Consider the following 57,132-nt stretch of genomic DNA (forward strand, 5'->3'; position numbering starts at 1 on the left):
AGGAAGCCGCGGTTCGGCTCGTGCTCCCAGGGGACCGGGCCGTGGCCCTTCCAGCCGCTGCGGCGCAGGGCGTCGAGGCCGCGGTGGTAGCCCGTACGGGCGTAGGCGTACGACTCCACGACCGCGCCGCGCTCGAACGCCTCGTCGGCCAGCTGGGCCCAGGCGAGGGAGGAGGTGGGGTACTTGGCGGCGACGTCCGCGGGGGCGGTGCCGGCCGCGAGCTGTTCACGGGGCTCGGGGTCGTCGGGGAGGTGGGTGGGGGGTGGACCGCCGAGGAGGTTTTCGTGGATTGTCATGGGGTCCAGTCTGCCTGCCCCGTTCACTGGTTTCCTGCCTGGTGCCCTGCCCCCGCTCACCCGCCCCGAACCCGGACGCCGACTACCCCCTTCGCTCCCCCTCCAGCGGCGGAGCCGTCACGCAGCCGTGCACGTGGCACTCCGGGTGGCGGCAGCCGGGGGCCGGGCGGCGGACCAGGGCGAAGGCCAGCAGCGAACCGGCCACCAGCACCCCCGAGCAGATCGGCATCGCCCGCCGGAACGCCGCGTCGAAGGCCGACGGGACCCGGTACGCCTCCGGCCCCATCCCCGCGAGCAGGGGCAGCGCCGCGACCGCGACCAGGCCCGCCGCCCGCGCCGCCGCGTTGTTGATGCCGCTGGCCAGGCCGGCCCGTGCGGTGTCGACCGAGGCGAGCACCGTCGCCGTCAGAGGGGCTACGAGCGTCACCATGCCCGCGCCCATGACCAGCAGGGCCGGAAGCACGTCGGTGAGATAGTCGGCGTCCTTGCCCACCCGCAGCATGAGCAGCATCGCCGCCGCGCAGAGCAGTGGGCCGACCGTCAGGGGCAGGCGCGGGCCCGTGCGGTCGGCCAGGGCGCCCGAGCGGGCGGAGAAGAGCAGCATCAGGGCCGTCGTCGGGAGCAGGGCCGTACCGGCCGCAAGCGGCGAGTAGCCCGCGACCACCTGCAGTTGCAGCGCGGTGAGGAAGAAGAAGCCGCTGAACGCCGCGTACACGCACAGGGTGACCAGGTTGACCGCCGTGAACTGGCGCGAGGCGAAGATGTCCGGCGGGAGCATCGGGTGCGGGCGGTGCCGCTCCACGTACACGAAGGCCACCGCCGCCACCACACCGGCCACCCCGGTCAGCGTCACCGCCAGGGAACCCGCCCTCGCCTCGATCAGCGCGTACGTCAGCAGGGCCAGGGCCAGGGCGCCGAGGGCGGCACCCAGCACGTCGAAGCGACCCCGGCTGCCGCGGTCGGCGGATTCCGGCACGTGCCGCAGCGCCACCGGCACGCACAGCAGGGCCAGCGGGACGTTCAGCAGGAACACCCAGCGCCAGCCGGGGCCGGCTACCAGCCAGCCGCCCAGGAACGGGCCGACCGCCGCGCCGATCCCGCCGAAGCCGGACCAGAGGCCGACGGCTTTGCTGCGGTCGTCGGGGTGGAAGGACGACTGGATGATCGCCAGTGAGCCGGGGGTCAGCAGCGCGCCGCCGATGCCTTGCAGGGCCCGCGCGGCGATCAGTACCGGTGGGTTCGGCGCCAGGCCGCACAGCAACGACGCCACCGCGAACCACACCACGCCCAGCACGAAGATCTTCCGGCGGCCGTAGTGGTCCCCCAGCGAGCCGCCCAGCAGGATCAGACCGGCCAGCGTGACCATGTACGCGTTGACCGTCCACTGCAGCGCCGCGAGGCTCGCCCCCAGGTCGCGGCCGATGCGCGGGAGCGCCACGTTGACGACGGTCGAGTCCAGCAGCGCCATGCTGGAGCCGAGGACCGTCGTGAGCAGCATCCACTTGCCCTGGGGCGAGGCCAGCCGGACATCGGGCACGTCCCCAGGTATACAGCGGCCCGGCGACCGAGAACAGCCGCCGGGCCCGCCGCGAAACGGACGTACCGCTTACTTGATCTTGTTGCCCGCCGAGCGCAGGTTCTGCGTGGCCTCGACGACGCGCGCGGCCATGCTCGCCTCGGCCAGCTTGCCCCAGGTGCGCGGGTCGTAGGCCTTCTTGTTGCCGACCTCGCCGTCGACCTTCAGGACGCCGTCGTAGTTCTGGAACATGTGGGCGGCGACCGGACGGGTGAACGCGTACTGGGTGTCCGTGTCGAGGTTCATCTTCACGACGCCGTTCTCCAGCGCGGTCAGGATCTCCTGCTCGGTGGAGCCGGAGCCGCCGTGGAACACGAAGTCGAAGGGGGACTGCTTGCCGAACTTGGCGGCCACGCCGTCGTTCAGCTCCTTCAGCAGGTCGGGACGGAGCACGACGTTGCCCGGCTTGTACACGCCGTGGACGTTGCCGAAGGAGGCGGCCAGCAGGTAGCGGCCCTTCTCACCCAGGCCCAGGGCCTCCGCCGTACGGATCGCGTCCTCGACCGTCGTGTAGAGGGAGTCGTTGATCTCGTGGGAGACGCCGTCCTCCTCGCCGCCGGTCGGGGTGATCTCGACCTCAAGGATGATCTTGGCGGCGCGGGTGCGCTCCAGCAGCTCCTGGGCGATGGCGAGGTTGTCGGCGAGGGTCTCGGCGGAGCCGTCCCACATGTGGGACTGGAACAGCGGGTTCCGGCCGGCCTTCACGCGCTCCTCGGAGACCGCGATCAGCGGACGTACGTACCCGTCGAGCTTGTCCTTCGGGCAGTGGTCGGTGTGCAGCGCGATGTTGACCGGGTACTTCTCGGCGAGGATGTGGGCGTACTCGGCGAGGGCGACCGCGCCGGTGACCATGTCCTTGCTGTACTGGCCGCCGAGGAACTCGGCACCGCCGGTCGAGATCTGGACGATGCCGTCGCTCTCCGCCTCCGCGAAGCCGCGCAGCGCCGCGTTCAGGGTCTGGCTCGAGGTGACGTTGATGGCCGGGTAGGCGAACTTGCCTGCCTTCGCCCGGTCGAGCATCTCGTTGTAGACCTCGGGGGTTGCGATGGGCATCTGTCCGCTCCTTGTGTTGCGGGTTGAGGTTCTGCGTTACGGCCCTGACCTAGACCTGAGGGGGGTGACGTCGTCGTCGGCCCCATCTTTCCAGACATGGACCGATGGTCCATGCGCCGGTCAAGTCCAGGTCAATCCCGCGCGTCAGTCCAGACCCAGTTCATCCTTCGAGAAGGCGAAGACGTACGGCACCCCGGCCTGCTCGGCGATCGCCTCGGCCGCGCCCGTGGCCCGGTCCACGATCGTGGCGACGGCGACGACCTCCGCGCCGGCCTCGCGCAGCGCCTCCACGGCCGTCAGCACGGAGCCGCCGGTGGTGGAGGTGTCCTCGACGGCCAGCACCCGGCGGCCCTTGACCTCGGCGCCCTCGATACGGCGCTGCAGGCCGTGCGCCTTGCCCTGCTTGCGGACGACGAACGCGTCGAGGACCTTCCCGCGCGCGGCCGAGGCGTGCAGCATCGCCGTGGCCACCGGGTCGGCGCCCAGGGTGAGGCCGCCGACGGCCTCGTAGTCCAGCTCGGCGGTCAGGTCGAGCATGACCTGACCGACCAGCGGCGCGGCCTCGCCGTCCAGCGTGATCCGGCGAAGGTCGATGTAGTAGTCGGCTTCCTTGCCCGAGGACAGGGTCACCTTGCCGTGCACCACGGCCTTGTCCTTGATCTGCTGCAGCAGCGCGCCGCGTACGTCCGTCATGCCGACCAGCTTAAGGGCGCCGCCAGCTCCAGGTCGTCGTCGCCTCCAGCGGTTCCAGCGGAGTGACCAGGCGCGGGAGGGTGTTCAGGCCGTTGGGCGGGCCGGTCTGCGGCTCCACGCACACGGCCTCGGCCTGCTCGTCGTAGACGACCACCCACTCCTCCCGGCTGGTCACCTTCAGCTCCAGCTGTCCGGGCCAGGTGAGGGTGACGTCGACGCCGCCGGGCATGCCGAAGCAGTCGTCCCAGGGGCCGGGCTCGGGGGCGATCCGGTTGCCGGTGGGCAGGTGGTCGTCCCCGCGCTCCTCCTGCCAGGCGGGCTTGAAGTCGAGCGTGACGCCCTCGCCGACCGCACCGTCCTCGCCCGCGAGGGTCCGGTTGAACCACGGGTGCCAGCCGATCTGCGCCGGGAAGGAGTCGTCCCGCGCCTCCACCGACATCGTCAGGGTCAGGCTGTCCTCGGTGAGCGTGACGACCTGGGTGACGCGGCCGGGGTGCGGCCAGGGGTCGACCAGGTCGTACGTGATCACCGCCTCGTTCTCCGCGACGCGCGCGGTGCGCCAGGCGCCGTCGCGGACGGTGCCGTGGATGGCGTGGGGCGGGGAGTTGAGCGGCAGCTGGCGGACGGTGCCGCCGTCCAGGAAGCGGCCGTCCCTGGTGCGGCCGCACCAGGGCACCATCGGGAAGCAGCCGTAGCGGTGCCCTTGCCTCAGCAGTTCCAGGGGGCCGACCTTGAGGCCGCTGATACGGCCGCCGCCCGCGGGGCTGACCCGTGCTTCCGCTTCGCCTGCGGTCAGCGTGATGTCTTCGTTACTCACGGGATGACACTACTGGGGGGACGGGCCGGGACTCCGGCTGCCTCAGCGGCGTTTGCGCAGTGCCCTGCTGACGACGATCGCCGACGCCACGACCAGTGCCGCCGCCGGTGCCGCCCAGCGCAGCGCCGATGTCGCCGTGACCGTCTGGGGTGCCGGGACGGGCGCGTAGCGCCCCCGTGGCGGCGCGTGGTCGACCTCCTCCGCGCTGCGGCCGATCATCGTGCGGCGCGCGTGCGCGGCCTCGGCGGGGGGCTCGCCGGTGTCGGCGAAGTTCCCGGAGAGGCGGTCGGCCGCGGGGTCCAGGGACGGCGGCGGGACCTCCGTGTCGAAGACGGACGTGTGCCCGGCCTCGGCCTCAGGCTGCTGCTCCTGCTCCGGCTGCTTCCCCTCCGGGGTTGCCGCGGGCTCCTCCACTGCCGCCAGGTTCTCCACGAAGCGGTTCAGCAGGCGCGTCGCCGCCGCGCTCACCGCGTCCGCCGGCAGTTCCGCGATGCGGCCGTCCGCGTCCGCCGTGCCCTCGACCGTGACCGTCGTACCGCCCTCGGTGGCCGCGAGGCGCAGGGTGAGGGCGAGCTTCACGGCGCCGGTGCCGCGGGCTTCCGTGGCGTCGGCCTCGATGGTGTACGTGCCGTCCTCGAGGGCGGCCACTCGTGCCGTGCCCCGGTAGGTGACGGAGTGTCCGCCCACGCGCAGCTTCAGGCGTCCGGCGACGGGTTCGGCACCGGCGTCCTGTTGCAGACCGGGGACCGCACGGGCGACGCGCGCGGGGTCGGCGAGGGCGGCCCTGAGCGGGGAGGGCAGGACCGGGACGAAGACCTGGTGCTCCATGTCCGGTGAGCCTACCCAGGTGTGACCGGAAAGTACCCTCGCCCGACCGGCACGTCAGCACCGTCGTCGGTACCGCCGTCGGCACCATCATCGGCACCGCTTCAGTACCGCGGGTCCACCAGCGTCGACGCCGGCAGCCCCTCGATCCGGGTCCGCTGCGCCGCCCGTGCGTCCGCCGTCAGGTCCGCCTGTGTCAGCGTGCGCAGCCGGCCGGCGCCCAGCCGCAGGGGTGGCGGAGTGCGGCTCGGGGACGCCAGCAGGAATCCCCAGTCGTGCGGGGCACCGGACGCGCCTGCCGAGCGGTCGGGGCCGGCCGGGAAGCCGGAGTCGTGGCCGAGGACCCGGTAGGGGGAGGCGGCGAAGCCGGCGGCGCGGAGGGTCGCGGCGACCGTCCAGAAGACGCGGGGGCGGGCGGTGACGGACCCGGCGTGGACGATCAGCCGGCCGCCGGGGGCGAGCACCCGGCGGGCCAGGCCGTAGAACTCCTGGGAGTACAGCTTGGTGCTGGCGGTGATACAGGGATCGGGGAGGTCCGCGATCACCACGTCGTACGACGAGGCGGGTGCCCCGCGCAGCCAGCCGAGCGCGTCGGCCGTGGTGCTGTGGACGCGGGGGTCGTCGTAGGCGTGGCCGTTGACGGCGGCGAGGCCGGGGTCGTGGCGGGCCAGACGGACCAGGCCGGGGTCGAGTTCGACGATGTCGAGGCGGCGCACCCCGGGCCGGCGCAGCACCTCGCGGGCGGCCAGGCCGTCGCCGCCGCCGAGGATCAGCACGCGCGCGTGCGGTGCACCGGACAGCGCGGGGTGGACGAGGGCCTCGTGATAGCGGCGTTCGTCGCGGCCGCCGACGCGGAGCCGGCCGTCCAGGAAGAGGTCGAGGGGTTTGCCGTGGGTGCCGCCGGTGAGGACGACCTCCTGGACGCCGGTCTGTTCGGCGACCCGGACGTCCTTGCCGTAGACGGCGTGCCGGGCGGCGCGTTCGAACTCGTCGGCGAGGGCCGCGGCGGAGGCGAGGACGCCGAGGACGGTGAGGCCGACGAGGAGCAGCGTCCAGCGGGCCCGGCGGGACAGGTCGCGGCGGAAGAGGCCCAGCACCAGGGCGCCGCCGGCGACGACGTTGACCGTGCCGGTGAGCAGGGCGCCCGTCAACTGGCCGAGGAACGGGAGGAGGAGGAAGGGGAAGGCGAGGCCGCCGACCAGTGCGCCGACGTAGTCCGCCGCGAACAGGTCGGCCACCGCGCCGCCCGCGTCCTGGTGGCGGATGCGCTGGATCAGCTCCATCAGCAGGGGGACTTCGGCGCCGATGAGCAGGCCGATGGCGAGGGAGAAGGCGACGAGGAGGCAGCGCGGGCCCTCGGCCCAGATCCCGCCCCAGCCGCCGGTCCAGGCGAACACGGCGTACAGCGCCATGGCGCTGCACCCGCCGATCAGCGCGAGGGCGGTCTCGATCGCGCCGAAGCCGGCGGCCGCGTGCCAGCGCAGCCGCTTGGCGCCGAGGGAGCCGATACCCATCGCGAACACCATCACGGACAGCACGACGGAGGCCTGGGTGACCGAGTCGCCCATCAAGTACGAGGCGAACGCGACGAGTTCGAGTTCGTAGACGAGTCCGCAGGCCGCGCAGACGAAGACACACACGAGGACCAGGAACCGCCCGGTGCCGGGCCGGACGGGCAGCCGGGCGGGGCCTGTCCAGGAGGGCGGGGCGCCCGCGGAGGCGGGGGCGTGCGGTTCGATCACTCTGCGACGTTACGTCACACGCTCGGTACGCTTCGTCACCCACACGTGTGGATCTGGAGGCAGTTGACGACCCGTGCGTTTATGCCGCATCACAGCTTCCGACCGTGGGGGCCGGCATCCGCACCCCGACCCTCGTCCGGGTGGCCACCAACTGCCCGTCCTGCGGGTAGGCGTGCCAGGTGCGCCAGTGCACCTGGCCCTCGTGGCGCTGGGCCAGCATCGCGGTGAAGGCGTGCGGACTGCCCGGGAAGACACCGGCGAGGCCGTGCGGGTGGTCGGAGACGAGAGCCAGCAACTCCTGGGCGCGGCCCGCGAACGAGCCGGGTGTGAGCACCTCGACGCGCGCGGCGAACTCGTACTCCCAGTCGCCGACCCGCTTGGCCACGCCGAGCGGCAGCGGGGTGCTGGAGCCGGGGATGCAGGCGACCGTCTCCGAACACCTGCCGCGCTCCTCGTCCAGCAGCACCTGGTGGGACGCGCCGAGCAGTCTCAACTGGAGCTTCGCCCCGGTGAGTTCCAGATCGAGGGTGGCCAGGGCCGGCAGCGGCTCGCGCCCCAGGGCCCAGGCTAGGTCGGCAGCGCGTGTATCGGTGTAGGAGGTGTTCAGGGTCGTGAGCATGGATCGGCTCCGCATAGCACGCGATGAGGGGGAGATCGGCCATGTCAGCCCAGCCGGCTCGGCCGGGTGGGGAGTCTCAGGGACATCCGAGGGGCTGCGTTGGCGGTTTAGAGGGAATCATGAACAGAGGCGCCCCCACAGCGTTTTTACCCAACTTCGTGGGGTTTCCATCCCTCAGAGGGCTTCACTGCTCAATTGTTCAACCATGGCGTACGCGGGGCGCGGGATACAAACGGCGAGCGCCCGCCGGCCGTCTCGGCCCGGCGGGCGCCCGTGTGCGGCCCGGATGCGGTTCCCCCGAAAGCTCAGCTGCCCCGTGTCAGCTGCCTCCCCCGCATCCGCCCCCGCCGCCGCACGACGAACCTCCTCCGCAGGACGAACCGCCGCAGGAGGAGTGGCCCCCGCAGGAGTGACCACCGTGGTGGCCGCCGTGGTGGCCGCCCGACGAACCGGAATCGGCCGTGCCGGCCCACCAGCTGCCGCCGCCGTCGTACGACGAAGAGGACGAAGACGACGAAGAAGACGACGCGCGGTACGAACGGGACCGGCCGCCCTTGGCGAGCGACACCCTCGCCCGGCGCCGGTTCCACGCGGGGATCCTCACCCCGATCACGAACAGCACCACGATCAAAGCCAGGATGATGCCGGTAACCATGGCGTCACCCTCCTTCCGTTCCCCCGAAAGCGGCCCCCGTGGACCGCGGTGACCGGCAGATGCCCGGCCGTCTCAGGGCTCAAAGCAGAGTTGAGGAACTCCAGAGCTTGGGAGCAGGATGACCGGCATGACCTCCAGCGCACGCCCTCACCTCAACCGCCGGCTCGCCGCGTTCGGAACGACGATCTTCGCCGAGATGTCCGCGCTCGCCGTGGCGACCGGGTCGATCAACCTCGGCCAGGGCTTCCCCGACACCGACGGGCCCGAGGAGGTCCGGGAGGCGGCGGTGCGGGCGCTGCGCGAGGGCCGCGGCAACCAGTACCCGCCGGGGCCGGGCATCCCGGAACTGCGCACCGCGATCGCCGCGCACCAGCTGCGCCGCTACGGGCTGTCGTACGACCCCGACACCGAGGTGCTGGTCACGGCGGGCGCGACGGAGGCGATCGCGGCCGCGCTGCTGGCGCTGGTGGAGCCCGGTGACGAGGTCGTGGCCCTGGAGCCGTACTACGACTCCTACGCGGCGAGCATCGCGCTGGCGGGCGGCACGCGCGTACCGGTGACCCTGCGGCCACACGCCGACGAGGGGGCGGGTTTCCGCCTCGACCTGGACGAGCTGCGCGCCGCCGTCACCGACCGCACCCGGCTGCTGCTGATCAACACCCCGCACAATCCGACCGGCACGGTCCTCACGCGCGCGGAACTGGCCGCGATCGCCGAGCTGGCGGTCGAGCGGGACCTGCTGGTGATCACGGACGAGGTCTACGAGCACCTGGTCTTCGACGAGGCCGAGCACCTCCCGCTCGCCTCCTTCCCCGGGATGCGCGAGCGCACGGTGACGATCGGCTCGGCCGGCAAGACGTTCTCCTTCACCGGCTGGAAGGTCGGCTGGGTCACGGCCGCGCCCGAGCTGGTCACCGCGGTCCGCTCGGTGAAGCAGTTCCTGACGTACGTCTCCTCGGGCCCCTTCCAGTACGCGGTCGCGGAGGCGCTCGCCCTGCCCGACTCCTACTTCGAGGAGTTCCGCCGGTCGATGCTGGCCCGCCGGGACATCCTCGCGAAGGGACTGACGGAAGCGGGCTTCCAGGTCTTCGTCCCGGCCGGCACCTACTTCATCACCACCGACATCCGCCCCCTCGGCGAGAAGGACGGCTTCGCCTTCTGCCGCGCCCTGCCGGAGCGGGCGGGCGTGGTGGCCATCCCCAACGCCGTCTTCTACGACGACCGGGAGGCGGGGGCGCCGTTCGTGCGGTTCGCCTTCTGCAAGCGGGAGGAAGTGCTGAGGGAGGCCGCTGAACGGCTCCGGGCGCTGTAGGCGCCCCGAACGGGCGCGGGGCCGCGTCTGACATGCGGCTCCGCCGCGCGGGCGCGACCAGCCACAACGCACCCGCAGACGGGTGACGGCAGACACCACAACGGCGCTTCACCGTGCGGCCGAACCACACCGTCACGCATGGTGCTCAGATGTGACCCACGTCAGCACCGTCCTAGCCCAGCCCCTGGCCACGCCGAAGCCGGCGCAGCAGCGAGCGAGTGGGGTCGCCGTAGGCCTGTTCCTCGGCGTCCGGCTCAGCGGGGTGGCCGTGCTCGCGCTTGCCGCGCATGTCGCCGGGAAACACCCGCTGACGTTGCTCGGCCGGTCCTGGGACTCGGTCTGGTACCTGGGCATCGCCGCGCACGGCTACGGCCACGACCTGCCCTCGAACGACCCCGGCCCGCACAGCGACCTCGCGTTCTTCCCGCTGTACCCGGCGCTGGTGCGGGCGGTGACCGCGCTGACCCCGCTCGGCGGGGGCGCGGCCGGGCTGCTGATCTCGTGGGCCGCGGCCGCCGCGGCCGCCGCCGGGATCCACGCGGTCGGCTCCTGGCTGCACGGGCGGGCCACCGGTATCGCGCTGGTGCTGCTGTGGGGGCTGCTGCCGCACTCGGTGGTGCTGTCGATGGCGTACACCGAGCCAGTGCTGGCCGCGTTCGCGGCCTGGTCGCTGTATGCGGTGCTGGCCGGGAACTGGCTGTGGGCGGGCTCCCTCGCGGCGCTGGCGGGGCTGGCCCGGCCGAACGGGTTCGCGGTCGCCGCGGCGGTGCTGGCCGCGGGCGGGGCCGAGGTGTGGCGGCGGCGCGGAAGGGTTTCCCACAGGCTGTGGACGGGCGTGACGCTCGCCCCGCTGGGCTGGACGGCGTATGTGCTGTGGGTGGGCCGGCGCAAGGGGGACCTGCTGGGCGGCTACTTCGAGGTGCAGCGGCTGTGGGGGTCGACGTTCGACTTCGGGCGGGGCTCGGCGCAGTTCCTGCGCGCGATGCTGCTGCACGGCAGCCGGTTCGTCTTCCCGATGGCGCTGGCGCTGGTCGCGGCGGGCACGGTGCTGTACGCGCTGCTGTTGCTGGACCGCGCTCCGCTGCCGCTGCTCGTGCACAGCGGGGCGCTGCTGCTGATCGCGCTCGGCGGGTCGGGTTTCTTCGAGTCCAAGCCGCGGTTCCTGCTGCCTGCGTTCCCGCTGCTGCTGCCGCTCGCCCGGGGGCTGGTCCGGACGGCGAAAACCCGGCCCTGGCACGCGACCGTACTGGTCACGACCCTGGCCGGGCTCAGCTATCTCTACGGCGCGTACCTGGTGGTGTACGCGCAGGCACCGCTGTAGGCCGCTCTGGGCCTATTCGGCGTCGCCCTCGGAGTCCTCGGGGTTCTCGGGCTTGTCCGCCTCGTTGACCTCCTCCTCCAGGCCGAGCTGCTCGACGAGCCACCGGTCGAACTCGATCGCCGCCCGTACCCAGCTGACGGTCGAGGAGACGAAGTGGTTGATGTCGACGCCCGTGCCGATCAGCATCTGGGCCTCGCCGATCAGCCGGACGGTGCCGTCGTCGTGGGTGTGGGTGTACACCTTGGGCCACAGGGTGCGGCGGTTCCAGTCGTCGACGGACTCCAGCAGCTGCGGCTTCTCGTCGATCTTGTGGGGGCGGTCGTAGAAGGTCCGCACCGAGAAGACGGCCTGCTCGTCCTCCCCGCGGAACATGAAGTAGGTGCGGAACTGCTCCCACGGCGCCGCGAGGTCGCCTTCCTCGTCGACGACGTACTTGAGCTCCATCTGGTCGAGGAGCTGCTTCACGAGGTCCTGATCCGGGAGGACGGGGCCGGCCGGTCCCTGGGGCTGCGGATCGGGCTGGCCCCCGAAGTTCGGAATCGAGGACGGGTCGATGCTCACCGTGATTTTCCCTTCATGCGGATTCCGCCATCCTCCCTCATGCGGGGAGGGGGGGTGCAAGCCCCGAGGGCCGGTCAGCCCTTCGGCCTGACTCCATCCGGTCACACGGGGGTGACGGTGTCATGACCAACCGGCGCCATGATCCCTTCATGCGCATGAGAAGGGAACTGCGATGGCTGCTGTGGGGACTGTGGGGGGCCTGTCTGGTGTTCTCCGTGTGGTTCGTCGTGGAGGTGGCCCTGTTTCTCTCCCGGGACATGCCCTTCGACTGCTGGATGGAGAGCTGCGGTCCGCCCGACCGGTGAGTGCGCCCGGCCGGGCGGACCGCACGTCCGCCTACAGCGTCTTGCCCGTCGCCGGCCCCACCAGCAGGCCCTCGCCGAAGCGGTCCACGCGGACCGTGTCGCCGTCCTTGATCTCGCCGGAGAGGATCTCCTTGGCGAGGCGGTCGCCGATGGCGGTCTGCACGAGGCGGCGCAGCGGGCGGGCGCCGTAGGCCGGGTCCAGGCCCTCCTCCGCGAGCCAGGCCAGCGCGTCGGGCGTGACGTCCAGGGTGAGCCGGCGTTCGGCCAGGCGCCTGCCCAGGCGGTCGATCTGGAGCTGTGCGATCCGTTCCAGCTCGGACTTGGTCAGTGCCGAGAAGACCACCAGGTCGTCGAGGCGGTTGAGGAACTCCGGCTTGAAGGAGACGCGGACCGCCTCCAGGACCTGTTCCTTCTTCTCGGCCTCGGAGGTCAGGGGGTCGATCAGGAACTGGCTGCCCAGGTTGGAGGTGAGGACGAGGATCGCGTTGCGGAAGTCGACCGTGCGGCCCTGACCGTCCGTCAGACGGCCGTCGTCCAGCACCTGGAGCAGGATGTCGAAGACCTCGGGGTGGGCCTTCTCCACCTCGTCCAGGAGGACGACGGAGTACGGGCGGCGGCGGACCGCCTCCGTCAGCTGGCCGCCCTCCTCGTAGCCGACGTACCCGGGAGGCGCGCCGACCAGCCGGGCCACGCTGTGCTTCTCGCCGTACTCCGACATGTCGATGCGGACCATGGCCCGCTCGTCGTCGAAGAGGAAGTCGGCGAGCGCCTTGGCGAGTTCGGTCTTGCCGACGCCCGTCGGGCCGAGGAAGAGGAAGGAACCGGTGGGCCGGTCGGGGTCGGCGATGCCCGCGCGGGAGCGCCGCACGGCGTCGCTGACCGCCCGTACGGCCTCGGTCTGGCCGATGAGCCGCTTGCCCAGCTCCTCCTCCATGCGCAGCAGTTTCTGCGTCTCGCCCTCCAGCAGGCGGCCGGCCGGGATGCCGGTCCAGGCGGCGACGACGTCGGCGATGTCGTCGGAGCCGACCTCGTCCTTGACCATCGTGTCCCTGGCGACCTCCTCCTCGGCCTCGGAGGCGGCCTCCAGCTCCTTCTCCAGCTGCGGGATCTCGCCGTACAGCAGCTTGGCCGCGGTGTCGAAGTCGCCGTCGCGTTGGGCGCGTTCGGCCTGGCCGCGCAGGTCGTCCAGGCGCTCCTTCAGCTCACCGACCCGGTTGAGGGACTGCTTCTCCTTCTCCCAGCGGGCGGTGAGGCCGCGCAACTCCTCCTCCTTGTCGGCGAGGTCGCGGCGCAGCTTGTCCAGGCGGGCGACGGAGGCCGGGTCGGTCTCCTTGCCGATCGCCAGCTCCTCCATCTTCAACCGGTCGACGGCGCGCTGGAGTTCGTCGATCTCGACGGGCGACGAGTCGATCTCCATACGGAGCCGGGAGGCGGCCTCGTCGACGAGGTCGATGGCCTTGTCGGGGAGGAAGCGTGAGGTGATGTAGCGGTCGGAGAGGGTGGCCGCCGCCACCAGCGCGCTGTCCGCGATCTGCACCTTGTGGTGGGCCTCGTACCGGCCCTTGAGACCGCGCAGGATCGCGATGGTGTCCTCGACGCTCGGCTCGGCGACCAGCACCTGCTGGAAGCGCCGCTCCAGCGCCGGGTCCTTCTCGATCCGCTCCCGGTACTCGTCCAGGGTGGTGGCGCCGACCATGCGCAGCTCACCGCGGGCGAGCATGGGCTTGAGCATGTTGCCCGCGTCCATGGCGGAGTCGCCGCCGGCCCCGGCGCCGACGACGGTGTGCAGCTCGTCGATGAAGGTGATGATCTGCCCGTCGGAGTCCTTGATCTCGGCGAGGACGGCCTTCAGCCGCTCCTCGAACTCACCGCGGTACTTGGCACCGGCGACCATGGCACCGAGGTCGAGCGCGACCAGCCGCTTGTCCTTCAGCGACTCGGGCACGTCCCCCTTGACGATCCGCTGTGCGAGCCCTTCCACCACGGCGGTCTTGCCGACGCCGGGCTCGCCGATGAGCACGGGGTTGTTCTTCGTACGACGGCTCAGCACCTGCACGACCCGGCGGATCTCCTGGTCCCGCCCGATGACCGGATCCAGCCGGCCCTCGCGGGCGGCGGCGGTGAAGTCGGTGCCGAACTTCTCCAGGGCCTTGTACTGGCCCTCGGGATCGGCGGTGGTCACGCGGCGTCCTCCCCTGGCCTTCTCGAAGGCCTTCTGCAACTTCCTGGCGTCCGCGCCCTGCCGGGCGAGCAGCTCGCCGGCGGCCCCGCCCTTGGCGGCGATGCCGATGAGCAGGTGCTCGGTCGACAGGTACTCGTCACCGAGGTCCTTCGCACGCTCGCCGGCGTCGGCGATCACGGCCAGCACTTCCCGGTTGGGCTGCGGCGGCGCGACGGTGGATCCGGTCACGCTGGGCAGCCCGGCCAGCAGCTTCTCCGCACCGGCGCGTACGGCGGCCTGGTCCGCCTCGACGGCGGCGAGCAGGTCGGTGACATTCTCGTTGTCCTGGCCCTCAAGCAGCGCCAGCAGCAGGTGAACAGGCGTGAGATCCGGGTGCCCCTCGGTCACGGCCCGGTTACTGGCCGCGTTGATCGCAGCCCGGCTCCTGTTGGTCAGCTCCGCGTCCACGTGTCCGCTCTCCTCCACGACGATCTCTTCGGCGATCTCTCCACTGCTGACTTAACCAGCGTACACAAAGTTGAGTCTATTCCGCTCAAGGTAGGCCGGAAGCCTTGCGCGGGCTAGGTTGCGGGGCATGGCGAACCACTCTGAGCAGTACCTGGAGTTCTGGCGAGAACGGCACCTGTGCACCCTGACGACGCTCCGGCCCGACGGCAGCCCGCACGTGGTGCCCGTAGGGGTGACGTACGACGCGGAGGCCGGGCTGGCCAGGGTGATCACCAACGGGACCAGCGCGAAGGTGCGGCATGTGCGCGCGGCCGGAGCCGAGGGCGCCCGGGTGGCGGTGTGCCAGGTGGACGGCCGGCGCTGGGCCACACTGGAAGGGCGCGCCAGGGTACGGACGGAACCTGAACGGGTCGCGGAGGCGGTACGGCGCTATGCCGAGCGCTACGAGCGGACACCCGGGCCGAATCCGGCGCGCGTGGTGATCGAGATAGCGGTGGAACGGGCACTGGGGAACGGCTGAGCAGGCCGAAAACTTTCGGCCACGGTGGAAGCACACCCATACCCCGAAATGTCCCCACAAACTGCAGCGGCGTCACCGTGTTCAGGTCACGGTGACGCCGCTGCGGGGGGAAGCACCTGAGCGATCTTTTACGACGGGGGAATCGCGTCAGGCACTGCGGGGGGTGGCCGAGATGGTCCTCACGTCCTGGCCCGCCGGCTCGGCAAGCCGGTGGTCCCGCTGGTCGAGGTTCACAAAGATCATTCCGTATCGGATGGCACACCGCACCGGCTGGGGCGCGCCACGCGGCTTACGCAGGCACCGGTACGCCCGCACATCCTCTTCGTCGTCCCGCGTCACGACGACCGGCTCCCCGAACACGGTCACCATCAGCGAGTCACCGCTGTGGGGGATGGCGGTGACCAGGTCGATGAAGTGCCAGCCGGAGCGGTAGGCGGTGGCCATTTCGCGGCGGAAGGAGCGATCGTCGGGTGGAGTAGTCACGTCAGCTCCACACACTGTCGTCCGCGCTGACGGGAGTCCCCGTACCGCCGGTCGCACCGGCGGCCGTCAACGACCAGACACTGTCCGCCCGGACGTCGCCTTTCGTACCGGATAGGCCACTCAGAGTTCCGAAGGCCACCACGGCGGAGAAGGCGGCGACAAGCACCGAGCGAAGCATTCTCTTACGCATAGTCGGCTTCGTCCTCACTTGAAGGTCCCCTCTTCCCCCGTCGAATAAGACGATGGCTCATTCGGGCACGTCATGGCCACACAATCAGTGCATCATGTTCCTGCATGTTCAGGACCCTGGGGGGTGGAGATTTGACAGCGAATCGGACCAAACCGACACATCCCCACGCGGTGACCGAGCTGTGCGAGGAAGGAGGGCGACTGTACGCAAACGCGCTGCGCACAGGACGTATCGCCCGCGCGGACGTGGAACCCGCGCCCTGCCTCATGGAGTTCGCCCTACTCCATCCCGATCCCGACGACGCGAACTGGCTGCGCCCGGTTCCTCCGTCGGTCGCCCTGGCCCAGCGGCTCAACCCTATTGAACGCGAAATCACCGAGCGCAGGCGACTGTCGATCGAACTGGCCGACGCGTTCGAGCCGTTCATGGCCCTCAGCACCCAGGGAACGGCCTCCACGCACTCGATCGCCGTGCTGGAAGGGCTCGACCGCATCAACACGGCGCTCGACCTGGCGATCTCACAGTGCCGCAACGAGATGCTCACGGTCCAGCCGAGCGCCCGCCACCCGGAGCGCCGGCTCATCGAGGGGCTGGAACGCGACAAACCGCTGATCGAGCGGGGGGTACGGATCCGGACCCTCTATCAGCACACCGCCAGGTACAGCCCCGAGAGGCTCGCCTATGTGAACCAGTTCGCCGACGGGAAGGCGGAGTACCGCACCATCGACGAGCTGGTGGAGCGCCTCATCATCTGCGACGAGACCGTGGCCTTCATCCCCATACGCGACGACCGGCAGGTGGCCCTGGAACTGCGCCACCCCGGACTCGTCCGGTACCTGGTCAAGATCTTCGAGTTCATGTGGGACCGCGCGGTACCGCTCAGCGCCGGCGCCCCCTACGAAACCGCCCCGGACGGCATCACCGACATCCAGCACTCCATCGCCAAGCTCCTCGTGGAGGGCCACGTCGACGAGGCGATCGCCCGCCGCCTGGGTATGAACGTCCGCACGTGCCGCGCCCACATCGCCAAGCTCGCCACGGCCCTGGGCAGCGGCAGCCGGGCCCAGCTCGGCTACCTCATCGCCCAGTCGGGAATCCTGGACAAGGACGCACCGCGGCCGGACCCCGGCGGCCGCGAGTGAGCCGCGCACGGGGAAGGGCGTCCCGGTGACCGCGCCGCTGCCGGCCTTAGGACCGCGCATCGGGCAGTCCGGCATGCTGGGGCGCCAGGGGGAGGTGAGCCCGTGACGCATCGGGACCACGGGGTCGAGGAGTTGTGTGCCGTCGGCCAGGAGGTGTACGAGCGGGCACTGAGGGAGGGGCGGATACCCGCCGCCGACGCCGTCGACGTGCCCTGTCTGACCGACTTCGGGCTGCTCCACCCCGCCGTGGACGACCTCGGCCGGCTCGAACCGGTGCCGCCCGCCGCGGCCCTGCACCGGCTGCTGCGCGCCTCCGCGGCGCGCGTCGCGGAGGAACGGCGGCGCGAGGACCGGCTGGTGGAGCGGTTCGGGCCGCTGCTGCGGATGGAGAGCCCGCGTGACGACGGTGCCGCAACCCCCACCCTGTGCGTCCTCAGCGGCACGGAACGGATCAACGGGGCCATCAGCGAGGCCATGTCCGAGGCCTCCCGCGAGGTGCTCTGCATCCAGCCCAACGACCACCACCACACCGAGCGCGGGATGGCCGCCCAGGCGGTCGCCTTGGACCGCGACCAGGCCCTGCTCGATCGCGGCGGCCGTATCCGCACCCTCTACCAGCACACCCAGCGCCATGTGCCGCTCGTCATGGCCCGCTATGAGCACCTGCGCGGCGACGCGGAGGCACGCACGCTCGACGAACTGCCGGACCGGTGCATCGTCGTCGACGGTTCTGTGGCCTTCGTCCCGGCCGGCGACGACGGACGGCTCGCCCTGGAGGTGCGCCAGCCGGCCCTGCTGCGGTTCATCGTCACCACCTTCGACCGGCTCTGGCGCCTGGCCACCCCGATGTATCCGCAGGCGGTCCGGCGGCCGTCGCTGGGCGGTGTCACCCCGCGCCAGCGCGACATCGCCGCCCTCCTCGTGGAGGGCCACACCGATGCCGTCATCGCCGACCGCCTCGGCATGAACATCCGCACCGCCCGCCTGCACATCGCCAAGCTCGCCGCCACCCTCGGCAGCGACAGCCGCGCCCAGCTGGGCTATCTCATCGCACGCGCGGGGATTCTTGATCAGGAACCGTGAGCGCGCCAGCCGGCAGCGCGGCGCCGCGGTGGCCGTCCAAGCCGACCTGGGCGATCCGGACGCCCAGCTGGGTACGGCTGGCCGCGCCGAGGGTCTCCGACAGCCGGGCGATGTGGGCGCGGCAGGTGCGCACGCTGATGCCGAGCCGCTCGGCGATCACCGCGTCCTGGTGCCCCTCGGCGAGCAGCGCGGCGATGGACTGCTCGCGGTGCGAGATGCCCTCGATGCCGGTGTCGGGCAGGGGGGCCGTCAGCGGGATGGCGAGGCGCCAGAGCCGCTCGAAGACCGTCACCAGGTATTCGACCAGGGCCGGGTGGCGCAGTTCCAGGGCCATCGTGCGGTCGGCGTTGGCGGGGATGAAGGCCACCGTGCGGTCGAAGAGGATCAGGCGGTCGATCACCTCGTCCAAGGTGCGGGCCTCGACCGTGTCGCCCATCAGTTCCAGGTAGTTGAGCAGCCCCTGCCCGTGCCGGGCCACATGCGTGTACAGGTCGCGCATGCGCACGCCCCGGCCGCGCAGGGCCAGCGCCCGGTGCAGCCCCTCGGTCAGCTCGGCCTCCCGCCGGATGCCGCCGGGCTGCACGGTGAGCACCTCGGTGGTGCACGCCTCGGTCGCCTCGTCCATCGCGGCCTGGATCCGGGAGAGCCCGTCCAGCACCCGGATCGCGCTGCCCTCGGCCGGTGCGGCCAGAGCGCCCAGCTGACGGCCGAGCCCGGCGTACCACTCGAAGGCGGCCACCGCCGAGCCCACCCGCCGCTGGCTCTCGCTGACCTCGTCGTAGACCCCGCGCAGCAGCCGGCTCATGACCTCCTGCGGGGAGGTCGGCACCAGCCAGTCCATGTCGTCCGGGTCCGGGTGCAGCAGGGCCAGTTCCAGCAGACAGGGCACCGGCTCGGCATCAGTGCGCGGCACCCGACCCCGGCGTACCGCCCGGGAATACACGCGATCCCCGGCCGCGCACAGACGGTCGGCGCCATGTGGATGATCCTCCGCCCCGCGCCCGGCCATTGCCCATTTCACCCCCGGTGTGCTGCCACTTCCGCAGCGCAACTATGCGCGGCGCCGACCGGGTCCGCAACACGGCTCCCCCCGACGGGGCCGCCGTAAAACGCGATTATGTCCGGGTATCAGCCACGCTCCGCCCCTCGCATTGCAACAAGCTGATGGTGGTGGGGCGGACGGCGTCACGGCATCGTTGATCCCGCTTCCCCCGGGTGTCCCGGGACACTCGGAGCGGCCCCGGCTCGGCTCCCCCCGCTCGGCCGGGGTCGCGCTTCGCGTCCACGGGGGTGACGCGAAACGTTAGCGCTCCGCTGGGGTGGGGTCGCGATGGGTGGTCGTTCGGGTGCGGCGCCGTTGTGGTTGTTCGCGCAGTTCCTCGCGCCCCTGAGGGTGCTGCTCTTAGGGGCGCGGAGGAACTTTCCCTACTTCAGGCCGAGCGCCGCGCAGGACGCCTTGTACTTGGTCGTGCAGATGTCGGCCACCGTGTAGATGCCGTCCGCGACGACCGTGGACCTGATGTTGCCCTTGGTCAGGGCGACCGGCTGGATCAGCTTGGCCGGGATGCTCTTCTCGGTCGGGCTGTCGACCTTGTCCTGGGTGAGCGCGTCGAACTGGATGTCCTTGCCCTGGACCTTGGCGACGGCCATCTGCGCGGCGGCCTCGGCCTCGTCCGGGTAGGCCTTGTAGACGCTCATGTACTGCTCACCGGCGATGATCCGCTGGACCGCGTCGAGCTCCGCGTCCTGGCCGGTGACCGGGGGCAGGCTCGTGACGCCGGCGGCCTTCAGGGCCTTGATGACGCCGCCGGCCATGCCGTCGTTGGCGGCGTAGACGCCGGCGATGTTGTTCTTGCCGATCGCGCTGATGGCCCTGGCCATCTCCGTCTCGGCGAGCTCCGGCTTCCAGTCCGTGGTGTCGTACGTCGCCGCGATCGTCACCTTGCCGTTCAGCTCGGAGAGCGCGCCCTCCTTGAACTGCTTGGCGTTCGGGTCGGTGGGCGAGCCGTTGACCATGACGACCTTGCTGGAGGTGTCGGCGCTCGACCCGAGGGCCTCCAGCAGGGTGCGGCCCTGCACCTCGCCGACGAGCTCGTTGTCGAAGGAGACGTAGGCGTCGATCGGGCCCTCGGCGAGACGGTCGTAGGCGATGACCGGAATGCCCGCGTCCTTGGCCTTCTTCACCTCGGAGGCGATGGCGTGCGAGTCGACCGCGTCAACCATGATGATGTCGATCTTCTCGTCGATCATCTTCTGCATCTGCGAGGCCTGCCGGCCGGCGTCCGCGTCGGCGTTGGAGTATTCGACCTTGCCGTGCTTGCCGGTGAGTTGGGAGACCTTGTCCCGGATGATGGGGTAGTCGAACTTGTCGTAACGGGTGTTCGCCTTCTCCGGCAGCAGCAGGCCCACCGTGATGTCGTTGCCCTTGCTCGGGCTCGCGCTCGCACTGTCCCCCGTCGCGTCCAGCACGCCACAACCGGCGAGCGAGAGGGTCATCGTGGACGCGGCCACGGATATGGCGATACGACGCATTCGAGGGCTCACTTCAGGTGCGTTCCGGACGTAGGGCTGCTATACGACCCAGGTGTCTGAAAAGACAACGCGGATGCCGTACCCGGCGTCAAGGCGAACTACTTAACGAGATGGCAACATCACCCTCCGCGTAGTCGGTGAAGGCCCGGGAAAATCACGTGAATCCACAGCCAAACGCCCTTTACGGACCCTTCACCGACGTGCGCTTATCGCACACTCGACCGAACAATCCCGGTCACGCGGAGCCGGTCACTCCACCCGAGCGGGCACGACCGGTGTCACCGCGCCCCCGGGTCGTACTTCCGCAGCGACGCCTGGACCTCGGACGCGTAGGGCCCCTCCCACCACGGGATCGTCTCGACCAGGACCGGCTTGGTGCCGGAGGCGAGGACCAGGGCGCGGCCGGGGGGCATGGCGCCGAGGTCGGAGACCTGCAGGACGCGTTCGCGGCGGACGGACTCGCTGACCGTACGGTTGCCGGACCAGCCGTAGGACTCCGACTCACGGCTGGTCTGGTACTCGCGCAGCTCGAACTCGCCCGCCAGCTCGCTGAGGTCCCCCAGGAACCGGGTGTCGGAGACGCCGCCGCCGTAGACGCGGACGTTCGCCGCGGACCACAGCTTCTCCATGCCGCGCTCGCCCCACACCTCGATGCCCTGCGCCCAGGACTGCAGGATCGTCATCAGGATGATGCCGCGCGAGCCGTAGTGCGAGTACAGATCGGGCAGGGCACGCCAGCGGCAGACGTTGGCGGCCTCGTCCAGGACGCCGATCAGGGGCAGCGGGAGACGGCCGCCGCGCTGGGTGGTGGCGTACTCCTCGGCGGCCTCGACCACCGCCACGGTGAGCGCGGTCACCAGCGGGCCCGCGCTGTCGCGCCCCTCGCGGGACAGCGAGTACAGCGTGCCGCCGGTGCGGACGAAGGCGTGTGGGTCGAACTCGGGCGCGCGCGGGTCGTCGGGCGGGGTCACCCAGCGGTTGACCTCGGGGTTGATCAGGCAGGACGCCATCTGCTGGGCCACGCCGTAGATGCCGCTGCGCTGCTTGTCGGGCGCGGTGATGACACCGCTGAGCCCGTCGGCGGCCATGGTGTGCCCGGCGCCGCGCAGAATCCGCTCCGGGGTGTCGTCCTTGGGGTTGGACAGCCAGGTGTAGATCTGGGTGACGGGCGCCTTGGCGCAGGCGGCGGCGAGCAGCAGGTTGGCCAGCAGGTCCTGGCCGGCCGGGTCGAAGAAGGCGTCGGTGGAGGCGTTCGCGTCCCGTGAACCGGACGCGAAGTGGTCGGCCATCTTGCGGGCCTTGGCGACGTCGGTGACGTACGACAGCGGGTTCCACCACCAGCTCGGCGCCTCCGCAGCGACCTGCTGCGGGTCGAAGACCCACACCGGGCCGCGGGCGGCGCGCGGGCCGCGCGTGGCGTCCACGATGTCCCGTTTGTTGGAGGTGACGAGGACGGCACCCGGTCCGTCCAGGATCGCCGGGATCGCCCGCCGGGTGGTCTTGCCGGTGCGCGGCCCCCAGATGTCGACGTGCATGTCCTCGTACGAACCGAACAGCGGCTGGCGGCCCTTGACGGAACGCCCGATGAACACGCCCGGGATCTTCCCCTGCACACCGAGCCGCTCGGCGGTGGCCGCCGCGCCCTTCAGCGTCAGCTTGCCCAGTTCCTCGCCCTTGGCGAGATGCTGGGCGGCGCCGTCGACGTCGGGCTTGTTCCGCATCCGCTGCCGTACGCGGTACACGGCCAGGCCCGCGATCCCGAGGAGCAGGGCCTCACCGGCGGCTACCGCGCTGGCGGCCGAACCCGGCCAGCTGTAGTCGCCCTTGACCATGGCCACGAGGAAGGACAGCGGGTTGGACGGCGGCTCGGGGGCGTGAGTGAACCCGGCCCCCACCTTCGCGGCCAGCCAGGCGCCGCCGACGCCCAGCAGCACGAGCGCGATCAGGACGACGATCTCCGTCGTCCAGTCGTCCTGGGCGCGCGGCTTCTTCTGCTGTTCTGCGGTCACCCGCGGGATCCTTTCTGCGGGGCGAGGTGCGGGGCGAGGACGAAGAGGTCCGGCCGGCCGGACGCCTACGCTCCCTTTTCGTTTCCGTTGCCGTTGCTCTCCACCGGGTCGGTGCCCTTCGGGATCGGCACCCGGTACACGCCGGTGATCTTGTCCTGGACGTCCCAGGTGCTGAACTCGACCGACTTGCCCGGCCGCGGAGCGTGGATGATCTTGTGGCCCTTGGGGTCCCAGACCAGACCGACGTGCCCCGAACGGCCGTTGCCCTCGGGCCGGAAGAAGATCACGTCACCGGGCTGGGCCTGCGAGAGCGGCACCTCGTACTTGCTGAGGTACGGCTGCTGGTCGTAGGTGGTCGAACCGATGTCGATCTTCCCGGCGCTGGCCATGTAGTACGCCCACTCGGTGAAGCTGGAGCAGTCGAAGCTGGTCGGGTTCTGGCCCTGCAGACGCGGGGCGCCGTACACGTACGGCACGCCGATGCCGCGCTGGGCCCAGCCGAGGACGGCCCGCACGACCGGGTCGTCGGAGTCGGGGATGACACCGGAGGCACCGGCGCCGTCCGGGGGGACGTTCGCGCCCTTGCCGCCCGAGGCGCAGTCGGCATACCGGCCGTCGCGGCTCTTGCCGCCGGGGCCGGAGCCGGAGCCGGGGACGGTGCCGTAGTCCGGGTTGGCGGTGACCCGGCCCTTCATCCACTCCACCGGGTCGACCATGCCCGGCCCCTGGTCCTGGCCGGCGACGAACGGGTTGTCGACGCCGGGGACAAGGACCTCCCAGTGCAGGTGCGGGCCGGTGACATTGCCGGTGGCGCCGACCGTGCCGATCAGGTCACCGCGCTTGACGGCCTGGCCCATGGACACCTTGATCGTGGTCTGGTGGGCGTAGAGCGTGATGACGCCGTCGGCGTGCTCGAGCTCGGTCATGTTGCCGTAGGAGCCGCCGGGGCCCGCGTGCACCACCTTGCCGTCGGCCGGGGCGTAGATCGGGGTGCCGGCGGCGGCCACCAGGTCCTGGCCGGTGTGGTAGCCGAGACTCCACATGTTGCCGTTCTGGTGGTACGGGGTGCCGAGCGTGTACGTGCCCTGCTTCATCGGCCACTGCCAGTCCTTGCCGCCGGTGACGGGCTTGGCGAGGGGCATGGCGTACGCGGCCGGGGCCAGGGCGGACTGAATCTTGTCGGTCTTGTCGGTCTTGTCGCCGCCGTCGGGCAGGGCCGGGGTCGACCAGGAACGCGGGGAGGAGGCCTTGATGTTCAGCGCCGTGCCCGGCTGGGCGTCGTTGTCGACCGGCTCGGGGATGTCGGAGTGCTGTCCGAGGGTGGGGAAGGACGGGTTCTTGTCGATCGTGTCCTTCAGGTGCGCGTACCAGCGCTGGATGAGGTCCTTGTCGCCGGTGAGCACCCCGCGGTAGCGGGCGGCCTGGGTCAGGACGACCCGCGGGTAGATGGTGTTGGAGGCGGTCGAGCCCGAGTAGCCGAGGAGCGCCTTCCACGGCTGGGTCTCGGCGTGCAGGGCGTGCAGGTAGTTCGCGGCGGCCCAGGCGGCGTCGTCGATGTTGTACAGGTCCTTCTTGCCGTCGCCGTTGCCGTCGGCGCCGTACTCGCTCCAGGCGGGGTGGCCGAACTGCAGGATGCCCATGTAACCGAGCGAGTTGGCGCCGCCCGGTGCGGCCGAGGGGTCCTGGCCGTACTTGGTCTCCTGGTACATCTGACCGGCGATGAGCGTCCAGTCGAGGCCGTCGTAGCGGGCGGCGGCACGCATGGACGCCAGGATCATCTTCGGCGGGACCTCGTTACGGGCCGTCTCGCTCGGCATGTACATCTTGCCGGCCGGCATGATCGGGTTGGTGGCGGCAGCGTCGCCGGTGTTGCCGGCGTTGGCGTTGTCGCCGTAGTCACCGCAGGCTGCGGCGGCGGCGCCGTTGCCGGTGCCGCCGATCAGGCCCATGAGGATGATGGTCACCAGGGCGATGGCACCGAACGTCAGCAGTCCGCCGCTGCCGCCGAGGATCAGCCACAGCTTGAGACTGCTGTTCCCCTTGCCGTCGCCCTGTCCCCGGCCACCGCCCGAGGACGTGGCCTGCCGGGCTCGCTGGGCGTTCTTGGCCACCTTGGCGGCCTTTCGCGCGGCCGCGAGTACGGCGGGTGCCACCATGGCGGGCTCACTCCCCCGACTCGGCGGAGGCGCCCACGTCACCCAGGCCGAAGACGTTGAACCCGGAGACGAGCCACTGGCCGCCGTCTTCCTTGACGGTCACCAGCCACCGGTTGGACTCCGTGGTGGTGCTGCCGCCCGCGGTACGGGTGGCCGTCACCTTCACCAGGCTGGAGATCGACCGGCCGCTGCCGCGCACCAGGTCGTCGGAGATCACCGCGTCCCGCACGACCTCGGCCGAACCCTTCGACGAGCACCGCCCGGCCTGGCAGGTCGCCCACGCCTTGCCACTGGGCAGGACGGTCGCCTGCTTCATCTGCGGTTCGTCAGTGGTCAGTCGAAGCAGCGGCGCACTCCAGGATCCCGCGCTGCTGCTGTGGTCGTAGGTGTTCAGGCCGGCCATGTACCGCGTCATGAGCGCATGTGCCTTGACCAGTTCGGGCTGCGAGACGATCGGGGTGGCCGCGGCGGCACCCGACTGGCCGCTGTCCGCGCCGGCGGTGCCGCCCTGCCCCTGGTTCGCGGAAGCGGAAGCGGGGGCCGAAGCCGCCGTCCCGCCGCCGCTCGGCTCGTCGTCCCCGTCGAAGACGGTGAACACCGTGAGCACGGCGGCCAGCAGGACGCCGAGCACCGTCAGAGCGAGCAGCGCCGTGCGCCTGTTCTCCGCAGGCAACTCCACCTGTCCGCGCCTCCCTTGTCCTGATTCCGACCGGCGTTACGGCGGATGACCGGGACACGGTAGGGGGGAGGCGGTACGGCAGAGGCTCCCTCTTTCCCGGCGGGAATGGGCCGGGAAAGGGGCGGGAAAGGGTCAGGAAAGGGGGAGGCGCTGCCCGTGGCTCACTCGACGTAGTCGGTGAGGACGCAGCCGTCGACCAGGGCGGGCTGGCTACGGAAGCCGGCCGGCGGGACGAAATTCGGCGAGCAGTTGATACCCAGCGTTCCGGCCCGTACGAGAGCTTCGCGGGCACCGCTGCGCGCATTGAGTTCGACGGCGAAGTTCTGGCCGATGTAGTAGCGGGTGTGGGTGTCGCCATCCGATCGCTGGTGCTTCTTGTAGGCGGCCTGGAAGGCGGCCATGTCGTCGACGAGTATCAGCTTGTGCTCCTCCTCGTTCGAGAGATCGCCAGAGCAGGACGCGCGCTCCTTGATGGAGAAGGCCTTGTCGGTGGCTGCGATCTTGGCCTCCTCGCCACTGCCGTCGCTTTCGCCGTCGATGTCGGCGAAGATGTCGTCCTTGTCGCGGCTGAGGCCGTCGCACTGGGTGGCGGACTTGACGAGCTTCACCACCCCGTCCATGTCGGCGACCTTGACCAGCCCGGTCACCGCGGTCTTGCCGTTCCCGTCCGCCCCGGGGTCCGCCGAGCCGCCGAACGGCGCGCCGCTCGCCGCCGCGTTGCCACCACCACCCTGCCCCGTGCCGCCGTCACCTCCGCAGGCGACGGCCGTGGAGGCGAGGCCGAGGACGAGTGCGGCCGTGGCGAGTGGTCGGACGTTGCGCATGAGGGTGTTCTGCTTTCGTTGGTTCCGGTCATGGGTTGTACCGACGGCGGCTCGGTGCGGGGGGGCGAAGACCGTCACTCCGGCCGGGCAGCGACCGGCAGCGGGTCGAACGGGTAGGCCGTGTGACCGTCCTTCGGCGAACACGCCGCGAACGGGCCGTTGTCGGGGTCCATCAGGACCCGCAGATGCGGGTCCGCGTGGTGCAGCCACCACGTGGACATGCCGAGCGCCGGGTCCTGGCGCAGATGCTCCCAGGCGAGCCAGAGCGCGGACAGCCGGGCACCGGCCTCGGGGTGCTCCCACCAGGTGGGGCACCAGGTGGCCGAGGAGCCGTTGACACGGCGGCGGATCATCTGGGCGAGGTAGTCGGAGACGAAGGCGTAGACGTCCGGGAAGTAGAACTGCGGCTCTTCCTCGGCCTGTTCGGCGGCTGTGGTCATCGCTCCACTCCCGCGGGCTGCTGCTCGGGCATCGGGGGCGGCAGGGTGAGGGCCGCGGCCGGGTTGAGGACGCCGTGACCGGCGGTGGGGCCGCGGGGGGCGGCGGGGCGGGCGACGGGGCGGACGTCGACGCCGGGGAGGAACTCGTTCACGGCGGCACGCTGCGGAGCGGTCGGCTTGGCGTTCAACTCCTCGTACGAGTCGGCCAGTTGCAGCCGCGAGAGTGCGGCCTGGTGGCTTTCGCGCAGCCTTTCCGGTACGTCGACGCCGCCGAGCCTGGCCGCGAACTCCTTCGGGGACTTCTCGGGGTTGAAGTCCTCCATGAGCACCTGCGCCCGCATCGCGTCGTCGGCGATCAACGCGTCGATCTCCGGCGGAAGATGCTCATGCCGCGGGGCGGGCAGCGGGAACTTGATGTTGTCCTTGCCGACCTGCTCGTGCGCGAGAAGACGCGGGAGTTCGTCCTTGCCGAGGACGGAGAACGCGGCGACGTCCGTGGCGAAGGCGACGACCGGTCCCTGGGCGGCCTCGGCGTAGCGCTGGGAGACGGTGGACCAGACCTCGGGGGCGAGGGCGTTCACCGCCTCCTTGTCGAGCCCGTAGTCCCGGACGAGGGCGTCCTTCACATGGTCGTTCCAGAGCTGGTACGAGTCGAGCCGGCTCCCGGCCGGGGTGTCCTCCAGCACCTGCAAGCCACGAGAGCTGCCGCACGCCTGCGCCAGGTAGCGGTGCCCGATCGGCTCGGGCGCCCCCTCGGGCTGGGACATGTACGACCAGAAGGCCCGGACCTCGCCGCGGTCCTCGCGGGTGACGGACTCCGTGCCCGCCACGTCCCGCACGTAGGACATCAGGTCCGGCACGTCACGGCCCTGGGCATGCGCCGCCCGCCAGTCCCCGTAGATGCGCTGGGCGACCGCTTCGCCCGCCTCCTGCGACTGGGGCTCGGCTTGACGGTAGGCATGCTGCCGGGCCACGGCCTCGGCGATCTCCTCCCCGCTGGGAGGGGAGTCGAAGCTCACCCAGCGCCCCCGTCCGCCGTGGCCGCGCGGGCCGTCAGACAGATCATCGACCCGCCCGGCAGGTCCTGCGTCCAGGTCGGGAACGACACCGACTGGTCCAGGATGAACGCGGCCCCGTCCGCGCTCCGGGGTGCCCAGTAGGCCAGCCGGTACGGGCTGCGCTTGCTCAGCCGGGACTCCCGGTCCCGCCAGAACGCGGGGGCCGGCGGCTCCGGGAAGTCCTCGGCGTCCCAGGACCCCGTCCACACCGGAGCGCCGAGCGCGCTCACAGCCGCGTCGAGATAGGCGGGCCACGCCGCGTCGGCGCCGCTCAGCACCGAGCCGTTGTCGGCCGCCTCGCCGGCCCGCACCTCCCAGGCGTCATAGCGCACACCGGTCACGGGAACCCACTGCCCGTTCGAGGAAAGCGTCAGCTCTCCCCCGCTCCGCCCCCGCACCACCAGCTGCCGGTCGAACGTCAGCGGCTCCCAGCCGTACCGTCCGCACCACTCCCGCAACGCGTACTCGCTCTGCGGCGGCCCCGCCCACACGGAGGCCCAGTCCACCTCCCGCAGCACGGTCAGCTCGGCGGCGAGATCCTGCGGGGTGCGTCCCGTCGTCTCCGTCAGCATGGGCTTCCTCTCGGTCGGATGGGCGGATGATCAGGTCAGGACGATACCGAGCAACAGCAGACCCACCACGATCGCGCCCATCACGATCCGGGCCGTCGGATCCTCGCGTTCCCACAGGTCGTGGACGACCGCCCACCCGGTCAGCCGGGCCGCGCGACCGCTCTGGAGGCGAGCGGCCAGGGCCTGCTCCTCCTCGTCCTGTTGCTCGGCCCTCTCCTCCGGCTCCGGTTCCGCGTCCAGCCCCACGGGCAGGCCCTGCTGCTCCTGGGCCACCAGAACCATCGGCTCCAGCAGGCCGGGAATCGTGTTCGGGGTCAGGGGATAGGCGACGATGCCGTAGGGAGTCTCCAGGCACAGGCGGGACTGCCACGGGTCGCCGGGCTCGTAACCGTCGATCCACGCCCGGCTCGCCTGCACTGCCTGCGGAGGGGCCACGTGCCCGTTCTGGTCGCTCAACTCTCGTCCTTCGCCGGGGCCATGGGTCCTCAGTTCCTGTGCGGGGCACGCCGTCTGGACTGCCCCGCGCATTGTGGGCCGAGCGCCCGCCCGGACCGCCATTCCCCTTCCCGAGGAGTCCCCGGTGCTGTTCCCGGCCGCTTTCCCGAAACGCGACGCGCCGGGAATTCCCCTGCTCCCGACGGGAATCGGCCACGGCTCGAAATGACGTGTCTTTGCCACACTGCCAGCGCACCTGGCCGGGCCAGGGCCCGTCGCGCGGCGCCGTCGCGCCCGCCCAGGCGGACGGGTAACCGACTCGCTGGAGTAACCGACTCGATGACAGACCAGAACAGCTCTGCTGGCGCGGTCGGCGCAGGCCAGCCTTCCGGGCAGCCCGGGTCCTTCGGTCCTCCGCAAGCCGCGCAGCAGGAGCAGGTCCCGCAGCAGGCGCACATCCCGCAGCAGGGGTGGCCGGCCCAGGGGCAGCAGCAGCCTCAGCAGCTCTCCTCGGAGGCGGCCCGGGCACAGGTGGCCGCAGCCTGGGTGCGCAGCCAGCCCCGGGTCGGCCAGGCCGCCGTACCGGCCCTGCCGCCGCGGGAGACCGCCCCGCGGACCGAGTCGAAGAAGGAGAAGCGGGAGCGGGAGCGGGCGGCTCGCAAGGCCGCGTACGAGCAGAAGAAGGCGGCGAAGCAGGAGCGCAAGAAAGGCACCTCGAAGCCGGCGCCCACCGCCCCTGCCCCTTCCACCGCCACCGCACCGGCAGCCGCAGCTGCACCCGCGACCACCGCCGCACCGGCACCGGCGCCGGCGCCCACACCGGCGACTCCCGCCGTTCCCGCGCCGGTCTCTGCCACGAACCCGTCCGCGGCCGAGCCCTCGGCCGGTGCACCCGCCTCGGTAGCCGCACCGCCCTCCACGTCCGCCCCCGCCTCGACGCCCACGCCCGCCTCCGGAGCCGAGGCTCCCTCCGCCGCCGGCGCCAAGGCTGCCTCCCCCGCCCGCACCTTCGACGTCCCCAAGCCCGGTGGCCGTATCCCCTCCGGCGGATCCGGTGGACGCCGTACGCATGTCGCCCTGCGCGCCACGCTGCTGGTCACCACCTGTGTGCTGGCCCTCGGCTCGTGCAGCGTCATGGGTCTGATGGTCGGCGTGTCGTCCCGGACGAGCAGCGCCGCGCTGGACGCGTCGGACGCCGCCCGGTACCGGCTCACCGACTTCCCGGTCCAGCAGGCGGCGAGCTTCGCCGAGCAGTACGCGTCGCTGTGCCTGACGTACTCCCCGGAGCAGGACTCCGAGCGGCGTGCCAAGCTCGCCCAGTACGCCTCCGCCGGTGTCGATCCCGAGTGCGGCTGGAACGGCGAGGGCAGCAGCAGGGCCCTGTCCGCCACCTGGGACGGCACCGTGGAGGAGCTGCCCGAGTACGGCGACCACGGGCGCTACCTGGGCATACAGGTCCGTACGGCGGACGGCGCACTCACCGAGCTGACCGTCCCGGTCTACGTCAAGGACCTCAAGGGCGGCGAGGGCATGCGCATCGCCGGCGACGTCGGCCAGATGCCGCTGCCCGCCCGCGCGGACGTGCCGGAGGTCAACCAGAACCACGAGGTCACGGACGAGAAGCTCGCGGACCAGCTCAAGAGCCAGGTGCTGCCCGGCTACTTCACGGCCTGGGGAGCCTCGGACGCCACCGCCATGGCCCGCTTCACCACGCCCGACGCGACGCTCCCGGCGACCTCGGGGCTGGCCGGCCGGCTGTCGAAGCCGAAGGTCACCGAGGTCGTCGCGCTGGTCCCGGACAATGTGCAGGGCAACACCCCCTACACCTACCCGACGGGCCAGAACGTCCAGCTGCGCGTGGTCGTCGACTGGGGCGATCCGCAGGGACAGACGGTGAGCCGCGCCTACCGGATGACCGTGGTGGACACCGCCCAGGGCTGGTTCATCAAGGACATCCGCGGCGGCGTGCTCGACCCGCAGGGCGGCCGGGCCGACAGCGACCGGAGCGGCTCCACCGACTCGCCCGGCTCATCCGACTCGTCCGACTCGTCCGGGTCGGACGGCTCCGCCGACAGCACGCCGTCGGCCTCCGGCTCCCCGTCCCCGACCGGCTCGGGCACGACCGTCCAGTCGTCCAAGGGCAAGCGGCACCGCGCGCACTGACGCCTTCCGCCCCCGCTCAGCCCTGTACCCAACGCCAGCATCCGAGAGGAAACACCGTGTACCTTGCAGCCAGCTCCCTGGACGACATGTTCGGACGGATCGAGACGATCCTCCGCGACGCGGGAACGATGGTCGCCGTCATCGCCCTGCTCATCCTCGGCATCCGCATGCTCCTGTCGATGAAGCGCGGTGACGGCATGCGCGAGGCGTTCCAGGGCTTCGGTCTGATCGCCCTCGCCGCGCTGATCATCGGCGGCGCCACCGGCCTCGCCGGCCTGCTCATCGACCTCGGCGGCCAGATCGGCGGCGGCAAGGGCAACTGAGCCCTCGCCGGCCAGAGCAGCAGCCAGAGCAGCAGTAAGGGGAGTTCATGAGTCAGGACGCTCCGGAGCCGCTGGTCGCGTACGACCACACCGACCTGGTCAACCGGCCCAAGCGCATCTGGAACTGGGGCAACATCCCCCTGCCGGGACTGCTGCTGCCCGCGCTGGGCGCGGCCTTCGGCTTCGGGCTGCTCTGGCTCGTCGCCCTGTTCTCGCTGGCGGCGTTCCTGCCCTTCCTGGGCATGTCGATCTGGACGTCGCTGCTGTACTTCGGGCCGCCGATCGCCGTCTACTTCGTCTGGGGCCGGCCCCTGCCCTCGGCGCTCACCCTGAGCCAGCAGCTGGTGGTGTGGGCCGACTGGTGGTGGCAGCCCAAGCGGCTGCAGGGCCTGGCCGCGGACCGGGAGCCGGAACAGCTGCACTGGCAGGTGATCCTGTGGGCTCCCGGCTCCCCGCGCTGGCAGGCCCGCTACGACGCGGCCCGCCGGTCCGCCGCCGAGCGCGGCACGGCGTTCTCCGCCCGCTCCTGACCGACCGATACACGTCTACTACTGCTACTACCGCTACTACCGCTAGGTGACCCCATGTTCATGCTGATCCTCCTGGGCGGTGCCGTCGCCTTCTTCGTGGTCGCCATGATCATGGCTGCCTCGTCGGGCAAGAAGCGGCAGAGCGGCAACGGCGGCCCCGCCGCGGCCCGTTCCCGGCAGGCGCAGTCCGCGTCCGCCCGCCGCGAGGACCTGCGGCTGCCCTACCGCTACGCCGACGACATGATCTTCGTGCACGGCGACTCGGTGTGGACGGGCCTGGTCCTGCCCAACGCGATCGACGAGTACCTGAACGCCACCGAGCTGCAGGCGATGGCCGAGGGTCCGCCGCGCGGTCTGCTCAACCTGGCCCGCGGCGACCGCAACGTCGAGTGCCACTACCGCAAGGTCTACCAGCCGATCACCGCGCTGACCTGGGCGGAGGACCTCAACGCGGTCGCCTGGGACCCGACCGAGAACTACAAGGCGTACAACCTGCGCAAGGCCGAGTACCAGGAACGCATCGGCGCCAAGCGGGAGCGCAACATCCTGCTGGTCAAGCTGGGCTCGCTTAAGCGCAGCAGCGGCTCCACCGGCGTCCTGCGCCAGGACGCCGAGCCGTACGACGAGCCCGGCCTGCTCCGGGGTGTGCGCGGCGCCGCCGACCGCGCGGCGGCCACCGCGACGGGCGTCGCCGACGAGCAGCTGTCCCCGTCCGTCCTCGCCGAGTGGTCCCAGGTCGCCGTCGAGGTCCACGAGAGCCTGGAGAACCTCAAAGGCACCCCGCTCACCCGTGAGGAACTGGTCTGGCTGATCCGCAAGCCGCTCCACGGCGACCTCCCGGTCCCGCCGGAGCCGGTGCTCGGTTCGCGCGCCTGGGGCCCCGACCAGTTCGACCTGGTCGTCGACTTCTCCGGCGAGAACCGCAAGACCCACATCGTGCTGCACCAGTACGACGAGATCACCGGCGAACGGCAGACCAGCTACACCACGACCCTGGTCGCCGCCAACTGGCCCGCCGAGACCCGCTTCCGCCAGTCCACGGCTTGGGCCCGCTACGCCGCACAGCACGTCGACTTCCCCGTCGAGATCGACATGCGGTTCACCCTCATCCCGTACCCGAAGTTCAAGGACCGCGCGGACAAGATCCGCGGCAACCTCGTGGACGAGATGAACGACATGGCCAACTCGGGCCGTACGCCCGACACCAAGCTGGCCAACCAGGTCACCCGTGCCCAGGAGCTCGTCGACGACATCGAGGAGCACAAGATGCCGGGCATGGAGGCGCAGATCCGCTTCACGATCTCGGCGCCGGACGTGAAGGAGCTGGAGCGGCGCCGGCGCGTGCTGGAGATGCAGTTCAAGCAGGACCTGAAGGTCACCCTGCTGCGTCCCACCCGTCAGCAGTGGCGCCTGCTCCAGTCCCAACTCCCCGGTGACGCACCCAAGCTCCCGATCGCGCCCTACATCCGGCTCCAGGAGGTCGAGCAGCTCGGCGCCGGACTGCCCACGGCAGGCACCGAGTTGGGCGACAACCCGGAGACCCGCTCCGGCCGGCGCCTGGGCTGGGTCGGCAACCTGGTCGGCTGGGCGGGCAAGATGCCGGTCCACTACTCGCTGCACGTCGGCCCGGCCCGCAACGACGGCGGTGGCCTCGCCATCGTCGGCGCGTCGGGCGGTGGCAAGTCCTCCCTCGCCCTGCAGAAGTTCTACGAGGAGTCGGAGTCGGGCGTCCGCTGCCTGGTCATCGACCCGAAGACCGACTTCGCCCAGATGTGCTACTACCTGGCCTTCGGCTCCCAGGTGAACGACCCCGCCTTCGCGGCGGACGCCGAGACGGGTGTCCTCGGCACCCCGGCCAGCCGTTTCCAGCCGGTCAACCGGGAGTTCTGGGCGGAGACGGAGGTCGTGGACCTCCTCAAGGGCCAGGCGGGCGTGCTCGACCCCTGGGTCATCGCCCGGGACGTGCCGGCGGGCCGGCTGCTGGCCGAGTCGATGCTGCGCGGCTTCCTCGGCGACGAGGACTACCAGCGGGTCCGCCTCCCCGTCATCGAGGCGATGGCGGCGGTCGTCGGCCGCTACAACTCCGCGATCCGCCAGGCCGTAGAGCAGGGCCTGTCCGCCCGCGACGCCGAACTGCGCGTACCGCGGCCCACGTTGTGGCAGGTGGTCGACGAGGTCGTGGAGTCGTACGACCACGCCGTCACGACCGGCGACCGCGAGGCCGCGAAGGACCTGAAGCTCGCCCAGATGCTGCTGACCGAGCTGCGCACGCTCCCCTACGCCCGGCTGGCGTTCGCGGAGAAGCCGCAGCCGCTGAGCAGCATGCGCAAGCGCCGTACGGTCATCACCCTGCGTGGCTTCCAGTCCCCGGCGGCCTCCGACCCGCGCAACTGGAACCCGGCCGAACGCCTCGCCGCCACCGCGCTGATGGCGGTCGTGGAGCTCGGCAGTCAGATGCTGGACGTCGGCTACGAGAAGAACCCGGTGACCGGCGAGGTCGGCCTGCGCCCCAAGGCGCTGTTCGTGGACGAGGCGTACGTCGTCACCGCCACCGAGGCGGGCCGCGACCTGATGCGCCGCGCGCTCAAGCAGGGCCGCTCCTACCTCGCGGTGACCGTCCTGATCACCCAGCAGGCCATCGACCTGGTGCAGATCGAGGACTCCGAGGCCCGCAGCGGCGGCGCCAACCAGATCCACACGGTGTTCGCGTTCAAGCAGAAGTCGGCCCAGGAGGCCTCTCTGGTCGCACCGCTCCTCGGCCGCCCCGAGGACGACCCCAAGGTCATCGCCGCCCTCCAGGAACTGCGCACCGGTGTCTGCCTCCAGCGCGACGCCGACCGACGGGTGGGCACGGTCGCCGTCGACCTGGTCTTCAAGGAGATACTCGCCGCGACCGACACCAACGGCACCACCCGCCCGGCCCGCCAGAGCATCGACCCGTCGCCGAGCGTGTGGCAGTGGACTTTCCTCCAGGAGGCGCAGGAGGACCCGGCGGCCACCGCCACGGAGCCCGAGCCCGACCTCGCCGCCCAGCCTGCGTGACGGCCCACACCCACCAGCACCCGAGGAACAGGACAGGCATCATGCGTATGACCCGAGCACTCGCAATCGGCGCCGGCATCGTCGCCCTGACGGCGACGGCGGGGTGCGGAGGCGGCGACAAGAAGTCCGGCTCCGGCCTGCCCGAGGCGAAGGACATCGCGTCCGTCGCGTCCTACGTGAACAAGTACACCTCCTGCACGGGCGTGACGGAGGGCGACAAGTACGACAACGTCCACGTCGGTGAGAACGAGTCATGGGGCACGGAGGAGGCCAAGGACCCGTCCTGGGGCATCAAGGAACGCGCTGTCTGCAAGGGCGCGTCCGGCGATGCCATCACTCTGCTCATCACCCCTGACATGCAGAAGTTCCAGTCCGCGGTCAAGAAGAACAACGAAAAGGTCTTGGTCGGCCAGGACTTCGCGGTCATCCCGGTCGGCAAGGAAGCGATCCGCGGCCTGACGAAGTCCGACCTCAGGTTCCTGACCTGCGATCCGGGCTTCTCGGTGCCGAGCGGCTACAAGAAGGAGCCCGCACTCGTCGGCGGCTGCGTTATGAGCAATTACTTCCCCGTCTGACCCGAAGCCCGCTCCTGCTTCCCTCCCCGTCCCCCGCGTCCCCGAAGGATTACAGATGCCCTCGCGCACCACGCTGCACCGCGCCATAGGCAAGGCAGGTGTGGTGGTCCGTGCCGTCCTCTTCCTGGCACTGACGCTGACGGCGCTCGTTCTCGCCGTACCGTCGTCGGCGTACGCGGACTTCTCGTGCGACTTCACCGGGGACGACAGCTACCAGCTGGACACGCCGGGTTCGAACGGCGAGTCCATGTTCGCGGCCACCGCCCAGTGGGAGAAGGGCAACCAGGCGGGTTCGCTCACCGACCCCAGCGGAACGGTCACCGGCGCGGTCCGGATGCCGCTCGGCGCCGACCAGTACACGATCTACGAACTCGACGCCATGCGCGGCCTGAACTGGTCGCAGACGTTCAAGGGCCGAGGCGACGCCTCCGAGCGCAACGGCTCCGTCGGCAGCGGCGCCGACAGCTGCTCCGTCATGGCCTACGTCAACAACGGCATCGCGAACTCCATCTTCGACGGCACCAAGATCCTCACGCGCGCGGCCATCTCCATCAAGGAGTCCGCGTCGAACCCCAGCCCGCTCTCCGGCCTCTACGAAGGCCGGGACAGCGTCGTCGCGTCCCTGAAGAAGAACGTCCTGCAGCCCGCCGTGCCGGTCATGATCCTGCTGGTCGGCCTGTGGGTGTTCACCAAGTGGCGCAAGGGCGACATGCGCGAGGTGTGGGCGGGCATCTCCTGGTCCGCGCTCACGGTCATCGCGGTCACCGCGTTTCTGACCGGCGGCAACTACGACCGGGTCGTCAGCAGCGCCGACTCCTATATCGCCGAGGCCAATTCAGCGCTCACCGAGGCGGTGCTCAGTGGGACCAGCGGCCGCATGCAGCCGCCATGCGACCTGCCTGGCAACGCCTACAACCGCGGACTGCGCATCTCCAGCTGCGCGATGTACGACACCCTCGCCTTCCGGCCCTGGGCCCTGGGCCAGTTCGGCGACCCGGGCAAGAACTGCATCTTCAAGAACGACGGCGGGAAGATCGAGGGCGGCGCCTGCGTCCCGAAGGAGGCGAGCGCGACCTGTGAGTGGGGACGCGGCGCCCGATGCGAGGACCTGCGGGTGCGTCAGCTCGTGGCCCAGTCCGTCACCAACAAGGAGGCCTTCGACAAGAAGCAGGTCGACAAGATGATGCTCCGGTGGACGCCCATCCGCCGGGAGATCGCGGGCGGCTACGACAAGGGCGACGACGTATCCGACAAGAACATCTACCCGGTCGCCTTCAACGACTGGGCCGGCAAGAACGCCGGGAACCGCGTGGGTCTCGCGTTCTACTCGGTCATCGCCGCGCTCATCGTCGGCCTGATGGTCATCGTGCTCAGCGCCCTCACCCTGCTCTGGCACGCCGTGACGTTGATCCTGGTGATCCTGCTGCCGCTGGTGGCCACGCTCGGCATCCACCCCTCCCAGCAGAAACTGATGAAGAGCTGGCTGGAGACGTTCATCCACAGCTTCGTGCTGCGGGCGGGCTTCGGCGTCATCCTCAGCGTGCTGCTGGTCCTCTACCAGATGATCCTTCCGGCCAAGGTCGCCCTCGGCACCCAGCTGCTTCTGCTGCTCCTGGTCACCATCGCCATCGTGATGATGCTGAAGAAGCTGCTCAGCGGTAACTTCACCCCGCAGATCGCGGGCGGCGAGGACGCGCTCGGCATCCGGGACACCGCTGACTCCGCCTTCGGCAAGGCGGCCGCGATGGCACCGGGGCTCGCCATGGCCACCGCCCGCACCGGCGGCCGGGTCGCGGGCACCGGCGCCAAGGGAGCGGTACGCGGCGGCTCCTGGGCGATCGACAAGGTGGCCTTCAAGGGCAAGGGCCGTGAGAAGCTCCAGAGCTGGGGCGTGCTGGGCCAGTCGAAGCGGGAGCAGCGGCAGGCGGCGTACCAGCAGGCGAAGAACGCGCGCACGGCGTACGCGGAGAAGGCGGACCGGCCGGAACCCGAGGAGCGGAAGGCCCCGCCGGAGGCGGCGCCGGCCCCGCGCCGCGGACGCCGCGTCAGCTCCGCCACGGGCCGGCCGGCCCCGCAGTCCACGGCCCCCCAGCCCACGGCGCCGGTCGAGCACCAGCCCGCGCCGGCACCCCAGGCGCACCCGCAGCCGCAATCGCAGCCACGGCCACAGCTGCACCCACAGCCCCAGTCACAGCCCCGGCCGCATCCGCAGCCCCAGCCCCGGCCGCCCGCGCCCCGGGTGCCGGCACCGGAGCCCCCGGCCGCGCCGCGACCGCCGGCGCCCACACCGCCGAGGGACCCCCGCAACCCCAACGGCCGCGTCTGACCCTGCCCGCGCGCCGTTCCCGCCCCCGTACCGAGGAGCCGCCCGATGCCCGCCCTGACCGCCGACCGCACGCCCGACCAGCTGGTCGCGGAGTTGCACCGGCTCGTCGAAGTGGACTGGTCCGCGATCTGGGCCGGGGTCCCCGACGAGGCGGAGCAGCGCAGGCGGTGGTGCGCGGGCTTCGGCTGGCACCCGCTGTGGTTCGAGGCCGGTCAGTGGGTCCGTACCCCGCTGGGCGGCCGGCTCCGGCTGGCCTCGGTGGCCCTCGGTCGCCCGGTGACCCGGGTCGAGCACACCGTGTGGTCGGTGCGGGCGGACTCGGCGGCGGAGAACGGCCCGGTGATGGCCCTCGCGGCCCGCAGATGGCCCAGCTGCCTCACCGTCGCCCAGTCGGTCCTGGGCCCGCCCGCGTGGAGCGGCGACCCGGACACGGCCGGCTTCCCGGAGCCGCCCGGCCCCGGGTACTGGGGGGACGGCGAGTGGCGCGCGGAGCACCGGGACCCCTACCGGCTGGCCGTGTGGTCCTTCCGTACGCCCGGAGCGCCGCTGTTCGTGCTCAGCACGAGGCTGTCACCGGGCATGGCCGCAGGCTGGGGCCCCGGCAGTGCGACGATCTCTCTCGCCTGCCACGGGCCGGCCGACGCGGCGGACGACGGGGTGGGCTGGCTGTTGTGACGACGAGAGAGACGAGGAACTGACCGTGGGAATCGCATCGGGCCGACCGCCCCGCTCTCCCCAGGAGCTGGTCACCGAGCTGCGCGGGCTCGCAGACGTGGACTGGCCGACCGTGTGGGCGGGACCGCCGTACCCGGGCCACGGGCTGGAGATGTGGTGCGCCCAGTTCGGCTGGACGCCCACGAGTTTCGAGCGGGTTCTTCAGGTGCGCACCGACACGGGCGGCGACTTCACGCTGAACAACGTCGGGGGCACCTGGGCACCTGTCACACACCTGAGCCACTGGCTGTGGGGAGCGCACGCGGAGACCGTCGAGGACAACCCTGAGCTGCTGTCGGAGGCGGTGCGTGTCTGGCCCGTATACCTGACGGCGGCGACCGCGGTCCTGGGCGAGCCGACCTGGGAGGGCGCCTGGGATGCCGAGGACTTCCCCGGGAACCTCGGCGGCTACGACGTCGGATCGCGCGACGACCGGTGGGAGCAGCAGGATCCGTACCGCCTGGCGTACTGGATGCCTCAGGAGGCCACGGCCCCCATGGTGATCATGGAGACCTCCCTCAAGGCCGACACCGTCGGCCCCTCTCCTCGTCGCGGCGCCGCCAACCTGGCCGTGGAGTTCTATCCCCGTCCCGTCGAGATCGGAGGACTGTGAGCCCTCAGCCGATACCCAAGTACATCGAACGTCTCGCCCTGAAGATCGCCCAGGAGGAGGCCGAGCGGGCTCGGCAGGCGAACACCAGGGACGGAGCACGGGCGATCGCCCGTCGCGTGGAGGCCGAGGCCGAGGCCGCCGGCTTCGGCTCGGCCAAGGAGTACGTCGAGGCTCTGACCAAGGACTCGAAGGGCGTGACACCTCCCGAGGGGACGAGCCCGACAAGTGCCTTCTGGTCGCACGGCGTCGAGCACCCGGACGCGCCGCCGAACTGGAAGGGCGAGCACTTCCTCGACAACCGGTACATCGCCGAGGCCTGGGCCAGGACGCAGAACGCGCGGCATGCCGGTTCGGCACAGACGCTGGAGACGACCGAAGCGGGTCGTCGTCTGAACGCGATGTACCTCTTCGAGGACAGAGTCCTCAAGGAGCTCGGTGGCGCAGACGAGGGCTTCACCTACGACTGGGCCCGCGCTGTCTGGGGCAGCCTCTCCGGAACCTACGCGAAAGCCGCCGAAGGCCCCGCGGTCGTCTTCGCCCAGACCGCCCACACCCGCTCGATCCTCTACAACACGGAGCTGCCCGCCCTCCAGGCCAACCCGCAGGTCGGCCTGGACGGCATCCACTTCGCCTACACCCCGCCCGGCGGCTGGTCGCAGGAGGCGAAGGAGGAACTCGGCGCCGACGCCGTACGCGCGCAGCTTCAGGTGGACGACCCCACCCTTGCGCACTACGTCGACCCGAAGACCTACGCGCAGCAGGAGCCCGCCGTACGGCAGGCCGCCGTCGAGGCCTCCTGTGCTGCGGTGGCGGCCGAACGGACCCCCGCGGAGCCGACGGCGAAGGCCGAGGCGCCGGCACCGAAGCCCGCAGCGTCCGTCCCGGTATGGCAACTGGGGTTCAAGCCCGTTCCCACCGCGCTCAGGACCGGGCCCGCCGGACCGGCCGTCACACCCCCGGCCCCACCCGCGCCCGCCCTCGGCAAGGAGTCCGCGGAAACGGGGCTCGGATGACCGGCAGACCACAGTCGGCGATCCGCCGCTTCCTCGGCCAGGACAAGAACGACACCTGGGCAGTCCGTCTCCTGCCTCGTATCGTCTTCGGCCTGGCCGCCGTCTACACGCTCCTCACGCTCGCGGCGCGCAGCGGCTCCTCCTTCATCACGGTCGTGGCACTGGTGGTGCTGGGCACGATCGTCTGGCTGCTGCGCCGCCGTACACAGCTTCTGCTCGCACTCGCATCGAGCGTCCTGACGGCCGCGCTGGTGGGCTACTTCTCCGCCGTCGGCGAGAACGCGCGCGGCACGGCGAGCGCCGTCCTCACCGGCCAGGCCGTCTTCGGCTACTGGGCGCTCTCCGGGATGGCGCTGCTCGGTGCGTGGATGGTGAAGGAGCACCCGGGGCGGCGGGGCGTGACCGTGGTGCTGGCGGATGTGACGCTGGTCATCGCCTCCGTCGTCGGGATGTTCGCGCCGGAGGCCGGCGTCCCGACCGGGTTCCTCGGCCTTCTCTCGGTGCTGGCGCTGCGCGGCGGAACGGCGAAGACGCTGCTCACGCGGCTGCGCGGGGTGTCCGCTACGAAGCCGGGTGACAAGGTGAAGACGCGGACAGGCAGTTGAGGCCGTTGTGAATGTTTCGTCGCGTCACTGTCTCAGCTCTATACGCGATTTGCAGATGCGTTGCACGGGTTTTGCACCGTGCTTTAAAGTCCCCCACGCTCAAAGATCACCACGGGGGACTTCACATATGCGCCTGGCACGTCCTACGACGCTGCCCGCACTGCCCACGCCACGCGCGCGTGAGCGGCACCGGGGGCCGTACATGCCCATCACGGCACTGCCCTGCCGCCGCCGCCCGGACGTCTTCCAGCACCCGCTGCTGGAGAACGCGCCGGATCCCGCGGGCCTTGCCGGCGCTCCGCCCGAACAGCGCCGCCAGCATCTCGTTCTGCTGCGCACCGCCCGCGACCTGTGCGCCTCCTGCCCCCTGTGGGCCGAGTGCCTCCAGGACGCGGTGGCCTACGCCGAGCCCTACGGCTACGCGGCGGCGACCGCTCCCGAGGACCGCCGCCGGATGCGCCGTGCGCTCGGCATCGGCGACGCCTCGGGCGACCTGCCGAACCGGGTCGCGGACGGCGCCGACGACCAGGCGCGGCGCCTGGCCCGGGTGCGCTCACGCTCCGCCGAAACGATTCGCCACCGCGCTGCCGACCACAGCCTGCCCACCCTGGAGCAGATCCTCGACGCCTTCGACCTCCTGCAGGACGAACCGCCGCGCGGTCACGAGGAGCCGAGGCAGCCCTCGGCCGATCCGGCACAGCCGGCCCACACACGAAGACCGAGAGCACCACGAACGCCCGGGGCGACCGGGCACACGGAAAGCGGGAACGAACACATGACAGCGGCCGGGGCCGGGGAGCGGATCGCCTTCTCCTACGAGGATCCCGCCCAGGCCGTACGGCAGGCGCTGCTCGGCCCGCTGGTGCGCACCACCCTGCCCGCGCTGGCCAGCCTGGAGCAGTTCGTCGCGATGCTGGTGTGCCTGCCGGGCAGCGACGTGCGCCCGGAGACGCTCGGCGAGGTCCGGGCCGTGCGCGCCGCCGTGGCCTCCCTCGTCCCCGAGGAGGAGGGCGGCGACACCGCAGCGCGGCCCCGCATGCTCAGCGGATCCATCTCGGTCGAACTCGCCACCAAGGACCCCGTGGCCGCACTGCGCCACGACGTCCTCCACCCGCTGCTGCGCGAACTGGCCGTCGGCCTCGGCAACATCGAGAAGGTGGCGACGATGCTGGCCGCCACGGCGGACGGCGACGACGACCTGCTGACGACCATCCGCTCGGCCCTGGACAAGCTGCGCCCCCATCTGCCCCACCCGGCGTCCCCGGACGACCCCACCGGCCACGGCACGACGACGGCCGCCCCGGGCCCGCGCCGCCGTCCGCCGACCACGCCCAGCATCCGCGCGGCCGTGGAGCGGGCGGTGGAGACGCTCCCCGGCCCGTTCTCCGCCCGCGACGTGCGGCGCGCGCTGCCGCCGGGTGTCTACGGCGACCCGGCCAAGACGATCAGCAATGTCCTGTCCGCCCTGGTCAAGGCGGGCCGCCTGCAACGGCTTTCGCGTGGCACCTACGCGCGGGCCGGGCACGGGGGCCCCGCCGTCCCGGGCGCGCCGAGGATCGCCTGACCCCTGTGTCCAAGCCCGCCGCCCGCACCTTCAGAGGATCCGATGACCGAACCGACGCCGACGCCCTCCGCCCCGGGCACCGCCTCCGATGCCCAGGTCCACGTCTTCTCCCCCAACGCCGCACTGGTCGACGGCGTCCCGGTCACCGCGCCGCCCTACGGCGACATCCAGGACGTCGTCCTGACGATCCTGCAGGAACGCGCCCGGCAGCTCGGCGGACCCACCCCGGCCAGCATCACCGACAACCGCTTCGGCGGCGCCATCCGCCTCCTGGTCCATCCGGACGGCTCGACGGAGCAGCTGGACTGACCGGCGGTCCTGCGGCCACATACGGCAGGGGCCCGGAGGTTTCCCTCCGGGCCCCTGCCCATGCTGCCTCAGTCGTTCTGCTGCCGCTTCGGCCGCCACACCACCAATGCGCTGGTCTGCTGCACCTCCTGGTACGGGACCAGGTCGCGGCGGTAGGAGGCGTGGACCGCGGCCTCGCGCTGCCGCATCGTCGCCGCCGCGCCGTCCAGGGCCGCCTCCAGCTCCGCGACACGGGACTGCAGGGCGGCGACCTGGTTCTCCAGTTCGATGATCCGCTTGATGCCGGCCAGGTTGATGCCCTCGTCCTGCGACAGCTGCTGCACCTGACGGAGCAGTTCGATGTCGCGGGCCGAGTAGCGGCGGCCCCGGCCGGCGGTGCGGTCCGGGGAGACCAGGCCCAGGCGGTCGTACTGGCGCAGCGTCTGCGGGTGGAGTCCGGAGAGCTGGGCCGCCACCGAGATGACGTAGACCGGGGTCTCCTCGGTCAGTTCATACGGGTTTCGTCGACGGCCGTCCATCACTCTCAGTCTCCCTTCGCGGCCTCGAACAGCTCCGCACGCGGATCCTCGCCCGCGGTCGCCTCGCGATACGCCTCCAGTGCGTCACGAGCCTTCCCCGACAGGTCCTTGGGAACACTCACCTCGACGGTGACCAGGAGGTCGCCGCGGGTGCCGTCCTTGCGGACCGCGCCCTTGCCCCGGGCGCGCATGGTGCGGCCGTTGGGCGTGCCGGGCGGCAGTTTCAGGGTGACGGCCGGGCCGCCGAGGGTCGGCACCCGGACCTCGCCGCCGAGGGCCGCCTCGGGATACGTCACCGGCACGGTGACGGTGAGGTTGTCCCCCTTGCGCCCGAACACCGGGTGCTCGCCGACGTGCACGACCACGTACAGGTCGCCCGCCGGTCCGCCCCGCTCGCCGGGCGCGCCCTTGCCGCGCAGCCGGATGCGCTGGCCGTCGGTCACCCCGGCCGGGATGCGGACCTGCATGGTCCGCGAGGACTTCGCGCGGCCGCTGCCCTTGCACTCCATGCAGGGGTGCTCGGCGATCAGGCCGCGGCCCTTGCAGTCGGGGCAGGGATCGGTGAGCGAGAAGCCGCCGCCGGAGCCCCGGGCGACCTGCCCGGTGCCGACGCAGGTCGGGCACACGCGCGGTGTGCCGTTCTTGTCGCCGGTGCCGGAGCAGGCCTTGCAGGGCGCCTGGGAGGACATGCGCAGGGGCACCGTGGCGCCCTCGATGGCCTCCGTGAAGCTCAGCGTGACCTCGGTGTCGATGTCCTGGCCGCGGCGCGGCTGGGTACGTGTCGTACCCGTGCCGCCGCGGTTGAACAGGCCCCCGAAGACGTCACCGAGTCCGCCGCCGAAACCTCCGCCCTGGGTGGTGGTCCCGCCGCCTCCGAAGAGGTCGCCCAGGTCGAAGTTGAAGGAGCCGCCGGCGCCCGGCCCGGGGCGGAAGCCGCCGTTGCCGAACAGGGCGCGAGCCTCGTCGTACTCCTTGCGCTTCTTGGGGTCGCCGAGTATGTCGTTCGCCTCGGAGATCTCCTTGAAGCGCTCCTCGGCCTTGGCGTTGCCCTTGTTGGCGTCCGGGTGGAACTCGCGGGCGAGCTTCCGGTACGCCTTCTTGATCTCGGCCTCGGTGGCGTCCTTGGGGACGCCGAGGACCTTGTAGAAGTCCTTCTCGATGAAGTCCTTGGTGCTCATCCTCGACGCGCCCCCTTTCCGCGGTTCCCTTTGAGTGTCTCTACGTCAGCCCTCGTCCGGGCCACCGTTCTCCTTGTCATCGGCGGCACCGGCCTGCTTGGCCTCGGTGCTCTCCTCGGCACCCTCGGCCTTGACGGTCTGCGCGCCGGGCTGCGGCTCGGCGACGGCCACCCGCGCGGGGCGGATGGTGCGCTCGCCGATGCGATACCCGGGCTGCAGGATCGCCACGCAGGTCGTCTCGGTGACGTCCGGCGCGTAGGAGTGCATCAGGGCCTCGTGGATGGTCGGGTCGAAGGGCTCGCCCTCCTTGCCGAACTGCTGCAGGCCCATCTTCGCCGCGACGGTCTCCAGCGACTCGGCCACCGACTTGAAGCCGCCGACCAGCTCGCCGTGCTCCCGCGCGCGGCCGATGTCGTCGAGCACGGGCAGGAGCTCGGTCAGGAGGTTCGCGATGGCGATCTCCTTGACCGCGATCCGGTCGCGCTCGACCCGGCGGCGGTAGTTCTGGTACTCGGCCTGGAGGCGCTGGAGGTCCACCGTGCGCTCGTTCAGCGCCGTACGCACCTGGTCCAGCTGGGCCACCAGGCCCACGTTCGCGTTTCCGTCCCCGGCCGGGGCCGCCCCCTCCTCGGGGGCGGCCTTCGACTCGGCGTCGTCGGGGGTGGCGCCGGAGGGGACGTCGGGCTTCTCCTCGAAGCCCGGGGTCTCCTCCGTCACGCGGCACCGTCCTTGCGCTCGTCGTCCACGATCTCGGCGTCCACGACGTCGTCGTCGGCGGGCTTGGCGCCGCCGGCGGTGGCACCCTCCGGGCCGCCGGCCTGCGCGGCCTGGGCGTCGGCGTACATGGCCTGGCCGAGCTTCTGCGAGACGGCCGCGACCTTCTCGGTGGCCGTGCGGATCTCGGCGGTGTCCTCGCCCTTGAGCTTCTCCTTCAGCTCGGCGACGGCGGACTCCACCTCGGTCTTGATCTCGCCGGGGACCTTGTCCTCGTTGTCCTTGAGGAACTTCTCGGTCTGGTAGACGAGCTGCTCGCCCTGGTTGCGGGTCTCGGCGGCCTCGCGGCGGCGGTGGTCCTCCTCCGCGTACTGCTCGGCCTCCTGGCGCATCCGGTCGACCTCGTCCTTCGGCAGCGAGGAGCCGCCGGTGACGGTCATCTTCTGCTCCTTGCCCGTGCCGAGGTCCTTGGCCGTGACGTGCATGATGCCGTTGGCGTCGATGTCGAAGGAGACCTCGATCTGCGGGACGCCACGCGGCGCCGGCGGCAGACCGGTCAGCTCGAACATGCCGAGCTTCTTGTTGTACGCCGCGATCTCGCGCTCGCCCTGGTAGACCTGGATCTGCACGGACGGCTGGTTGTCCTCGGCCGTGGTGAAGATCTCGGAGCGCTTGGTCGGGATCGTGGTGTTGCGCTCGATCAGCTTGGTCATGATGCCGCCCTTGGTCTCGATACCGAGGGACAGCGGGGTGACGTCGAGCAGCAGGACGTCCTTGACCTCGCCCTTGAGGACACCGGCCTGGAGCGAGGCGCCGATGGCGACGACCTCGTCCGGGTTCACGCCCTTGTTGGCCTCCTTGCCGCCGGTCAGCTCCTTGACGAGCTCGGCGACGGCGGGCATACGGGTGGAGCCACCGACGAGGACGACGTGGTCGATCTCGTTGATGGAGATGCCGGCGTCCTTGATGACGTTGTGGAACGGCGTCTTGCAGCGCTCCAGCAGGTCGGCCGTCAGCTGCTGGAACTGGGCCCGGGTGAGCTTCTCGTCCAGGTGCAGCGGGCCCTCGGCGGACGCGGTGATGTAGGGCAGGTTGATCGAGGTCTCGGTGGACGAGGACAGCTCGATCTTCGCCTTCTCGGCGGCCTCGCGCAGACGCTGCAGCGCCATCTTGTCCTTGCCGAGGTCCACACCGTGACCGGACGCGAACTGCTTGACCAGGTAGTCGACGACGCGCTGGTCCCAGTCGTCACCACCGAGGTGGTTGTCACCGTTGGTGGCCTTCACCTCGACGACGCCGTCGCCGATCTCCAGGAGGGACACGTCGAAGGTGCCGCCACCGAGGTCGAAGACGAGGATCGTCTGGTCGTCCTTGTCGAGGCCGTAGGCGAGCGCGGCCGCCGTCGGCTCGTTCACGATGCGCAGGACGTTCAGACCGGCGATCTCGCCGGCCTCCTTCGTCGCCTGGCGCTCGGAGTCGTTGAAGTAGGCCGGGACGGTGATGACCGCGTCCGTGACCTTCTCGCCCAGGTAGGCCTCGGCGTCCCGCTTCAGCTTCTGCAGGATGAAGGCGGAGATCTGCTGCGGGTTGAAGTCCTTGCCGTCGAGCTGGATCTTCCAGTCGGTGCCCATGTGGCGCTTCACCGAGCGGATGGTCCGGTCCACGTTCGTGACCGCCTGGCGCTTGGCGACCTCGCCGACGAGCACCTCACCGTTCTTGGCGAAGGCGACGACGGACGGCGTGGTCCTGGCACCCTCGGCGTTGGTGATGACGGTGGGCTCGCCGCCCTCCAGAACGCTGACGACGGAGTTAGTCGTGCCCAGGTCGATGCCGACCGCACGTGCCATGGTTGATTCCTCCAGCTGACTTGAGTGGAACGGACTCAAGTGTGCATGACGGCCAGCGCTGGGTCAACAGACCTGAGTCGACAGCGCTCAAGTCTTATCCGTTCCTTACACGCAACTGGCTGGTCACCTGCCCTCTGACCTGCGTCGATGCCCCTTGCGGAGGCGCCTGGGCCGGGATGCGCACACGGATGCGAAGGAGTACGAGAACGGCGAACAGCGCGCCTCCGGCCACCCACAGCGCAGCTCCCTCCCCGGTCCACCCCGTGTGCACGAGCACCCCGACGAGCACCGCGGAGAAGGAGCCCGCACCCAGCAGCACGACCGCCCCCGCCGGAGTGAGCCCGAGCCGGCGCAGCCGGTGCGCCAGATGGTCGGGGCCGCGCCGCAGCAGCGGACGCCGGGCCAGCGCGCGAGCGAGGACCACCAGGACGGCGTCGGCGACGGCGACCGCGGCGAGGCAGAACACCACCGCCGCGCTCGGCCCGATGCCGTACCCCGCGCGCGTGAAGACGACGGACGACGACAGCAGGAACCCGGTGAACAGCGAGCCGCAGGCGCCGAGCCCGATCCGCGCGGGATGCCAGTTGTGCATCAGGAAGCCGGTGAGCGCGGCGGCGAACACGCTCAGCAGCACGGCGAGCCCGTCCATCACCTCGGCCGCGGCGCAGACGCCGGCGCCGAACGCGGTCACCACCCCGACCGTCCCGGCCAGCCCGTCCGCGTGGTCGAGCCCCTTGAAGGCGAGGGAGACGAGCACGATCCAGCCGACGGCGAGGATCCCACCCCACACGCCCGTCTCGTCGTAGGGCACCACCCAGGCCGCCGCCACGACCGTACCGGCGACGAGCACGCGCGGGCGCAGCCGCCAGACGTCGGCGACCAGGCCGAGCGCGGCCACCGCGGCGGCGGCGAACAGCAGCTGCACGACCCCGTCACCGAGCGGGGCGATCCGGGTCGACTGGCCCACCCAGGTGACGAGACAGGTGACGACCACCACGGCGAGCCCGCCGAGCAGGGGCAGGGGCCGCTGCCACCGCCGATCGAGGATGCCCGCCCGCAGCGCGGGCACCCTGAGCAGCGCCGAGAGGACGGCGGCAAGAAGCAGGGCCGCGGTGGCGGCAGCGATCCCGTAGAGCACGGCTCTAAGGTAGGGGTGAATGTAGCAATTCGGTACGAATAACACGATCCGATGACCCGTGGGATGATGCGCATCACCCCGAGCTCTGCTGCATCTCGCAGGAAGATGGGGGTAGTCTCAGACGGACTGGATAAGTTACCGCTTAGTAATGTCGCTCGGTTTCGAGGCCGCCCCAGGAGCCCCAATGCAACTCGCCGCGATCATCGTGTCGCTGGTCCTGATCGTGGTCGGCGTGGCACTGTTCGGCCGCGCCCTCCTCCAGATCTTCAATTTCATGCGGCTGGGCCAGTCGGTGCCGGCCGGGACGCGGACCAACGACCCCGCACAGCGCACCCTCACCGTGGTCAGGGAGTTCCTGGGCCACACCCGGATGAACCGCTGGGGCGTCGTCGGTGTGGCGCACTGGTTCGTGGCGGTGGGCTTCTTCTCCCTGCTGCTGACGATCGTCAACGCGATCGGACAGCTCTTCAAGGCCGACTGGATCCTGCCGATCATCGGCGACTGGGCGCCGTACAACGTCTTCGTCGAGTTCATCGGCACGATGACGGTCCTCGGCATCCTCGTCCTGATCGCGATCCGCCAGCTGAGCCACCCGCGCACGCCGGGGCGCAAGTCCCGCTTCGCGGGCTCCAACTTCGGCCAGGCGTACTTCGTCGAGGCCGTCATCCTCATCGTCGGCGTCTGCATCTTCATGCTGCACGCCCTCGAAGGCGCCCAGCACCACGTCGACGGCTACGAGGCCTCGTTCTTCATCTCGTACCCGGTCGTGTCGTGGCTCAAGGGCATGGACGTCTCCACGCTCCAGAACCTCACCTACTTCTTCGCCGGCCTGAAGATCGCGACCTCCTTCATCTGGATGATCACGGTCGCCCTGAAGACCGACATGGGTGTGGCCTGGCACCGCTTCCTGGCCTTCCCGAACATCTACTTCAAGCGCAACGCCACCGGTGAGACCTCCCTCGGCGCGCTGCTGCCGATGACGTCCGGCGGCAAGCCGATCGACTTCACCGACCCCGGCGAGGACGACGTCTTCGGTGTCTCCCAGGTCGAGCAGTTCTCCTGGAAGGGCCTGCTGGACTTCTCCACCTGCACCGAGTGCGGCCGCTGCCAGTCGCAGTGCCCCGCCTGGAACACCGGCAAGCCGCTGTCCCCGAAGCTGCTGATCATGTCCCTGCGGGACAACGCCCACGCCAAGGCGCCGTACCTGCTGGCCGGCGGCGGCAAGACCGTGGAGGGCGAGGAGAAGGCCTCCGAGGAGCAGCTGAAGGACGTCCCCGCCGCCGCGCTGGCCGAGGCCGAGCGCCCGCTGATCGGCACCGCCGAGGAGAACGGCGTCATCGACCCGGACGTGCTGTGGTCCTGCACCACCTGCGGCGCCTGTGTCGAGCAGTGCCCGGTGGACATCGAGCACGTCGACCACATCGTCGACATGCGCCGCTACCAGGTCATGATCGAGTCCGCGTTCCCGTCCGAGGCGGGCACGATGCTCAAGAACCTGGAGAAGAAGGGCAACCCCTGGGGCCTGGCCAAGAAGCAGCGCCTGGAGTGGACCAAGGAGGTCGACTTCGAGGTCCCGGTCGTCGGCAAGGACATCGAGGACCTCACCGAGGTCGAGTACCTGTACTGGGTCGGCTGCGCCGGAGCCCTGGAGGACCGCGCCAAGAAGACCACCAAGGCCTTCGCCGAGCTGCTGCACATCGCGGGCGTGAAGTTCGCGATCATGGGCGGCGACGAGAAGTGCACCGGTGACTCCGCCCGCCGCCTCGGCAACGAGCCCCTGTTCCAGGAGCTCGGCATGGAGAACGTGGCCGCGCTGAACATGGCCTTCGGTGAGGAGACCGACGAGGACGGCAACGTCACGCCGGAGTCCAAGAAGCCGAAGTCCGCGAAGAAGATCGTCGCGACCTGCCCGCACTGCCTCAACACGCTCGGCAACGAGTACCCGCAGCTCGGCGGCGACTACGAGGTCATCCACCACACCCAGCTGCTGCAGCACCTGGTGGACGAGGGCAAGCTGATCCCCGTCACCCCCGTCGAGGGCATCATCACCTACCACGACCCGTGCTACCTGGGCCGCCACAACAAGATCTACACGCCCCCGCGCGAGATCATCGGCAAGGTCCCGGGCCTGCGCAACGAGGAGATGCACCGCCACAAGGAGCGCGGCTTCTGCTGCGGCGCCGGCGGCGCCCGGATGTGGATGGAAGAGCGCATCGGCAAGCGCATCAACAACGAGCGCGTCGACGAGGCCCTCTCCCTGAACCCCGACATCGTGTCGACGGCCTGCCCGTTCTGCCTGGTCATGCTCACCGACTCGGTCAACGGCAAGAAGAACGAGGGCAAGGCCAAGGAGTCCATCCAGGTCGTGGACGTCGCCCAGCTGCTCCTCGACTCCGTCAAGACGCCGGTCGACCCGGCCGGTGAGGCGGAGACCGAGAGCGAGCCGGAGCCCGAGCCGGTGAAGTAACAACGGCCGTCCCGCTCGTACGGCGCCCCCTGCTTCGCACAGGCAGGGGGCGCCGTCGTCGTTTCCCGCGAAGGTGGGCCTGGCACCACCCCCACTCGCCTGCTGGGCGCACTGTGCGCCGCCCCCGGGCTCCGTAGCGTCGAAGGCGTCGGAAGACGGGACACGGACCAGGGCGAAGGACAGGACCGGGATGCGCATCGCGAACACGGACGACAAGGACGGCAGGGTCACGAGGTCGTCGAACGGGCCGCTGCTGCGGAGCCTCGCGCTGAACGTCGTCGCGCCGCCGGCCGTGTTCTACGGCCTCCGGGCGGCCGGGACCGGCCTGTGGTGGGCAGTGCTGGCGAGCGCCGTACCGCCGGCCCTGGCGGCGCTGCCGACGGTGGCGCGGGAGCGGCGCACCGGGATGCTGGGCATCCTGGTCTTCGGCATGGTGGCGCTGGGCGCGGCGCTGTCGGCGGTGACCGGGAGCCCGCGGTTCATGCTCGCCAAGGACGGCTGGATGACGGGCGTCGTCGGGCTGGTCTTCCTGGCCACGCTGCGCGGGCAGCCGCTCATCTACCGGCTCCTGTCCTCCGTGGCCAAGGGCGGCAGGCGCGCGGAGCTGGCACACAACTGGCAGGCGTCGCCGACCTTCCGGCACGTGATGCGGCTGCTGACGGCGATCTGGGGCGTGGGGCTGCTACTGGACTCGGTCGTCCGGGTGGTGATCGCGTACACGCTGCCCGTCGACTCGGTGATGCTGGTGACCACGCTCCAGTACGTGGCGCTGTTCGCCGCCCTGGAGATCTTCAGCCGACGTTACGCGCGCGGCCCGGCCCGGCTCGCCGTCATCCACCGCGAAACCGCGACGGCGCCAACGGCGGCAGCAGCGGCGGGCTGACGGGGCGATCGGAACCACGGGAGGAGCAGGGCATGGCGCAGGTCGTGGTGGTCACGGGCGCGGCGAGCGGGATCGGCGCGGCGGTGGCTCGGCACTTGAAGATCGTGGTTGTCGGCGGTACGGGGCTCATCGGCTCGCAGGTGGTCGCGCTCCTGCGGGACAGCGGCCACGAGGCCCTGTCGCCCGCTCCCGCCACGGGCGTCGACGCCGTCACCGGCGAGGGCCTGGCCGAGGCGCTCAAGGGCGCGGACGTGGTCGTGGACGTGTCGAACTCCCCGTCGTCGCCCCGGTGATGGGCATGTCCACCGAAGGCACGGAGGTGCGCCTGCCGTCCGTCCGCCTGCGTCCGATGGCCTCCGCCGACGTCGCGGCCGCCGTGGCCGACGCGGCCCAGGACGAGCCGTCGTACGGCGTGCGCGACTTCGCGGAGCCCGAGGTGCACCGCGGTCAACTGACAGGCGGCTGCGGTTGGTTGGCCGGCTCCCTGCGGTCGGCGCGGCTATGGACGGGCGGGCCTGCGCGCGGACCGTTCGTAGGCCCTCGGTTTGTCGGGCGCGAGGACCCAGTACAGGCCGTCGATGCCGTCCGGCCCGGCCGTGAAGCCCACCAGGGCCACGGTGACCCCGTCCTGGACGAGCGGCAGGCCGGGCCGGCCGTTGGCCTCGACCAGCCGCCGGCGCTGGGCCGCCTCGACGGGTTCACAGCTGCAGCATGCCCGCGATCTCGTCGTACGAGTACGCGAACGCCTCGCGCAGCACATAGGCCTCAGGCGCACCCGCGCCGATCATGGTGCCCGCGCCTTTCGAGGTCGGGGAGAGACTGGCAGATCTGTTCCGCCACCCGCAGTGAAAACCGGACGGAACAGAACTGCCGATCGCCTACGCCACCTACGCCGCCCTACGCCCCCTTGGGCCCCGCCTGCTGCACCACCTCGAAGGACCACAGGGTGGAGCCGGAGGCGGCCGGCTTCGGCCGCTCGGCGCCCTCCCCGCCCCCCTGGTGCGCGGCCTTCATCGGCCCCTCCAGCCACGCCTGGAACGACTGCTCGTCACGCCAGCGGGTGTACACGAGGTACGTGTCGGTGCCCTCGACGGGGCGCAGCAGCTCGAACCACTCGAAGCCGTCGGAGTTCTCCACCGCGTGGGCACGGGAGGCGAACCGCTTCTCCAGCACCTCCCGCTGCTCGGCGGGCACGGTCAGCACATTGATCTTCACTACGCTCATGCCACCATCCTGGCCCACCGATCTCCCACAGGGGGGCGGCACGGCTGCGGGAAACCGGGGGAAACCCCTGACCGTCCCCTGGTCGAGTCGCTGACGGTCCCTTAGGGGATGTCACAGGTCGGCCGCAAAGCCGGGCCCGGACGCCGGGGCCCGCCACGTCACCCTCCGGGACCAGGTACGTTCGATGACGTGGCTGGATTCAGGATCGGACGCGGGGGCCGGGACAACCGCACCCCCCAAGGACAACAGGCGCCGCAGGGACGGTCGTACGGGCGGCCCGGACCGCAGCAGGGGCAGCCCGCGGGACCGTCGTACGGGCAGCCCTCGGGGCCCTCGTACGGCTACCCGCAGGCGCCGCAGCGGCCGTACCCGCAGCAGTCGTACCCACAGCCGGGACAGCCGTCGCACCCCCAGGGGCAGCCGTACGGCCGGCCGGGCCAGTCGTACGGACAGCCGGGCCCGGCCGACGACGGGCCGGAGTACTTCGGGGACGACGGCGGCTACCCGGGCGGCGCCCGCGGTCAGGACCCGTACGCGGCCAACAACCCGGGCCACACCCAGGCGTTCTCGATCGACGAGGCCGCCGGCTACACCCAGGGCGCGACCTACCAGGCCGGCTCGGCCGCCGCCCCCGCCGCACCGCTCGGCCCGCCCCTGCACTGGAAGGAACTGCTGAAGGGGATCGTCCTCTCCCCGAACCAGACCTTCCTGCGCATGCGGGACTACACGATGTGGACCCCGGCGCTCATCACCACGTTCCTCTACGGCCTGCTGGCCGTCTTCGGCTTCGACGGCGCCCGCAAGGACGCGATCAGCGCGACGCTCTCCAACGCGGTGCCGATCGTGCTGATCACGGCGGTCGTCATGGTGCTCGGCCTGTTCATCCTGGGCGTGGTCACCCACACCCTGGCCCGCCAGCTGGGCGGCGACGGTGCCTGGCAGCCGACGGTCGGCCTGTCCATGCTGATCACGGCCCTCACGGACGCGCCCCGCCTGGTCTTCGCCATGTTCTTCGGCGGCGACGCCGGCTTTGTGCAGCTGCTCGGCTGGGCCACCTGGATCGGCGCGGGCGCCCTGCTGACCCTGATGGTCTCCCGCTCCCACGACCTGCCCTGGCCGAAGGCGCTGGGGGCGTCCGCGATCCAGCTGATCGCGCTGCTGTCGATAGTGAAGCTGGGGACGTTCTAGTTCCCTGGGAAGAGCATGCGAAGGGCCCCCGGCGCCGTGGCGGATTCCGGGGGCCCTTTCACATGCCTGGTGTGCCCGATGTCTCAGGCGTCGAGCACCTGCCCGGCCCGCTTCACCACGGGCGGCTCGACGCTCCAGGCTGATTGAACTGAATGAGGGTAGTAGGCTCTTCCGGCATCGTCGCAGCATGGCGCAGTCAGGGGAGGGCCCGACAGTGGCGCGCAAGGTGGGGATCTACACCCGCATCTCGCGGGACGACGAGGGCGAGGCGTTAGGCGTCGCCCGGCAGCAATCGGACTGCGAGCGTCTCGCCGATCTCCGTTCCTGGCAGGCCGTGAAGGTCTACGAGGACAACGACGTGTCCGCGTTCAAGCGGAACGTGGTGCGCGACGAGTTCGAGCTAATGTTGAAGGATCTCCGTGCCGGGCTCATCGACGGGATCGTGGCGTACGACCTTGACCGTCTCGCCCGCCAGCCGCGCGACCTTGAGCGACTGATCGAGATCTTCGACGAGCGGCCACGACTTGAGTTCGCGACCGTCACCAACGACATCAACTTGGGAACGCCCGACGGCCGCACCATGGCCCGGATCATGGTGGCGTTCGCCAACAAGTCGTCCCATGACGCCTCACGCCGCATCAGGCGCAAGCACCTGGAGCTGGCCCAGCAAGGCAAGGACAGCGGAGGCCCAGCACCGTACGGCTGGCGCAAGGACGACCGCAGCAAGGTCAACCCCGAGGCCGCGAAGGCCATCCGAGCCGCACAGCGCGAGATCCTTGCCGGAGTCCGCATCGGAACGATTCGCACGCGGTGGCAGGAACAGGGTCTCGGGAACCCGCGCGAGGGCACCAAGCGCATGGCCCACCACCACGTCGAGCACAGCCTCACCAACCCCCGGTTGGTCGGCTACCGGACGTACCACGGCGAGATCCTGTACGGCGACGACGGCCAGCCCGTCATGGGTGACTGGGAGCCGATCAACACCGCCGAGGAGTGGGAGGCGGTGTGCGCGGCGGTCGCCGAGCGCAAGCAGCAGCGGCCCGGTCTGTCGCTCGCCCGCAAGTACCTTCTCTCCGGCATCGCGCGGTGCGGACTATGCAAGACGAAGATCCGGGGGCAGAACAACCGCAACTGGAAGCCCGGCTCCAAGGCGTCGAAGTACACCTACCAGTGCTCGGTGGTCAACGGCGGGTGCGGCAAGGTCGGGCGCGTGGGCGAGCCCGTGGACAAACACATCGCGCGGTTGGTGCTTGAGGAGAAGCGTGAGAAGGCCGCCGGTTCCGATGCGGCCGAAGATCAGCGGTGGCCTCGAGAGCAGGAGCTGGAGGACGTGAACGCCGACATCCGCCAACTTGTGGAGGCAGAGAAGGCCAAGCAGATCAGCGTGTCCACCCTCTTGCAGTTGCTGCCGGCCAAGGAGAGGTTGCGCGACGAGCTGAAGCTGGAGCGGTCCCGGTTCTACAAGGAGCAGAAGCAGAGGGAGGCGAAGGGACGCACCGAGGACCTGACCGAAGAGGAGTTCTTCGATCTCCCTATTGAGCGCCAACAGGAGATCATCCTCCATAGCCTGTCGGCAGTGATCATTCACCCGGCAGGTAGGGGAAAGCGGATCTTCGATCCTGATCTGATCGAGCCTGTCTGGCGGGAATGACGCCGGACCACAGAGCACCGAGAGGCCCCGGAGCTACCGGGGCCTCTGTCATGTGGTCCTGCGATGCAGCAGCCGAGCACGTTCCACCCATGCCCTGTCCCGTGCCGGAGCCCGCGCAAGGTGCTTCTTGATCCATTCTTCGGTGCTGATGATCTTCTTCGGCTCAGCCAAGGGCCCCTCCCTCGTTCGAGATTTCGCGGGCCATCTCGCGGTTGATGCGTCGGTCCTCAGCGATCCCTGCCGCGATGAGGGCAGCGCCGGGGGTGTGGCCGGAGCCGACGTAGCGCCAGTTCCGTTCAGTGATCGCGTTGGGCATGTCGGTGCGGCCGACGTGGTGGGCGCGTTCGGCGCGGAGTGCCGCGTAGGTGGTGGAGTAGGCGCGGGATTTGGTGAGGATGTGGCCCCGGTAACCGAGGGAGTGGGCCCAGGCCCGCAGGCGGAGGGGTTCGTACTCGGGAAGGCCGCCGAGGCGCCAGCAGGCGCGCATGAGGGTGCAGACGTGTTCGCTGACGCGGGCGGACTCGATGTCGGCCCAGGTGGTGAGCGGGTGGTCGATGCCGGCGCCTGTCTCGCTCGCTCCCTTGGTGACGTACTTCGCCACGTACGCGGCTACGGCGTCGTCGTCGGGTCCGTCGCCGTTGGTGCGCAGGGGCCGGGCGTCGACCTGGGCGCCCCAGCGCAATGCCAGCTCCCCCACGGCCGCGCTGTAGAGCGTATGGACCAGAACCCGGCGGGCCGAGGCGCGCACGGCGTCCGTCAGCAGGTCGGCGGTGCCCCAGGCCGGGGGTTCGTCATCGGGTCCATTGGGTCCGTCGAGGCGGACGATGGCATGGACGTGGACGGCCGCGCGCTTCTGGTACTCGGCGACGCGGGCGAAGGACAGCCGGGCGTGCCGGGCGAAGTGGGACTGTACTAGGCCGACGGAGGAGGCCAGGCGCCGCCGTACGTCGATGACGAACCGGTCCCACAGCTTGGAGGCATGGGCGTGCCACAGGACGTGGGCGGCGTAGTCGTAGCAGTCGGGGCAGAGCGGCTGGCCGACAGCGGCCGCGTCCGGGGTGTGGGCAGCACCGCAACTGAGGGGACGTCCGTGTTCGCACGTTCCACCATCGCGCCGCGGTCGGCGCTGCTCTCCGGCACGGTGGACGGGCCCGAAGGACGGGGCGGTCAGCGTGACGAAGAGCCGGGGGCGCTGGCGGACGGTCGTGGGGATGTTCTTGCCGCCGAGGAGGCCGGCGCGGACGAGGTGGTAAGTGTCTCCGGCGTGGAGGCGGGAGCAGCCCGGGCAGATGGTTGCGCGGCGGTTGCGGCAGCGGACGAGGAGGCGTTCGCCGGGTTCGTTGCGGGTGTCGTAGTGGTGGAGGATCTCGCCGGTTGTGCCGTCCAGGGCGGTGGTGGAGCCGGAGAGGTGGACGGGGTGGGCGCAGCCGCCGGTTGCGGTGATCTGCTCCAGCAGGCGGGGAAACTTGGGATCTTGGGCGAGGAGGATGGCGTCTCTGTCTGCTTCGGGAAGCTGGCCCAGGCGCGCCGCGCGGTCGAGAACGGCGCGCCGGTCAGCCGAGGCGTTCTCGGACTGCGGGGTGATGGTGGTGACCTTCCGGGGTGGGCCGCCGGAGCGGCCTGGTAGGTGGTGAGTGGTGGTGCGCCGTTGCTCATGGGGATCACGTCCTTCCTGATCAGAGATGGTGCTGTGGGCTCATCGGATGGTTCCGGTGCCCCGGCAGACGCGGCAGCGGTGCATCCGTCCGGTCCAGGTCCTGCGGGCTCCGTCGCCCTTGCAGTGGGGGCACCTCACGCGAGGCATGGGCATTGCCGTCTGTCCCTTCTGCTCAGTGGTGGGAGAAGCCGTTGATCAGCCACATGACGAGGTCGTGGACGGTGAAGGCGACGGGGGTCTGGCCGAGGTAGAGGCCGAAGAGGCCGACGCAGACCGCTTCCCAGGGGCGCACGTCGCGGGAGCGGACGAGGAGGACGGTGATGATCCCGAAGACCACCGCGAACGTGAACGCCGTACCTTCGC

At 70.8% G+C, this 57,132-nt stretch carries 53 protein-coding genes (2 of these 53 cut by a window edge); 23 read left to right on the forward strand and 30 right to left on the reverse strand.

All coding sequences use genetic code 11. The features are described from left to right. From ACWC0C_RS35065 to ACWC0C_RS35105, 9 genes are all read right to left on the reverse strand, one after another. Window positions 1–296 carry the 5' portion of a DUF3151 domain-containing protein gene (locus tag ACWC0C_RS35065; protein WP_449199463.1) on the reverse strand. The gene continues 118 nt to the left of window position 1, outside the view, so 296 of the gene's 414 nt are visible here — the first part of the coding sequence; the start codon lies at window positions 294–296; its stop codon lies off the left edge, out of view. An 82-nt stretch (window positions 297–378) separates the two neighbouring features. Beyond that, a complete protein-coding gene (locus tag ACWC0C_RS35070; protein WP_450868232.1) occupies window positions 379–1,833 on the reverse strand; it encodes an MFS transporter in 1,455 nt (484 codons plus the stop codon). A 69-nt stretch (window positions 1,834–1,902) separates the two neighbouring features. Further along, on the reverse strand, window positions 1,903–2,925 hold the full coding sequence (fbaA, locus tag ACWC0C_RS35075; RefSeq protein ID WP_449199465.1) for a class II fructose-bisphosphate aldolase: 1,023 nt from the start codon (window positions 2,923–2,925) through the stop codon (window positions 1,903–1,905). A gap of 144 nt (window positions 2,926–3,069) precedes the next feature. Further along, the gene (gene pyrE / locus ACWC0C_RS35080) at window positions 3,070–3,618 is read right to left on the reverse strand and encodes an orotate phosphoribosyltransferase (RefSeq protein WP_449199466.1); all 549 of its coding nucleotides are present in this window, start codon (window positions 3,616–3,618) and stop codon (window positions 3,070–3,072) included. 10 nt (window positions 3,619–3,628) lie between these two features. Continuing rightward, window positions 3,629–4,435 carry an aldose epimerase family protein gene (locus ACWC0C_RS35085; protein ID WP_450868234.1) on the reverse strand — a complete coding sequence of 269 codons (807 nt, stop codon included), beginning with the start codon at window positions 4,433–4,435 and terminating at the stop codon, window positions 3,629–3,631. Window positions 4,436–4,477: 42 nt separating this feature from the next. Continuing rightward, on the reverse strand, window positions 4,478–5,263 hold the full coding sequence (locus tag ACWC0C_RS35090) for an SRPBCC domain-containing protein (RefSeq protein ID WP_450868236.1): 786 nt from the start codon (window positions 5,261–5,263) through the stop codon (window positions 4,478–4,480). A 101-nt stretch (window positions 5,264–5,364) separates the two neighbouring features. Beyond that, entirely contained in the window at window positions 5,365–7,002 is a 1,638-nt protein-coding gene (locus tag ACWC0C_RS35095) for a polyamine aminopropyltransferase (protein WP_450868238.1), read from the reverse strand. Window positions 7,003–7,081: 79 nt separating this feature from the next. Continuing rightward, window positions 7,082–7,621: a DUF2617 family protein gene (locus ACWC0C_RS35100; RefSeq protein WP_449199470.1), complete on the reverse strand. Its 540-nt coding sequence runs from the start codon at window positions 7,619–7,621 to the stop codon at window positions 7,082–7,084. Between the two features lie 319 nt (window positions 7,622–7,940). Next, the gene (locus tag ACWC0C_RS35105; RefSeq protein WP_450868240.1) at window positions 7,941–8,276 is read right to left on the reverse strand and encodes a hypothetical protein; all 336 of its coding nucleotides are present in this window, start codon (window positions 8,274–8,276) and stop codon (window positions 7,941–7,943) included. 118 nt (window positions 8,277–8,394) lie between these two features. Here ACWC0C_RS35105 and ACWC0C_RS35110 point away from each other — a divergent pair, with 118 nt between their 5' ends. Then, window positions 8,395–9,588, forward strand: coding sequence for a pyridoxal phosphate-dependent aminotransferase (locus ACWC0C_RS35110; RefSeq protein ID WP_449199472.1), 1,194 nt, complete (start codon window positions 8,395–8,397; stop codon window positions 9,586–9,588). A gap of 151 nt (window positions 9,589–9,739) precedes the next feature. Further along, window positions 9,740–10,909 carry a hypothetical protein gene (locus tag ACWC0C_RS35115; protein WP_450868242.1) on the forward strand — a complete coding sequence of 390 codons (1,170 nt, stop codon included), beginning with the start codon at window positions 9,740–9,742 and terminating at the stop codon, window positions 10,907–10,909. 12 nt (window positions 10,910–10,921) lie between these two features. Here the strand turns inward: ACWC0C_RS35115 and ACWC0C_RS35120 are convergent, their stop codons facing one another. Beyond that, on the reverse strand, window positions 10,922–11,470 hold the full coding sequence (locus tag ACWC0C_RS35120; RefSeq protein WP_449199474.1) for a YbjN domain-containing protein: 549 nt from the start codon (window positions 11,468–11,470) through the stop codon (window positions 10,922–10,924). A 149-nt stretch (window positions 11,471–11,619) separates the two neighbouring features. On the opposite strand from ACWC0C_RS35120, the gene ACWC0C_RS35125 reads away from it, so the two are divergent. Next, entirely contained in the window at window positions 11,620–11,775 is a 156-nt protein-coding gene (locus ACWC0C_RS35125; protein WP_449199475.1) for a hypothetical protein, read from the forward strand. Between the two features lie 31 nt (window positions 11,776–11,806). Here the strand turns inward: ACWC0C_RS35125 and clpB are convergent, their stop codons facing one another. Continuing rightward, window positions 11,807–14,404, reverse strand: coding sequence for an ATP-dependent chaperone ClpB (clpB, locus tag ACWC0C_RS35130; protein ID WP_450868298.1), 2,598 nt, complete (start codon window positions 14,402–14,404; stop codon window positions 11,807–11,809). A 127-nt stretch (window positions 14,405–14,531) separates the two neighbouring features. Here clpB and ACWC0C_RS35135 point away from each other — a divergent pair, with 127 nt between their 5' ends. Further along, window positions 14,532–14,924, forward strand: a complete 393-nt coding sequence (locus ACWC0C_RS35135; protein WP_449199476.1) for a pyridoxamine 5'-phosphate oxidase family protein — start codon at window positions 14,532–14,534, stop codon at window positions 14,922–14,924. A 147-nt stretch (window positions 14,925–15,071) separates the two neighbouring features. Here the strand turns inward: ACWC0C_RS35135 and ACWC0C_RS35140 are convergent, their stop codons facing one another. Next, a complete protein-coding gene (locus ACWC0C_RS35140; protein WP_449199477.1) occupies window positions 15,072–15,407 on the reverse strand; it encodes a hypothetical protein in 336 nt (111 codons plus the stop codon). Between the two features lie 294 nt (window positions 15,408–15,701). On the opposite strand from ACWC0C_RS35140, the gene ACWC0C_RS35145 reads away from it, so the two are divergent. Further along, window positions 15,702–16,739 carry a helix-turn-helix transcriptional regulator gene (locus tag ACWC0C_RS35145; protein WP_449199478.1) on the forward strand — a complete coding sequence of 346 codons (1,038 nt, stop codon included), beginning with the start codon at window positions 15,702–15,704 and terminating at the stop codon, window positions 16,737–16,739. A gap of 102 nt (window positions 16,740–16,841) precedes the next feature. After that, window positions 16,842–17,822, forward strand: a complete 981-nt coding sequence (locus ACWC0C_RS35150; RefSeq protein ID WP_450868244.1) for a helix-turn-helix transcriptional regulator — start codon at window positions 16,842–16,844, stop codon at window positions 17,820–17,822. Here ACWC0C_RS35150 and ACWC0C_RS35155 read toward each other — a convergent pair. From ACWC0C_RS35155 to ACWC0C_RS35200, 10 genes are all read right to left on the reverse strand, one after another. Continuing rightward, window positions 17,785–18,831, reverse strand: a complete 1,047-nt coding sequence (locus ACWC0C_RS35155; RefSeq protein ID WP_449199480.1) for a LuxR C-terminal-related transcriptional regulator — start codon at window positions 18,829–18,831, stop codon at window positions 17,785–17,787. The genes ACWC0C_RS35150 and ACWC0C_RS35155 overlap by 38 nt on opposite strands. Window positions 18,832–19,247: 416 nt before the next feature. Beyond that, window positions 19,248–20,354, reverse strand: coding sequence for a sugar ABC transporter substrate-binding protein (locus ACWC0C_RS35160; RefSeq protein ID WP_450868246.1), 1,107 nt, complete (start codon window positions 20,352–20,354; stop codon window positions 19,248–19,250). A 278-nt stretch (window positions 20,355–20,632) separates the two neighbouring features. After that, window positions 20,633–22,363: a type IV secretory system conjugative DNA transfer family protein gene (locus ACWC0C_RS35165; protein ID WP_450868248.1), complete on the reverse strand. Its 1,731-nt coding sequence runs from the start codon at window positions 22,361–22,363 to the stop codon at window positions 20,633–20,635. Between the two features lie 65 nt (window positions 22,364–22,428). Beyond that, window positions 22,429–24,519: a peptidoglycan DD-metalloendopeptidase family protein gene (locus ACWC0C_RS35170; RefSeq protein ID WP_450868250.1), complete on the reverse strand. Its 2,091-nt coding sequence runs from the start codon at window positions 24,517–24,519 to the stop codon at window positions 22,429–22,431. 7 nt (window positions 24,520–24,526) lie between these two features. Continuing rightward, entirely contained in the window at window positions 24,527–25,198 is a 672-nt protein-coding gene (locus ACWC0C_RS35175; RefSeq protein ID WP_450868252.1) for a hypothetical protein, read from the reverse strand. A 161-nt stretch (window positions 25,199–25,359) separates the two neighbouring features. Then, entirely contained in the window at window positions 25,360–26,022 is a 663-nt protein-coding gene (locus tag ACWC0C_RS35180; protein ID WP_450868254.1) for a hypothetical protein, read from the reverse strand. A gap of 74 nt (window positions 26,023–26,096) precedes the next feature. Further along, on the reverse strand, window positions 26,097–26,462 hold the full coding sequence (locus ACWC0C_RS35185) for a DUF4913 domain-containing protein (protein ID WP_450868256.1): 366 nt from the start codon (window positions 26,460–26,462) through the stop codon (window positions 26,097–26,099). Continuing rightward, the gene (locus ACWC0C_RS35190; protein WP_449199487.1) at window positions 26,459–27,481 is read right to left on the reverse strand and encodes a hypothetical protein; all 1,023 of its coding nucleotides are present in this window, start codon (window positions 27,479–27,481) and stop codon (window positions 26,459–26,461) included. Before ACWC0C_RS35190 ends, ACWC0C_RS35185 begins: the two co-directional genes overlap by 4 nt. Next, complete coding sequence (locus ACWC0C_RS35195; protein WP_450868258.1) at window positions 27,478–28,092, reverse strand: hypothetical protein; 615 nt, start codon at window positions 28,090–28,092, stop codon at window positions 27,478–27,480. The genes ACWC0C_RS35190 and ACWC0C_RS35195 overlap by 4 nt, the downstream gene beginning before the upstream one ends. Window positions 28,093–28,122: 30 nt before the next feature. Further along, the gene (locus ACWC0C_RS35200; protein WP_449199489.1) at window positions 28,123–28,548 is read right to left on the reverse strand and encodes a hypothetical protein; all 426 of its coding nucleotides are present in this window, start codon (window positions 28,546–28,548) and stop codon (window positions 28,123–28,125) included. Window positions 28,549–28,866: 318 nt separating this feature from the next. Here ACWC0C_RS35200 and ACWC0C_RS35205 point away from each other — a divergent pair, with 318 nt between their 5' ends. From ACWC0C_RS35205 to ACWC0C_RS35260, 12 genes are all read left to right on the forward strand, one after another. Then, a complete protein-coding gene (locus ACWC0C_RS35205) occupies window positions 28,867–30,690 on the forward strand; it encodes a conjugal transfer protein (protein ID WP_450868260.1) in 1,824 nt (607 codons plus the stop codon). Between the two features lie 56 nt (window positions 30,691–30,746). After that, entirely contained in the window at window positions 30,747–31,013 is a 267-nt protein-coding gene (locus ACWC0C_RS35210) for a hypothetical protein (RefSeq protein ID WP_449199491.1), read from the forward strand. A 47-nt stretch (window positions 31,014–31,060) separates the two neighbouring features. Continuing rightward, window positions 31,061–31,543, forward strand: coding sequence for a hypothetical protein (locus tag ACWC0C_RS35215; protein ID WP_449199492.1), 483 nt, complete (start codon window positions 31,061–31,063; stop codon window positions 31,541–31,543). Between the two features lie 54 nt (window positions 31,544–31,597). After that, window positions 31,598–34,585, forward strand: a complete 2,988-nt coding sequence (locus tag ACWC0C_RS35220) for an ATP-binding protein (protein WP_449199493.1) — start codon at window positions 31,598–31,600, stop codon at window positions 34,583–34,585. A gap of 41 nt (window positions 34,586–34,626) precedes the next feature. Then, window positions 34,627–35,160, forward strand: coding sequence for a hypothetical protein (locus ACWC0C_RS35225; RefSeq protein WP_450868263.1), 534 nt, complete (start codon window positions 34,627–34,629; stop codon window positions 35,158–35,160). A gap of 55 nt (window positions 35,161–35,215) precedes the next feature. After that, complete coding sequence (locus tag ACWC0C_RS35230) at window positions 35,216–37,486, forward strand: hypothetical protein (RefSeq protein WP_450868265.1); 2,271 nt, start codon at window positions 35,216–35,218, stop codon at window positions 37,484–37,486. 45 nt (window positions 37,487–37,531) lie between these two features. Beyond that, window positions 37,532–38,161, forward strand: coding sequence for a hypothetical protein (locus tag ACWC0C_RS35235; protein WP_449199496.1), 630 nt, complete (start codon window positions 37,532–37,534; stop codon window positions 38,159–38,161). A 25-nt stretch (window positions 38,162–38,186) separates the two neighbouring features. Continuing rightward, complete coding sequence (locus ACWC0C_RS35240) at window positions 38,187–38,813, forward strand: hypothetical protein (protein ID WP_450868266.1); 627 nt, start codon at window positions 38,187–38,189, stop codon at window positions 38,811–38,813. Beyond that, window positions 38,810–39,826, forward strand: a complete 1,017-nt coding sequence (locus ACWC0C_RS35245; protein WP_450868268.1) for a hypothetical protein — start codon at window positions 38,810–38,812, stop codon at window positions 39,824–39,826. Before ACWC0C_RS35240 ends, ACWC0C_RS35245 begins: the two co-directional genes overlap by 4 nt. Beyond that, on the forward strand, window positions 39,823–40,431 hold the full coding sequence (locus ACWC0C_RS35250; protein ID WP_450868270.1) for a hypothetical protein: 609 nt from the start codon (window positions 39,823–39,825) through the stop codon (window positions 40,429–40,431). The genes ACWC0C_RS35245 and ACWC0C_RS35250 overlap by 4 nt, the downstream gene beginning before the upstream one ends. A gap of 127 nt (window positions 40,432–40,558) precedes the next feature. Further along, window positions 40,559–41,995 (forward strand): WhiB family transcriptional regulator, encoded by a 1,437-nt coding sequence (locus ACWC0C_RS35255; RefSeq protein WP_450868272.1) that lies wholly within the window; start codon window positions 40,559–40,561, stop codon window positions 41,993–41,995. A gap of 42 nt (window positions 41,996–42,037) precedes the next feature. Then, window positions 42,038–42,304: a hypothetical protein gene (locus ACWC0C_RS35260; RefSeq protein WP_069779665.1), complete on the forward strand. Its 267-nt coding sequence runs from the start codon at window positions 42,038–42,040 to the stop codon at window positions 42,302–42,304. Between the two features lie 68 nt (window positions 42,305–42,372). On the opposite strand, the gene ACWC0C_RS35265 is transcribed toward ACWC0C_RS35260, so the two are convergent. The 5 genes from ACWC0C_RS35265 to ACWC0C_RS35285 form a co-directional block, all read right to left on the reverse strand. Continuing rightward, the gene (locus ACWC0C_RS35265) at window positions 42,373–42,822 is read right to left on the reverse strand and encodes a heat shock protein transcriptional repressor HspR (protein ID WP_121891550.1); all 450 of its coding nucleotides are present in this window, start codon (window positions 42,820–42,822) and stop codon (window positions 42,373–42,375) included. Between the two features lie 5 nt (window positions 42,823–42,827). Next, window positions 42,828–44,000, reverse strand: a complete 1,173-nt coding sequence (gene dnaJ / locus ACWC0C_RS35270; RefSeq protein WP_449199502.1) for a molecular chaperone DnaJ — start codon at window positions 43,998–44,000, stop codon at window positions 42,828–42,830. A 45-nt stretch (window positions 44,001–44,045) separates the two neighbouring features. Further along, window positions 44,046–44,717 carry a nucleotide exchange factor GrpE gene (gene grpE, locus ACWC0C_RS35275; protein ID WP_449199503.1) on the reverse strand — a complete coding sequence of 224 codons (672 nt, stop codon included), beginning with the start codon at window positions 44,715–44,717 and terminating at the stop codon, window positions 44,046–44,048. Further along, on the reverse strand, window positions 44,714–46,561 hold the full coding sequence (dnaK, locus tag ACWC0C_RS35280) for a molecular chaperone DnaK (RefSeq protein ID WP_449199504.1): 1,848 nt from the start codon (window positions 46,559–46,561) through the stop codon (window positions 44,714–44,716). The genes grpE and dnaK overlap by 4 nt, the downstream gene beginning before the upstream one ends. A gap of 94 nt (window positions 46,562–46,655) precedes the next feature. Beyond that, window positions 46,656–47,699: an MraY family glycosyltransferase gene (locus tag ACWC0C_RS35285; protein ID WP_449199505.1), complete on the reverse strand. Its 1,044-nt coding sequence runs from the start codon at window positions 47,697–47,699 to the stop codon at window positions 46,656–46,658. A 184-nt stretch (window positions 47,700–47,883) separates the two neighbouring features. On the opposite strand from ACWC0C_RS35285, the gene ACWC0C_RS35290 reads away from it, so the two are divergent. From ACWC0C_RS35290 to ACWC0C_RS35300, 3 genes are all read left to right on the forward strand, one after another. Beyond that, window positions 47,884–50,166, forward strand: coding sequence for a (Fe-S)-binding protein (locus tag ACWC0C_RS35290; protein ID WP_449199506.1), 2,283 nt, complete (start codon window positions 47,884–47,886; stop codon window positions 50,164–50,166). A gap of 190 nt (window positions 50,167–50,356) precedes the next feature. Beyond that, window positions 50,357–51,049, forward strand: coding sequence for a VC0807 family protein (locus ACWC0C_RS35295; RefSeq protein ID WP_450868275.1), 693 nt, complete (start codon window positions 50,357–50,359; stop codon window positions 51,047–51,049). A 32-nt stretch (window positions 51,050–51,081) separates the two neighbouring features. Continuing rightward, on the forward strand, window positions 51,082–51,342 hold the full coding sequence (locus ACWC0C_RS35300) for a hypothetical protein (RefSeq protein WP_450868277.1): 261 nt from the start codon (window positions 51,082–51,084) through the stop codon (window positions 51,340–51,342). A 604-nt stretch (window positions 51,343–51,946) separates the two neighbouring features. Here the strand turns inward: ACWC0C_RS35300 and ACWC0C_RS35305 are convergent. Then, entirely contained in the window at window positions 51,947–52,273 is a 327-nt protein-coding gene (locus tag ACWC0C_RS35305) for an antibiotic biosynthesis monooxygenase family protein (protein WP_450868279.1), read from the reverse strand. A 108-nt stretch (window positions 52,274–52,381) separates the two neighbouring features. Between ACWC0C_RS35305 and ACWC0C_RS35310 the strand changes: the two genes are divergently transcribed. Both ACWC0C_RS35310 and ACWC0C_RS35315 read left to right on the forward strand, forming a co-directional pair. Further along, a complete protein-coding gene (locus ACWC0C_RS35310; RefSeq protein ID WP_450868281.1) occupies window positions 52,382–53,461 on the forward strand; it encodes a YIP1 family protein in 1,080 nt (359 codons plus the stop codon). A 214-nt stretch (window positions 53,462–53,675) separates the two neighbouring features. Continuing rightward, complete coding sequence (locus tag ACWC0C_RS35315; RefSeq protein ID WP_450868283.1) at window positions 53,676–55,112, forward strand: recombinase family protein; 1,437 nt, start codon at window positions 53,676–53,678, stop codon at window positions 55,110–55,112. A gap of 163 nt (window positions 55,113–55,275) precedes the next feature. On the opposite strand, the gene ACWC0C_RS35320 is transcribed toward ACWC0C_RS35315, so the two are convergent. Together ACWC0C_RS35320 and ACWC0C_RS35325 are read right to left on the reverse strand one after the other, a co-directional pair. Next, window positions 55,276–56,634: a replication initiator gene (locus ACWC0C_RS35320; RefSeq protein ID WP_450868300.1), complete on the reverse strand. Its 1,359-nt coding sequence runs from the start codon at window positions 56,632–56,634 to the stop codon at window positions 55,276–55,278. Between the two features lie 307 nt (window positions 56,635–56,941). Next, on the reverse strand, window positions 56,942–57,132 hold the 3' portion of the coding sequence (locus tag ACWC0C_RS35325) for a hypothetical protein (protein WP_450868285.1). 7 nt of this gene lie beyond the right edge of the window; the window shows 191 of its 198 coding nt (coding positions 8–198); its start codon lies beyond the right edge, outside the window — the gene reads right to left on this strand; the stop codon is at window positions 56,942–56,944.

It is taken from the genome of Streptomyces sp. NPDC001709, from assembly GCF_053596375.1.

Excerpts from the sequence above, each read along its gene's own strand:
- ACWC0C_RS35265 (WP_121891550.1), bottom strand. The coding sequence starts at position 42,822 with ATGGACGGCCGTCGACGAAACCCGTATGAACTGACCGAGGAGACCCCG.
- pyrE (WP_449199466.1), bottom strand. The coding sequence starts at position 3,618 with ATGACGGACGTACGCGGCGCGCTGCTGCAGCAGATCAAGGACAAGGCC.
- dnaJ (WP_449199502.1), bottom strand. The coding sequence starts at position 44,000 with ATGAGCACCAAGGACTTCATCGAGAAGGACTTCTACAAGGTCCTCGGC.
- dnaK (WP_449199504.1), bottom strand. The coding sequence starts at position 46,561 with ATGGCACGTGCGGTCGGCATCGACCTGGGCACGACTAACTCCGTCGTC.
- ACWC0C_RS35220 (WP_449199493.1), top strand. The coding sequence starts at position 31,598 with ATGTTCATGCTGATCCTCCTGGGCGGTGCCGTCGCCTTCTTCGTGGTC.
- ACWC0C_RS35205 (WP_450868260.1), top strand. The coding sequence starts at position 28,867 with ATGACAGACCAGAACAGCTCTGCTGGCGCGGTCGGCGCAGGCCAGCCT.
- fbaA (WP_449199465.1), bottom strand. The coding sequence starts at position 2,925 with ATGCCCATCGCAACCCCCGAGGTCTACAACGAGATGCTCGACCGGGCG.
- ACWC0C_RS35290 (WP_449199506.1), top strand. The coding sequence starts at position 47,884 with ATGCAACTCGCCGCGATCATCGTGTCGCTGGTCCTGATCGTGGTCGGC.
- ACWC0C_RS35110 (WP_449199472.1), top strand. The coding sequence starts at position 8,395 with ATGACCGGCATGACCTCCAGCGCACGCCCTCACCTCAACCGCCGGCTC.
- ACWC0C_RS35235 (WP_449199496.1), top strand. The coding sequence starts at position 37,532 with ATGCCCGCCCTGACCGCCGACCGCACGCCCGACCAGCTGGTCGCGGAG.
- ACWC0C_RS35090 (WP_450868236.1), bottom strand. The coding sequence starts at position 5,263 with ATGGAGCACCAGGTCTTCGTCCCGGTCCTGCCCTCCCCGCTCAGGGCC.
- ACWC0C_RS35310 (WP_450868281.1), top strand. The coding sequence starts at position 52,382 with ATGTCACAGGTCGGCCGCAAAGCCGGGCCCGGACGCCGGGGCCCGCCA.
- ACWC0C_RS35185 (WP_450868256.1), bottom strand. The coding sequence starts at position 26,462 with ATGACCACAGCCGCCGAACAGGCCGAGGAAGAGCCGCAGTTCTACTTC.
- ACWC0C_RS35225 (WP_450868263.1), top strand. The coding sequence starts at position 34,627 with ATGCGTATGACCCGAGCACTCGCAATCGGCGCCGGCATCGTCGCCCTG.
- ACWC0C_RS35135 (WP_449199476.1), top strand. The coding sequence starts at position 14,532 with ATGGCGAACCACTCTGAGCAGTACCTGGAGTTCTGGCGAGAACGGCAC.
- ACWC0C_RS35295 (WP_450868275.1), top strand. The coding sequence starts at position 50,357 with ATGCGCATCGCGAACACGGACGACAAGGACGGCAGGGTCACGAGGTCG.
- ACWC0C_RS35305 (WP_450868279.1), bottom strand. The coding sequence starts at position 52,273 with ATGAGCGTAGTGAAGATCAATGTGCTGACCGTGCCCGCCGAGCAGCGG.
- ACWC0C_RS35170 (WP_450868250.1), bottom strand. The coding sequence starts at position 24,519 with ATGGTGGCACCCGCCGTACTCGCGGCCGCGCGAAAGGCCGCCAAGGTG.
- ACWC0C_RS35160 (WP_450868246.1), bottom strand. The coding sequence starts at position 20,354 with ATGCGTCGTATCGCCATATCCGTGGCCGCGTCCACGATGACCCTCTCG.
- ACWC0C_RS35300 (WP_450868277.1), top strand. The coding sequence starts at position 51,082 with ATGGCGCAGGTCGTGGTGGTCACGGGCGCGGCGAGCGGGATCGGCGCG.
- ACWC0C_RS35195 (WP_450868258.1), bottom strand. The coding sequence starts at position 28,092 with ATGCTGACGGAGACGACGGGACGCACCCCGCAGGATCTCGCCGCCGAG.
- ACWC0C_RS35255 (WP_450868272.1), top strand. The coding sequence starts at position 40,559 with ATGCGCCTGGCACGTCCTACGACGCTGCCCGCACTGCCCACGCCACGC.
- ACWC0C_RS35155 (WP_449199480.1), bottom strand. The coding sequence starts at position 18,831 with ATGGCCGGGCGCGGGGCGGAGGATCATCCACATGGCGCCGACCGTCTG.
- ACWC0C_RS35105 (WP_450868240.1), bottom strand. The coding sequence starts at position 8,276 with ATGGTTACCGGCATCATCCTGGCTTTGATCGTGGTGCTGTTCGTGATC.
- ACWC0C_RS35260 (WP_069779665.1), top strand. The coding sequence starts at position 42,038 with ATGACCGAACCGACGCCGACGCCCTCCGCCCCGGGCACCGCCTCCGAT.
- ACWC0C_RS35125 (WP_449199475.1), top strand. The coding sequence starts at position 11,620 with ATGCGCATGAGAAGGGAACTGCGATGGCTGCTGTGGGGACTGTGGGGG.
- ACWC0C_RS35145 (WP_449199478.1), top strand. The coding sequence starts at position 15,702 with ATGTTCAGGACCCTGGGGGGTGGAGATTTGACAGCGAATCGGACCAAA.
- ACWC0C_RS35215 (WP_449199492.1), top strand. The coding sequence starts at position 31,061 with ATGAGTCAGGACGCTCCGGAGCCGCTGGTCGCGTACGACCACACCGAC.
- ACWC0C_RS35250 (WP_450868270.1), top strand. The coding sequence starts at position 39,823 with ATGACCGGCAGACCACAGTCGGCGATCCGCCGCTTCCTCGGCCAGGAC.
- ACWC0C_RS35180 (WP_450868254.1), bottom strand. The coding sequence starts at position 26,022 with ATGCGCAACGTCCGACCACTCGCCACGGCCGCACTCGTCCTCGGCCTC.
- ACWC0C_RS35100 (WP_449199470.1), bottom strand. The coding sequence starts at position 7,621 with ATGCTCACGACCCTGAACACCTCCTACACCGATACACGCGCTGCCGAC.
- ACWC0C_RS35230 (WP_450868265.1), top strand. The coding sequence starts at position 35,216 with ATGCCCTCGCGCACCACGCTGCACCGCGCCATAGGCAAGGCAGGTGTG.